Annotated in this window: 38 protein-coding genes and 1 pseudogene; 21 read left to right on the top strand and 18 right to left on the bottom strand. The window is 68.2% G+C overall.

The window, feature by feature from the left end:
- Nucleotides 1-354: pseudogene (locus RJ03_RS19535) on the bottom strand (hypothetical protein); the annotation flags it as partial.
- A gap of 1,177 nt (nt 355-1,531) precedes the next feature.
- Between RJ03_RS19535 and RJ03_RS19530 the strand changes: the two are divergent.
- The gene (locus RJ03_RS19530; protein WP_083871141.1) at nt 1,532-2,527 is read left to right on the top strand and encodes an alpha/beta hydrolase; all 996 of its coding nucleotides are present in this window, start codon (nt 1,532-1,534) and stop codon (nt 2,525-2,527) included.
- Between the two features lie 28 nt (nt 2,528-2,555).
- On the opposite strand, the gene RJ03_RS19525 is transcribed toward RJ03_RS19530, so the two are convergent.
- Nucleotides 2,556-4,013 (bottom strand): wax ester/triacylglycerol synthase family O-acyltransferase, encoded by a 1,458-nt coding sequence (locus RJ03_RS19525; RefSeq protein WP_051024887.1) that lies wholly within the window; start codon nt 4,011-4,013, stop codon nt 2,556-2,558.
- Between the two features lie 452 nt (nt 4,014-4,465).
- Here RJ03_RS19525 and RJ03_RS19520 point away from each other — a divergent pair, with 452 nt between their 5' ends.
- The 4 genes from RJ03_RS19520 (at nt 4,466) to RJ03_RS19505 (ending at nt 9,390) form a co-directional block, all read left to right on the top strand.
- Nucleotides 4,466-5,263: a DUF8176 domain-containing protein gene (locus RJ03_RS19520; RefSeq protein ID WP_157163457.1), complete on the top strand. Its 798-nt coding sequence runs from the start codon at nt 4,466-4,468 to the stop codon at nt 5,261-5,263.
- A 76-nt stretch (nt 5,264-5,339) separates the two neighbouring features.
- Entirely contained in the window at nt 5,340-7,493 is a 2,154-nt protein-coding gene (locus RJ03_RS19515; RefSeq protein ID WP_036504468.1) for a molybdopterin oxidoreductase family protein, read from the top strand.
- A 112-nt stretch (nt 7,494-7,605) separates the two neighbouring features.
- Nucleotides 7,606-7,821 (top strand): biotin/lipoyl-binding carrier protein, encoded by a 216-nt coding sequence (locus RJ03_RS19510; RefSeq protein WP_036504493.1) that lies wholly within the window; start codon nt 7,606-7,608, stop codon nt 7,819-7,821.
- 54 nt (nt 7,822-7,875) lie between these two features.
- On the top strand, nt 7,876-9,390 hold the full coding sequence (locus RJ03_RS19505; protein ID WP_036504467.1) for a sensor histidine kinase: 1,515 nt from the start codon (nt 7,876-7,878) through the stop codon (nt 9,388-9,390).
- A gap of 191 nt (nt 9,391-9,581) precedes the next feature.
- Here RJ03_RS19505 and RJ03_RS19500 read toward each other — a convergent pair whose 3' ends face one another.
- On the bottom strand, nt 9,582-9,836 hold the full coding sequence (locus RJ03_RS19500) for a WhiB family transcriptional regulator (RefSeq protein ID WP_030516005.1): 255 nt from the start codon (nt 9,834-9,836) through the stop codon (nt 9,582-9,584).
- A gap of 234 nt (nt 9,837-10,070) precedes the next feature.
- Nucleotides 10,071-11,144 carry a diacylglycerol/lipid kinase family protein gene (locus RJ03_RS19495; RefSeq protein WP_036504465.1) on the bottom strand — a complete coding sequence of 358 codons (1,074 nt, stop codon included), beginning with the start codon at nt 11,142-11,144 and terminating at the stop codon, nt 10,071-10,073.
- Between the two features lie 92 nt (nt 11,145-11,236).
- On the opposite strand from RJ03_RS19495, the gene RJ03_RS19490 reads away from it, so the two are divergent.
- Complete coding sequence (locus RJ03_RS19490) at nt 11,237-11,683, top strand: hypothetical protein (RefSeq protein ID WP_245552330.1); 447 nt, start codon at nt 11,237-11,239, stop codon at nt 11,681-11,683.
- Here the strand turns inward: RJ03_RS19490 and RJ03_RS19485 are convergent.
- The 7 genes from RJ03_RS19485 to RJ03_RS19455 all read right to left on the bottom strand — a co-directional run bounded on the left by RJ03_RS19485 (nt 11,665) and on the right by RJ03_RS19455 (nt 18,148).
- Nucleotides 11,665-12,258, bottom strand: coding sequence for a GNAT family N-acetyltransferase (locus tag RJ03_RS19485; RefSeq protein WP_245552329.1), 594 nt, complete (start codon nt 12,256-12,258; stop codon nt 11,665-11,667). The genes RJ03_RS19490 and RJ03_RS19485 overlap by 19 nt on opposite strands.
- 59 nt (nt 12,259-12,317) lie before the next feature.
- A complete protein-coding gene (locus RJ03_RS19480) occupies nt 12,318-13,637 on the bottom strand; it encodes an RNA polymerase sigma factor (protein ID WP_051024885.1) in 1,320 nt (439 codons plus the stop codon).
- An 8-nt stretch (nt 13,638-13,645) separates the two neighbouring features.
- Nucleotides 13,646-13,987: a YciI family protein gene (locus RJ03_RS19475; RefSeq protein WP_036504463.1), complete on the bottom strand. Its 342-nt coding sequence runs from the start codon at nt 13,985-13,987 to the stop codon at nt 13,646-13,648.
- A gap of 93 nt (nt 13,988-14,080) precedes the next feature.
- Nucleotides 14,081-14,560: a GNAT family N-acetyltransferase gene (locus RJ03_RS19470; RefSeq protein ID WP_036504461.1), complete on the bottom strand. Its 480-nt coding sequence runs from the start codon at nt 14,558-14,560 to the stop codon at nt 14,081-14,083.
- The gene (locus RJ03_RS19465; RefSeq protein ID WP_245552328.1) at nt 14,557-15,237 is read right to left on the bottom strand and encodes an acid phosphatase; all 681 of its coding nucleotides are present in this window, start codon (nt 15,235-15,237) and stop codon (nt 14,557-14,559) included. The genes RJ03_RS19470 and RJ03_RS19465 overlap by 4 nt, the downstream gene beginning before the upstream one ends.
- A gap of 56 nt (nt 15,238-15,293) precedes the next feature.
- On the bottom strand, nt 15,294-16,511 hold the full coding sequence (locus tag RJ03_RS19460) for an Rv3212 family protein (protein WP_036504459.1): 1,218 nt from the start codon (nt 16,509-16,511) through the stop codon (nt 15,294-15,296).
- Between the two features lie 26 nt (nt 16,512-16,537).
- Nucleotides 16,538-18,148 (bottom strand): DEAD/DEAH box helicase, encoded by a 1,611-nt coding sequence (locus RJ03_RS19455; protein WP_245552327.1) that lies wholly within the window; start codon nt 18,146-18,148, stop codon nt 16,538-16,540.
- 561 nt (nt 18,149-18,709) lie between these two features.
- Here RJ03_RS19455 and RJ03_RS19450 point away from each other — a divergent pair.
- From RJ03_RS19450 to RJ03_RS19440, 3 genes are all read left to right on the top strand, one after another.
- The gene (locus RJ03_RS19450) at nt 18,710-19,759 is read left to right on the top strand and encodes an alpha/beta fold hydrolase (RefSeq protein ID WP_036504484.1); all 1,050 of its coding nucleotides are present in this window, start codon (nt 18,710-18,712) and stop codon (nt 19,757-19,759) included.
- 129 nt (nt 19,760-19,888) lie between these two features.
- Nucleotides 19,889-20,587 carry a ferritin-like fold-containing protein gene (locus RJ03_RS19445; protein ID WP_036504456.1) on the top strand — a complete coding sequence of 233 codons (699 nt, stop codon included), beginning with the start codon at nt 19,889-19,891 and terminating at the stop codon, nt 20,585-20,587.
- 123 nt (nt 20,588-20,710) lie between these two features.
- Complete coding sequence (locus RJ03_RS19440) at nt 20,711-20,938, top strand: DUF3107 domain-containing protein (protein ID WP_036504454.1); 228 nt, start codon at nt 20,711-20,713, stop codon at nt 20,936-20,938.
- Between the two features lie 218 nt (nt 20,939-21,156).
- On the opposite strand, the gene fasR is transcribed toward RJ03_RS19440, so the two are convergent.
- Nucleotides 21,157-21,819, bottom strand: a complete 663-nt coding sequence (fasR, locus tag RJ03_RS19435; protein WP_030515992.1) for an HTH-type transcriptional activator FasR — start codon at nt 21,817-21,819, stop codon at nt 21,157-21,159.
- Between the two features lie 402 nt (nt 21,820-22,221).
- Here fasR and RJ03_RS19430 point away from each other — a divergent pair, with 402 nt between their 5' ends.
- The 3 genes from RJ03_RS19430 (at nt 22,222) to RJ03_RS19420 (ending at nt 25,632) form a co-directional block, all read left to right on the top strand.
- Nucleotides 22,222-23,226, top strand: coding sequence for a DUF3152 domain-containing protein (locus RJ03_RS19430; protein ID WP_232329420.1), 1,005 nt, complete (start codon nt 22,222-22,224; stop codon nt 23,224-23,226).
- Nucleotides 23,227-23,358: 132 nt separating this feature from the next.
- The gene (moeZ, locus tag RJ03_RS19425; RefSeq protein WP_036504450.1) at nt 23,359-24,558 is read left to right on the top strand and encodes an adenylyltransferase/sulfurtransferase MoeZ; all 1,200 of its coding nucleotides are present in this window, start codon (nt 23,359-23,361) and stop codon (nt 24,556-24,558) included.
- A gap of 222 nt (nt 24,559-24,780) precedes the next feature.
- Nucleotides 24,781-25,632: a TIGR02569 family protein gene (locus tag RJ03_RS19420; RefSeq protein WP_036504447.1), complete on the top strand. Its 852-nt coding sequence runs from the start codon at nt 24,781-24,783 to the stop codon at nt 25,630-25,632.
- Nucleotides 25,633-25,686: 54 nt separating this feature from the next.
- Here RJ03_RS19420 and RJ03_RS19415 read toward each other — a convergent pair whose 3' ends face one another.
- A complete protein-coding gene (locus RJ03_RS19415; protein WP_036504445.1) occupies nt 25,687-27,153 on the bottom strand; it encodes an MFS transporter in 1,467 nt (488 codons plus the stop codon).
- A 190-nt stretch (nt 27,154-27,343) separates the two neighbouring features.
- A complete protein-coding gene (locus RJ03_RS19410; protein WP_036504444.1) occupies nt 27,344-28,012 on the bottom strand; it encodes a FadR/GntR family transcriptional regulator in 669 nt (222 codons plus the stop codon).
- A gap of 65 nt (nt 28,013-28,077) precedes the next feature.
- On the opposite strand from RJ03_RS19410, the gene RJ03_RS19405 reads away from it, so the two are divergent.
- From RJ03_RS19405 to RJ03_RS19380, 6 genes are all read left to right on the top strand, one after another.
- On the top strand, nt 28,078-29,325 hold the full coding sequence (locus tag RJ03_RS19405; RefSeq protein WP_232329408.1) for an MFS transporter: 1,248 nt from the start codon (nt 28,078-28,080) through the stop codon (nt 29,323-29,325).
- A gap of 315 nt (nt 29,326-29,640) precedes the next feature.
- Entirely contained in the window at nt 29,641-31,119 is a 1,479-nt protein-coding gene (locus RJ03_RS19400) for a nitrate/nitrite transporter (RefSeq protein WP_036504478.1), read from the top strand.
- Nucleotides 31,120-31,145: 26 nt separating this feature from the next.
- Complete coding sequence (gene nirB / locus RJ03_RS19395) at nt 31,146-33,701, top strand: nitrite reductase large subunit NirB (protein WP_036504443.1); 2,556 nt, start codon at nt 31,146-31,148, stop codon at nt 33,699-33,701.
- 65 nt (nt 33,702-33,766) lie between these two features.
- Nucleotides 33,767-34,159, top strand: coding sequence for a nitrite reductase small subunit NirD (gene nirD, locus RJ03_RS19390; protein ID WP_036504441.1), 393 nt, complete (start codon nt 33,767-33,769; stop codon nt 34,157-34,159).
- Nucleotides 34,156-35,382: a uroporphyrinogen-III synthase gene (locus RJ03_RS19385; protein ID WP_232329407.1), complete on the top strand. Its 1,227-nt coding sequence runs from the start codon at nt 34,156-34,158 to the stop codon at nt 35,380-35,382. The genes nirD and RJ03_RS19385 overlap by 4 nt, the downstream gene beginning before the upstream one ends.
- Nucleotides 35,379-36,095 (top strand): sirohydrochlorin chelatase, encoded by a 717-nt coding sequence (locus RJ03_RS19380; protein WP_036504440.1) that lies wholly within the window; start codon nt 35,379-35,381, stop codon nt 36,093-36,095. The genes RJ03_RS19385 and RJ03_RS19380 overlap by 4 nt, the downstream gene beginning before the upstream one ends.
- A gap of 74 nt (nt 36,096-36,169) precedes the next feature.
- Here the strand turns inward: RJ03_RS19380 and RJ03_RS19375 are convergent, their stop codons facing one another.
- A complete protein-coding gene (locus tag RJ03_RS19375) occupies nt 36,170-37,234 on the bottom strand; it encodes an aldo/keto reductase (protein WP_036504438.1) in 1,065 nt (354 codons plus the stop codon).
- Nucleotides 37,235-37,351: 117 nt separating this feature from the next.
- Here RJ03_RS19375 and RJ03_RS19370 point away from each other — a divergent pair, with 117 nt between their 5' ends.
- The 3 genes from RJ03_RS19370 (at nt 37,352) to RJ03_RS19360 (ending at nt 39,887) form a co-directional block, all read left to right on the top strand.
- Nucleotides 37,352-38,182, top strand: coding sequence for a helix-turn-helix domain-containing protein (locus RJ03_RS19370; RefSeq protein ID WP_036504437.1), 831 nt, complete (start codon nt 37,352-37,354; stop codon nt 38,180-38,182).
- Nucleotides 38,183-38,286: 104 nt separating this feature from the next.
- A complete protein-coding gene (locus RJ03_RS19365) occupies nt 38,287-38,733 on the top strand; it encodes a VOC family protein (protein WP_036504435.1) in 447 nt (148 codons plus the stop codon).
- A 170-nt stretch (nt 38,734-38,903) separates the two neighbouring features.
- A complete protein-coding gene (locus RJ03_RS19360) occupies nt 38,904-39,887 on the top strand; it encodes an alpha/beta hydrolase (RefSeq protein ID WP_036504434.1) in 984 nt (327 codons plus the stop codon).
- Nucleotides 39,888-39,899: 12 nt separating this feature from the next.
- On the opposite strand, the gene RJ03_RS19355 is transcribed toward RJ03_RS19360, so the two are convergent.
- The 3 genes from RJ03_RS19355 to RJ03_RS19345 form a co-directional block, all read right to left on the bottom strand.
- The gene (locus tag RJ03_RS19355; protein WP_036504432.1) at nt 39,900-40,316 is read right to left on the bottom strand and encodes a nuclear transport factor 2 family protein; all 417 of its coding nucleotides are present in this window, start codon (nt 40,314-40,316) and stop codon (nt 39,900-39,902) included.
- Between the two features lie 7 nt (nt 40,317-40,323).
- Nucleotides 40,324-41,211 (bottom strand): TIGR03619 family F420-dependent LLM class oxidoreductase, encoded by an 888-nt coding sequence (locus RJ03_RS19350; protein ID WP_036504473.1) that lies wholly within the window; start codon nt 41,209-41,211, stop codon nt 40,324-40,326.
- Nucleotides 41,212-41,318: 107 nt separating this feature from the next.
- Nucleotides 41,319-41,876: metallophosphoesterase family protein (locus tag RJ03_RS19345; RefSeq protein ID WP_036504430.1), on the bottom strand; the 558-nt coding region annotated here is incomplete at its 5' end.

The following is a 41,876-nucleotide window of genomic DNA, read 5'->3' as shown; positions in this document are numbered from 1 at the left end:
GGCGCGGCCGGTGAAGGCCTTGGTCACGAGCTTGCGCAGGCGGGTGTGCTGGGGCGGGTCCGCGAAGAGCATGTTGTCGTTGATCGCGCCGTTGAACTGGTCGACCGCGCCGTTCTGCGCGAGTACGGCCTGCCCCTCCGGCGACCCGATCCTCTTGCTGATGCCGGGCTCGAGGAAGGCCTGTTTGGCGACGTCGTGATCGACCACCAACCAGCCCAGCACCCCGTCCAGCCGGATGCGGTGGATCGGGCCGCGGGCCCGGAGCTCCCGGTAGACCGCGTGCGGGTCCTGGTAGAAATCGTCGGTCAGTTCGAGGATCGCGTCCGCGGCCTGCACCGAATCCGAATATGTCACGTGCCAAAGTCCTTTCGACGTTCGATCGAAATCCGACGTGCGGCCGATGCGGCGCCGTGGGACGGCCGGCGACATGACGAATCGACACGGCGTAACGGCGTGGCAAACCCAGAGCGACGGCGCAGCTGCAGACAGCGGTCGGCCGGGCAGGCATCGGTGAGGGTCGAGCACCAGCACTCGGTCTATTGACCAGGAAAAGCCTAGGGAGAGAACAACTTCGGTTGCCGCGACGAGGAAGCGGCCGACCGTCCGAGCCGTTCGACAAGATCATCGCACACCATCCGCGCGGCCGGGATCGCCGGTCTCGAGCGGCGTTGTGAGCCCGATTCCCGGGGGGTGGCGGGACTCCGGCGGGTTCCGAAAAAAAATTTCCTAGCAAAACGAAGGGTCTCGCGGACCGGGCGAGACCGTCGAGCGGTGTCGTGCGTGCACCAACCTTTACCCGGCTCCTCGAAAGCTGAAACTTCCGATCGGAAGTGAAACGTGTTGTCGAGCAAGGCAACTCGCCGAGCGAGGTGCGGTGCGCGTGGCGGACTCCGGTCCGGTTCGAGGTAACCGATTCCGTACGGAAGTTGCTAGGAACTAGCTAAAAAGCAGATGCGAAGCGGCTCCCTGTTTTAGAGGAGGCGCTTGCTTGAAAAGTGGACGCTTGATATGTTGCCTCGGTCACTAACCGGTACCGGCCGTGACCGATAACTCTCAGGCGTGATTCCGGCGGCTGAGAGGCGATTGAACACGCTCACAAAGGAGATTCATCGATGGGTTCGATGGGCGACTTGCTTACCGCGTTGATTCCGGCCCTGGGTTCCGCAGTTGCGGGTGACGGGTTGTGGGAAACCTTCCTCGGTTCGCTCGGAAGCATCGTCAAGTAATTCGACGAAACCGCTCGTATTCATCGAGTTGCGCGCGGCAGCTCGAGGCACGGATATTTAGGAGAAAAGTATGGGATCGCTCATCGATATTCTGGGAATGGGCACGCAGAGCGCCGGTTCGGTCGGAACCACCATCGTGAATGCGCTCATCACCCTCAGCGGTGGCACCCCGGCCGCCGGAAAATAATCCAGTCGTCGATGGTGGGGGCTCACTCGAACCGGGTGCGCCCCCACAGTGCTGTGTAGAGGTGGTAGTGGTGTCGAGCGGTAAGAGGACCGGCACGGTGCGCGGGATCGCCTGGTTGATGGCATATCTCGGTGCGGCCGCCCTGCTGTGGACGTCGGTCGCGCCGATCGGCTCGGCCGCTCCGGCGGCGCATATCGTCGGTGAAACCCCGGGCCCCGGGCGTGTAGTCCGGATCAGCGTCCATTCGCCGGCGATGGATCGCGATATCCCGCTGCAAGTGTTGCCCGCGAAGGACTCCCGCACCCCGGCGCCGACGCTGTATCTGCTCAACGGCGCCGGCGGTGGCGAGGACGCCGCGACCTGGCTGGCGCAGACCGATGCCGCGGACTTCTTCGCCGACGAGCACGTCAACGTGGTGATCCCGATGGAGGGCGCGTTCAGTTACTACACCGACTGGGAGCGCGACGACCCGGGCCTGGCGAAGAAACTGAAGAACAACGGCCGGAACAAGTGGGCCACCTTCCTCACCGACGAGCTACCGCCCGTGATCGATTCGGCCTTCGGCACCACCGGCGCCAATGCGCTGGCCGGCATCTCGATGGCCGGTACCTCGGTGCTGGATCTGGCGATCGAGGCCCCGGCGCTCTATCGGAGCGTCTCGGCGTACAGCGGTTGCGCGATGACCAGCGATCCGCTCGGTCAGTCGTTCGTCAGCCTGGTGATCGGCCTGGGCAAGGGCGATGCGACGAATATGTGGGGACCGGTCGGCGGTGAGGGCTGGAAGGCGCACGATCCGTATCTGCACGCCGACCGGCTGCCGCGGATTCCGATGTACATCTCCAGCGCGAGCGGGCTCCCCGGCCGGCACGACAGTCTCGCCGACCCGAGCGTGCGCGCGAACACCGAGGTGCTGGCCAATCAGGTCCTGCTCGGCGGCGGTATCGAATCGGCGGCGAACTACTGTACGACCAAACTCGCCGAGCGCACCCGGGAACTCGGACGCACGGACATCACCTACAACTTCCATCCGGCGGGCACCCACTCATGGGGCTATTGGCAGGACGACCTGCACAAATCGTGGCCGATGATGGCGGCGGCGATCGGCGCGAACTGAGCCGCTCCGCCCGCCGCCGCGCGGTCCGTCACCGTTGTGCGGCGAGCCGCTCACTCAGCTCCCGGAACGAGCGCAGCAGCAGTTCGCCGTACCGCGCCGGGTCCGGGAGCATATCGGAATCGGAGCTGACCGCGATCACCACCTGCTCGCCCTGAGACGTGATCAGATGCCGCAGCCCGTCGCCGTCCATGATCGGGAGCACACCGAAGACGCTGAGCACCGGTGCGCCGAGAAATTCCAGCCGGTCCGCGACCGGAGGCACATTGCTGACGGTGGTGTTGGACAGCGGCACCGTGTCGACCTCATCGAAAACCCGCTGCGCGCGGGCCCATCCGGCCAGGCGTAAGAGCCAGGCGGGTGAGGTCTGCATGCGGCCCTCGCGGGCGATGACCGCCGGGTCGGCCCAGCGCCGCTTCTCCGCCCGCGCGGAGTTCCGGATGGCGGACAGGCGTTCCAGTGGATCGGCGAGATCGGTGTGCAGGTCCACCGACATCTGGCACAGCTGGTTCGCCGAATTCCACTGCGCGAGCCCGCGCATCGAGATCGGCACCATCGCACCGAGCGATGCGGACGGCGTTTCGCCCTGCTCGGCGAGATAGCCCGACAGCGCGCCCGAGACGACGGACAGCAGCAGGTCGTTGACCGTAATGCGCTCGGCGGAGGCCGCTTTCGCCGCTCTGACCTGTGCGAGCGGCAGGGTGACCAGATCGAAGACGGGCGTCGTGCCGATGCGGCGATTGAAGCGCGTGGCGGGCCGCAGCGGAATCGGTTCGCGGAGTAGGTTTTCCGCCGCCTTGGCTGCAACCGTGCGTGCCGCCGCCCGCGTGCGGGCCACGCCGGAGACGAAACGTGTGAACCGATACGGCGTAACGGCGGCGGCCCGCACCAGCGCGCCCGGCCGCGACCAGCGGCGAACGGTCGTGGGAAGCGGAGGATGAGTGTCCGCGGTGCCGAACAGTTTCCGTTCGAGTTCGCGGGTGGCCACCCCGTCGCCGACGCTGTGATGGAACTTCAGCACCACGATCGTCACCGGATCGGCGGTCCCGGGAAAACCGCGCACACCATCGAAGAGGTGCAGTTCCCACGGCGGCCGGGTGAGATCCATCCGGGCCGCGGCGATCTCGGCCAGGTGGCCGCGCACCTCGTTCCAGGACCATGACGCGCGCTCCTCGATCGTCACGTGATGATCGATGTCGAAGCCGGGGTCGGGAACCCAGTACGGCAGGTCGACATCGCCCGCTACCCGTTCCAAGCGGCGGTGGAACAGTGATGCGTAACCGAGCCGCTCCCGCATCCAGGCCCGCACCTGGGCCCGGCTCACCGACCGGCCTTCCGGTTCCGCCCCACCGGCGAAGACATAGGCGGCGACGATATTCGACGGATGCCGCTCGAACTCGTCGTAGACGAATACCGCATCACGCGGCGTCAGTTGTTCGGCGGTGACGTGGAGACCCCAGCTCGCGTGGCGGACCGTTTTCGTCGTCATGATTACTCCTGACCGGATATTGTGCAGGCGGGAGAGAATATGTCCGCACAATTCTTTCTGCGGCGGAGTCTACAGTCGCGGCGACCGATGCCGCGATGGCGGTACGGAAATCTGGCGCGAAAATACGCGACGGTCGAAAAAGACATAAAACGCCGCGATGAATGGGGGAATTTCGGAGTGCGCGGGAGAGAGGGCGATCCTGAGTGGTCATGCCGGACCGGTGACGGCGAAGCATCGATTCCGGATAGTAATAGCTGATTCGTATTACTTGGGCTCCGGCCGATGCGTTCTCCGCGTGATTGCCGCGAGAGCCTCCGATGACTCTCCGTAGCCAAGGTCGCCCGTGCATGGCAAGGAGTACCTCCCAGTGCTGGGAGCGGCTTCCGGTTGTGTGCCGGGGCAAGTGCTGGCATCGTCTTCCCCGCGGGACAGCAGCGGGCGTGAGGGATGTGATGAGTTCTGAATCCAACCGGCCGCCCGGACCCGTGCCGCAACCGTTCGGCCCACCGGTCGGCTCGGCCGATTGGTTTACGCCGCCCCGTCCGCCGCAGCCGCCCCCGCTTCGCGATTCGCGTCCAGCGGCATCGCCGCCGCGAATAGTGCGGCGGCCGCCGGAGTCGCCGGAATGGGCGATCGATCCCGATGCCATCCAGCTCGCACTGGCTCCCTCCACCCGGCCGCCGCGCCGGCCCCGTCGGCGCAAGTGGTGGATCGCCGCCGCGGCCGCCGTCGTCGTGCTGGCGCTGGCCGGTGGCGGAATCGCGCTGGCGGTGACGGTCGCGCGCAAGGAGCCGGGTACCGCCGCCGCGGTCGCGACCGCGACGACCTCGGCCCCGGCCGGGTTCGCCGAAACATCCGTCCCGGCCCCGCCGCAGACTCCGGCGTGCCCGGCCGAGTCGCACGACGGCATCGTCGTCGGCAACGGCGCCGGCGGCATCACCGACGGGCCGAATTCCATTCTGGGATTCGAGTATTCGTATTACACCGAGCGCAGCGGTGAGCGGGCCCAGGCCTTCGTTGCCCCGGACACCGTCAACGTCGCCGCCGCCGCCGGTCTGCAGCAGGCGATCGACACGGTGATCCCGCCCGGGACCACGTACTGCGTTCACATCACCACGCGCGAGCCGGATCTGTTCGATGTGGATATCGAGGAGCATCGGCCCGACGGCGGCCACACGACCTACCGGCAGTCCGTGCGTACGGTCGTCCGTGACGGCCGCACCCTGCTCTACGAAATCCGCGGGCGGTAACGGCCGATCCGGCTGGGCTGTACCGAGGCCGCGGGCGCCGGTACGCTGCGAGATGCCCCGCGTGAGAGGATGTGCCATGGATACTCGCATTGTTTCTCGGCAGTGCACCCTGTGTGAGGCGCACTGCGGAATCCGGGTCACCGTCGAAGGCGACCGCGTCGTCCGGATCGAGGGAAATGCCGACGATGTGCTGTCCGAGGGATATATCTGTCCCAAGGCCACGGCGATGGGAGCGTTGCACCACGACCCGGATCGGCTCCGCACGCCGGTACGCCGCGTCGGCGATCGGTTCGAGCCGATCGGCTGGGACGAAGCCTTCCGCGAGATCGGGCAGCGGCTGCGCCGGATCCGATCCGAGCACGGTCCGAGCGCCATCGGGATGTATCTGGGAAACCCTGCGGCACACAGTTCTTCGGTGTTGTACGGCGTGCTGCTGCGGGTCGCGCTGGCGACCCGCAACTTCTTCTCCGCCTCCTCGATCGATCAGTTACCGCAGGAGTTCGCGGCCTGGCGGATGTTCGGATCCAATGTCCTGATGCCGGTCGCCGATATCGACCGCACCGACCGGCTGGTGATCCTGGGTGCGAATCCGGCGGTGTCGAACGGGTCGGTGACGACCATGCCGAATGCCAAGCAGCGCATCAAGCGGGTGCGTGAGCGCGGCGGCACGGTCGTGGTGGTCGATCCGCGCCGCACCGAGACCGCACGACTGGCCGACCAGCACATCGCGGTCGTCCCGGGCGGGGACGTCTATCTGCTGCTGGCCGTGCTCAATGTGCTGATCGACGAGAAGCTGTGCGACGAGCGGGCCGTGCGTGCGCGCTGTTCGGGCTGGGACGAACTGCGCGAGACCGTCGCGCAGTGCACGCCCGAACTGGCGGCCCCGCATGCCGGTGTCGACGCCGAGACCATTCGCGGATTCGCCCGCGACCATGCCGCGGCCCGTTCGGCCGTGCTCTACGCGCGGATCGGCGTATGCCAGCAGGTGACCGGCACACTCACGCACTGGCTGGTGAACACGATCAACGCGGTGACCGGCAATCTGGACCGGGCGGGCGGGCAGATGTTCGCGACCGCGCCGGTCGACGCCGCCCGCTACGGCAAATACCTGCCGATGGGCCACGGCGCGTGGACCGACCGCTCGGGCCGCTACAAATCCTTCCGTTCCGAACTGCCGGTGGCGGCGCTGGCCGACGAGATTCTCACCGAGGGCCGCGGGCAGATCCGGGCGATGGTCACCTATGCCGGCAATCCGGTGCTGTCGACGCCGCAGCGCGGGCGTCTGGACGCGGCGCTGGAATCGCTGGATTTCTTTGTGGCCGTGGACATGTACGTCACCGAGACCACCCGGCACGCCGACATCATCCTGCCGCCGGTGTCCCAGCTCGAGCGTGAGGACGTCAACCTGCTGTTCCCGGTGTTCAGTGTGCGCAACAATCTGCGCTACGACGCCAAGGTGTTCGAGCCGCCGGCCGACGGCCTCGAGGATTGGCAGATCATGGCGCGGCTGGTCACCGAGGTGGTGCCGCTGCCGGCGCGACGGCTCACCGGCAGGATGCTGAACGCGATGTTCGAACGCCTCTCGCCGGTGCGGCTGGCCGCTCTGGGCATCGCGGCCGGTCCGTACGGCGTGCTGCGCCGCGGCCGTGCGGGCCTGACCGTCACCAAGCTGCGCGCCTCAGCGGGCGGCATCGATCTCGGACCGCTGCGCCCGCGCCTGCGCACGCTGATCGGCACCCGCGACCGCAAGGTCCGGTTGGCGCCGGAGGATTTCCGCACCGAGGTGGCGAAACTGCTCGCCGACCTGCCGGCGACGCCGCCCGCCGGAGCCGACGGATTCGATCTGCGCCTGATCGGCCGTCGCCATCTGCGCAGCAACAATTCGTGGCTGCACAACGTCCCGGCCATGGTGAAGGGCCGCGATCGCTGCACCGTCCTCATGCATCCGGCCGACGCCGGTGCGCGCGGGCTGGCCGACGGCGAACCGGTCACCGTCACCTCGCCGAGCGGTTCCATCGTGGTGACCCTGGAAGTCGGCGACGATATCCGCCCGGGCACGGTCGCGATTCCGCACGGCTGGGGCCACCGCGAACCCGGCGTCGGCTGGCGGGTCGCCGCCTCCCTCCCGGGCGCCAACGTCAACCTCCTCCACGACCCGGCACTGGTCGACCCGTTGTCCGGCACGGCCGCGGTCAACAACACCTGGGTCAAGGTGAGCACCACCGCATAACCGGCGCGACAGCGCCTACGGCCCGGTATCTTTCGAGCGATCGAACGCTCTCGGTACGGATGTGGTTGGCTGTACCGTCAGCGGATACGGGCCGATCGACCGGAAGGGTGTCATGGCTGAGGAAGTGCTCGCGGAGATGGTGTCCACCGTCTTCCAGATCGTCGCGCACGAGGGCGCGGCGGTGCGCGAAGGCGACACCCTGGTGCTGCTGGAATCGATGAAGATGGAGATCCCGGTGGTGGCCGAGGCGGACGGCACCGTCGCCTCGATCAATGTGAAACCGGGCGACGTCCTGCAGAAGGGCGATCTGATCGCCGTCATCTCGTAGCTTCCGCCGCGACACGACTTCGGCTCGCGGGCCGGTGCCGTAGCCTTTGTTCCCGTGTCCACTCTTAGTGATCTGCTCGCCGAACACACCGATCTCCCCGGTGCGGCGGTGGATCATCTGCAGCGCGTGGTGGGGGATTGGCAGCTGCTGGCCGACCTGTCGTTCGCCGATCTGCAACTGTGGGTCGGGATCGGTCCGGTGACCGACGGGGCCGACGTGGTCTGCGTCGCCCAATGCCGGCCCACGACCGCCCCGACGGTCCAGCCCGACGATCTGGTCGGATCGCTGGCGTCGCGTCAGGAACATCCGCAGATTTTCCAGGCCCTGAGTTCGGGGGAGATCGTGCGGGTCGAGGGCGACGGCGAATCCACCGGCGTCTACCACCCCACTCCGGGGCGGGTCATCCGCGAGGGTATTCCGGTGCGCTGCGGCACCGACGTCATCGCCGTGCTCGGCCGCGATACCGAAATGGAGCGCTCGAAGGTCCGTGGCAGCCTCGAGCACGCGTATATGAGCTGCGCCGACGATCTGTGTCAGATGATCGCCGACGGGACCTTCCCCACCCTGGAGGACCGCACCGGCTCACATTCCAGCCCGCGCGCCGGGGACGGCTTCATCCGCCTCGACACCGCCGGCCTGGTCGTCTACGCCAGCCCGAACGCGCTGTCGGCGTATCACCGCATGGGCCTGCAGAGCGAGTTGGCCGGACAGGATCTGGCCCAATCGACCCGCTCGCTGATCACCGATCCGTTCGACGCGCAGGAGGTCGTCAGCGACATCCAGGCCGCCCTGGCCGGCAAATCGGGCCGCCGGATGGAGGTCGAGGCCCGCGGCGCGACGGTACTGCTGCGCACGCTGGTGCTGCGCCCGCACGGTGAACTGGCGGGGGCCGCGGTGCTGGTCCGCGACGTCACGGAGGTCAAGCGCCGCGACCGGGCGCTGCTGTCCAAGGACGCCACCATCCGCGAGATCCATCATCGGGTGAAGAACAACCTGCAGACCGTCGCCGCACTGCTGCGCCTGCAGGCCCGGCGCACCGAGAACGAAGAGGCCCGGGTGGCGCTCACCGAGTCGGTGCGCCGCGTCACCTCCATCGCCTCCGTGCACGAAATGCTGTCGATGTCGGTGGACGAGGAGGTCGACCTCGACGAGGTGGTCGATCGCCTGCTGCCGATCATGGCCGATGTGGCGACCGTGCACACCGCGCGCATCAAGGTCCGCCGCGACGGTTCGCTGGGAGTTTTCTCGGCCGAACGCGCGACCCCGTTGGTGATGGTGCTGACCGAATTGGTGCAGAACGCCATCGAGCATGCCTTCGATGCGGGCGAAAACGGCACTGTCACAATACGTTCCGAGCGTTCGGCGCGGTGGCTGGATGTCATCATCAGCGACGACGGACGCGGGTTGCCGGAGGGATTCAGCCTTGAGGGTTCCGATCGGCTGGGATTGCAGATCGTGCGCACTCTGGTGACGGCGGAACTCGGCGGTTCGATCGGTTTGCATCCCGGCGCCGATATCGGCACCGACGCCGTGCTGCGGGTGCCGCTGGGTCGCCGCAACGCGCGCTGAAACAGCGCCTCGCGCACATGCGAGTCGCGGAAATCGGATAAGTCCGAATCGCCGTCGAACGGTTATGTGAAATAGCGCGGGAAAACAATCCGGCAACAAAAACAGTGAAGCCCGGCACCTTTCCGGTGCCGGGCCGAAATGCGTTACCGGTCGGGCTGTGCGGTTACTACGGGCCGGTAACGCCGCGCGTCTCAGACGACGCTGCGAGTGCGGGTGCGGGCGTTGCGCCGCTTCAGCGCCCGGCGTTCGTCTTCGCTCATACCACCCCACACGCCGGCATCCTGTCCGGAGGACAGGGCCCAGGACAGGCAGTCGGCGGTCACGGGGCAGCGGGCGCAGACCAGCTTGGCATCGGCAATCTGCGCGAGCGCCGGACCACTGTTACCCACCGGGAAGAACAGCTCGGGGTCCTCGTCGCGACAGATGGCCTTGTGGCGCCAGTCCATTCCTCTGCTCCTTTGCATGGGCGCCGTAAGGCGCCGCTGGTTTGTGGTCCGTTCACTTGTGCGTCTCGAATGTTTCCGCACGGTTGCTTGTGAATGCTTTCACGAACACCGTAGATGTCAATAGCCTTCGGGTGCACCGTGGGGAAGCTCACGCTCTAAAGCCCTGAAAAGCCGGGCCTGCGGAGTCCTTTGTACTCGCTTGTGCTGGTTTCCGCAGCGCAACTGCGAGGTTTCTCAGTTGTGTCGGGCGGAATCCGGCTCGGGAGCGACCACTTCGAGCACTTCCGGCACCGAGGTGAAATCCACCACGTTGCGGCGGCCGATGAAGTCGCCATCGATTTGCAAGCCGACCTCGTCGTCGGCCTCGATTCGCACCGAAGCTACATCGTCGACGCGAAACAAATTGCGGGCCTTCGGATCTCCATCGGACGCCAGGAGTTGCCTGGCGACCGACAGTGTCGGCAATACCCCCATGGTCCGCATCGCAAACACACCGAGCCCGCGTTCGAACGTCGTCCCCGGATTGGTGCGCACCGGAGTGCTGTCCAGATAAGTCCACGGACTGGTGTTCGTCACGAAGGCGTAATGCACGCCCGGCACCGGATCGTGGCCGGGCACACGCACGGTGATCGCGGGCTCGCGCCGCTTGGCCCGGAAGAATTGCCGGACCGTGGTGCGCAGATACCGGGCCGGTGTCGCGGCATGACCCGCTGCGCGGCTGCGATCGATCGCCTCGCACACGTCGGCGTCCAACCCGACGCCCGCGCTGAACGCGCACCAGCGACCGTCGGCGACCATCAGGCCGATCCGGCGATCGCCGGCATGGGCGTCGCCGCCGTCGAGTGAGAGCAGGTCGATGAGCTGATTCGTCGCGGCCACCGGATCCGCTTCGATACCCAGCGAACGCGCGAACACGTTCGCCGAACCGCCCGGGATCACGCCCAACCGCGGGATCCAGGTGCCCGCTCGTCGCGCGGCGGCCGATTCCACGGCGCCGGCGGGGGCCGATGCGGACGCGCCTGATTGCGGCCGTGCCGATGTGCCCGGTTCCGGCGGGGCCGATGTGCCCGGTTCCGGCAGCGGGAGGAATCCGTTGACGGTCTCGTTGACCGTGCCGTCGCCGCCGTGCACCACGATCAGGTCCATCTCGGCATCGGTGGCCCACTGCGCCAATTCGGCGGCGTGACCACGATGCTGGGTATGCGCCACGATGAGCTGGGTGCGGCTCTCCAGCGCGTGGGCGAGCAGATCCCGCGTGGCCGGAGTGGTCGAGGTGGCATTCGGATTCACGATCAACAGCGTCCGCACCCTGAGCAGCCTACTGAGCGATCGCCGCCGAATCCCGCCGCGGAGGTGACCACGCGTGCGAGGCCCGGTTCGCGCGGTTCTACGCTGGGCGAGTGGCGAAGCAGAACGCGGACAGTGAGAGCACCGGCGGCACCACCGGCGGCGCGGCCGACCCGACTCCGGGCACCGTGCGCGGCGCGGGTGCGCTGGCCACGCTCGAGGGCCTGATCGGGGTGATCATCGCGATCGTGCTCCTGGTGCAGGGCATCACCTCGGCCGACACCTCCGCGAAATCGGCCTACGGCACCGCCGCCTGGTTCGTCATCCTGGCCGGCGCGGTGCTGGCCGCCGGTATCGGCCTGCTGCGCGGAAAGCGCTGGGGCCGGGCCATCGTGGTGATCGCGCAGGTCCTGCTGCTGCCCGCCGCCTGGTACATGCTCAGCTCGCATCGGTTCGAACTGGGCATTCCGGTCGGGCTGCTCGCTCTCGTCACCCTCGGCCTGATCTTCTCGCCGCCGTCGGTGCGCTGGATGGCCCAGGCCTACGACGTCGCGGACTGACGCCACATCGGCCACAGCAGCGGTCCGCCGCCGGTGACGTCGAGTTCGCCGCGCAGATCGAAGCCGTAGCGCTCGTAATAGGCGATATTGGCGAATTTGCTGGATTCCAGATACGCGGGCGCGCCGGTTTCGTCACAGTGCGCCAGCCGCGGCGCCAGCAGGGCGTGCCCGTACCCCTTGCCGCGGACCGCCGGATCGGTGCCGACGATGGCGAGATACCAGTGCGGTTCGTGCGGATGCGCCTTGCTCATCCGATCCGACATCCGCCCGGCGGCGAGCAGCCGCAGCCGGAACGCCCGCGCCAGCGCGGGCAGCATCCGCAGCTGATCGGCGTCCGAGGAATTCCACTGCCCGGGCGGCGACCACACCGCGCCCCCGACGATCCGGCCCGACGGATCGAAGGCCGCGTCCACCGCCCCGTGCCGCAGGTACAGATGCCGGATCAGCACGCCGAACATGGTCGCCGCGCGGGCGGGCCGGGAGCGTTCGGCGGGTATGCACCACCGCATGATCGGATCGTCGTCGAACGCCAGACCCAGCACGCGGGCCAGTTCGGGCACTTCCGATTCCGTCACGGGACGAACGGTCACATCCATCGGTCCACCCTATGCCCGCGACCGCGCGAAACGGCGCCTCAGCGGCCGTTGTGGCGGCCGGACGCGCGTCGGTCGAGCTCGGCCAGGCGGCGGTCGAGAAAGTCGCGCTCGGCGGCGTTCTCGGTCAGCAGCAGGGCCTCGGAGTAGGCGAGCCGGGCCTCGTCGAACCGCCCGAGTTCGGTGAGGAAGTGGGCGCGCGCGGCGGGGAGGTAGCTGTACCCGGCCAGCTGCGGTTCGGCGGCCAGGGTGTCGAGTGCGGCGTACCCGGCGGCCGGATCGCCCGCCATCCCGATCGCGACGGCTCGATTGAGCGCCACCACCGGCGACGGCCAGATCCGGATCAGCACGTCGTAGAGTCCGCGGATCTCCTGCCAGTCGGTGGCGGCGTAGCTGGGTGCCTCGGCGTGCACGGCGGCGATCGCGGCCTGCAGCGCGTAGCGGCCCGGCCGCCGTTCCAGCGCGAAGCGCACCAGCGCGATGCCCTGGGTGATCTCCTCCCGATCCCAGCGCGCGCGGTCCTGATCGGCCAGCGCGACCATGGCGCCGCCGGGCGTCACCCGCGCCGCACGGCGGGCGTCGGTGAGCAGCAGCAGCGCGAGCAGGCCCGCGATCTCCGGGTCCTCGGGCAGCAGACCGTGCAGCATCCGCGCCAGATCGAGGGCGCGTTCGGTCAGATCGCGGCGGATGAGGTCGTCGCCCGACGGTGCGGTGTGCCCGGTGGTGAACAGCAGATGCACGACCGCCAGCACGGCCTCGATGCGCTCGGGCAGTTCGGCCGGTCCCGGTATTCGGTAGGGAATCCGGGCCGCGGCGATCTTCTTCTTGGCGCGGGTGATCCGCGCGGCCATCGTCGGCTCGGCCACCAGGAAAGCGCGCGCCACCTCGGCGGTGGTGAGCCCGCAGACCAGACGCAGGGTGAGCGCGACCTGGGTCTGCGGGGCCAGCGCCGGATGGCAGCAGGTGCAGATCAGTCGCAGGCGGTCGTCGGGGAACTGCGGATCGTACGGATCGACGGCATCGAAATCGGTTGTCCCGGTGGTTTTTTCGTCCGCGATCAGCAACGGCAACGCCCGGCGCGCGGTGGACTGCCGGCGCAGCAGATCCAGTGCGCGATTGCGCGCCACCGTGGTCAGCCAGGCCGCGGGCCGGGACGGAATCCCGTCCGCGGCCCATCGCACCAGCGCCTGCGCGTACGCGTCCTGCACGCATTCCTCGGCGAGCTCGAGGTCGTGGGTCACCCGCACGGTCGCCGCCAGTACGAACGCCCACTCCCGGCGATGCGCGTCGGCCACCGCCGCGGCGACCCGGTCGGTGGAGCGGTCGGTGCGGGCGGGACCGGGGGAGTGGTCGTCGAGCACGGTGCGGCTCAGCTCAATTCGAGGACCGGGCGCACTTCCACGCCCCCGGAGCTCATCGGCACGCGGCGGGCGATGGCGATCGCGGCGTCGAGGTCCTCGGCCTCGATCAGGTAGTAGCCGCCGAGCTGCTCCTTGGTCTCGGCGAACGGGCCGTCGGTGATCACGAAGTCACCGGCGCCGTCCGGCCGCACACTGGTGGCGGTGTGACTGTGGTGCAAGGCGTTTCCGCCGCGCAGCGCCGCCGCGTGGGCCTCGCCGAACTGCCGGTGACTGTCGAGCATCGCGCTGCCGGACTCCGGTTCGGCCACGGCACGCTCGTCCTGGTAGATGAGGATCAGATATTGCGACATGGTTTCGTCCTCCGAGTGGGTGGCCCGCCTTTCGAGCCATTCAACTCTTCGACGCGCACCCCGCCGCGGAATCGACACCGGCGCGCGGAATTCTCAGAATTCTCCGGAATCGGCGAGCCGAGCCAGCGCGTCACCCGCGAGCCGGAACCCGGTCCACTCGTCCTGGGCCACCGCACCCAGCCCGCGGTAGAACTCGATCGAGGGCGTATTCCAGTCCAGCACCGACCAATCCACCCGGGTGTACCCGTTGGCCACGGCCGCGCGGGCCAGTTCGGCGAGCAGCGCCGTGCCCAGGCCGCGTCCGCGCGCCTCCGGCCGGACGTACAGATCCTCCAGGTAGATGCCGTGCTTACCGGTCCAGGTCGAATAGTTCAGAAACCAGATCGCGCATCCGGCGACCCGCCCATCGACGGTCGCGACATGGGCGAACAGCGCCGGCGCCGGACCGAACAGGGCGGAGTGCAGGTCGGCGGCCGTCAAGGCACACTGTTCGCGCGCCTTCTCGTAGTCGGCGAGGTCGTAGACGAGGTCGATGAGGGCGGGCACATCCTCGGGCGTGGCGCGGCGAATCATCGGCTCGCCTCGGTGTCGGATTCTCGGCTCGCCTCGGTATCGGATTCTCGGCTCGCCTTGGTGTCGGATTCTCGGCTCGCCTCGGGCGGCACGATGTTGTGCGCCAGAATCGTCGCGGCCTGGTGATCGTGGCCCAGCACGCTGATCGCGGCGGTCGACAGGAAGAATCGCCGTCCCTCCCGGGCCGCGAACCCCGCCCAGCGCGCGATCAGCACCCGGGAGAAATGCCCGTGCCCGACCAGCACCACATCGCGCATCCGCAGCGCGGGCGCGACCGATTCCAGCACCCGGTCGGCCCGCGCGCCGACCGCATCGGCGGATTCACCGCCCGGGACGTCGCCGGTGAAGACCGTCCAGCCGGGCGCGGTTTCGCGGATCTGCGGGGTGGTCAGGCCCTCGTAGTCGCCGTAATCCCATTCGACCAGGTCGTCGTCGATTCGCGGATCGGGCAGCCCGGCCAGTTCGGCGCTGCGCACGGCGCGCTGCTTCGGGCTGGTCAGTACCAGCGGATCGCTCAGGCCGAGTCCCGCCACGACCTTCCCGGCGGCCTGTGCCTGCGCTTCGCCGCGTTCGGTGAGCGCGATATCGGTGCGCCCGGTGTGTTTGCGCGCCGCCGACCACGCGGTCTCGCCGTGCCGCAGCAGCACCAGCCGATAGTCCCTGTCCGATGCACTCATGATTTCGATCATGCCGCACCGCGCGAGCGGCCGGGCGGACGGATCGAGGCGTGGGCTCAGCTGGTTCCGTAGAGCCGGCCGCCCCGCAACTCCAGCACCACCGGACCGCTCACGGCCAGCGAAATCGGCTCCCCGTGATAGTCGCTGCGCCGCAACGGGATCCGCTTCTGCTGGGCGCCGCTGCCCGGATCGAGCGCCGCGATACCGTCGGCCACCGGCACCAGGACGTTGCCCGCCATCATCGCCGGTGCGCCCAGGGCGTCCGGTGCGGTCCACAGCGGCTCGAAGGTGCTCGCGCTCAAAGCGATCACGCTGTTGCCGGTGAACACGAAATACGCCGAGCCGAGCCGGGTGACCGTGCTGTTGTCGGCGATCGGCGCGGAAAGACGATGCACCGCAAGCGAATTCGCGTTGGCATCGTAGATCGCGAATTCCGGTGGGGCGGTATCGGTTCCGGGAAGATACAGCGCGATCCGATTGTCCGCGACCGCTACCACGCGGGCGTTGCCGGCCGCCGCTCCGGGTTCGGTCAAGACGTGCGAACCGTACTCCTCCGGAGCGGAGGCGTCCTTGGGCGCCGGATTCAGCACCGTCAGCCGGTCCGCGGCGTCGTCGGGGCAGCGTTCGAGCACGGCCAGGCGGCTGCCGCCCGAGGCCGCCGACAGCAGCGTGCAGTCGCGCCGGGGCTGGGTGTGCGGGTTCACCTGCGCGTCGACGTAGCCGTATTCGAGCGTGCGGACCAGATCCGACCGCCACACCTCCAGCCGGCGCGGTCCCTGGGCCAGCACGTAGGTGCCGTCGGTCGACAACCGGACCTGCGAGTCCATATAGCTGCTGCGCGCGGTGCGCCGCCGCCCGTCCTCCGCGCCGAGCATCGTGGTCTGGCTGCAACCGCGCGGATCGCGATAGGTGGCGATCACCGTGGCGAATTGGCTCTCCAGCGCGCACAGCGGCAGATCGCGCTGATATTTCCAGAGCTCGCGCCCGGTGGCGGCATCGAGGCCGCGGACGGTGCCGCCGTCACCGGTGACGGCGACGCCGCTCGAGGTCAGCGCCCGCGCGGCGACGCCGTCCGGGGCGTGCCACCGCTCGGTGAGGGCGTCCGGCAGCCGATCGGCCGTCGGCGCCACCGAAGCCGGATGTGCCGCGGGATCGGATTCGGTGCCGCGGGCGTCGCTCGTCGACCACACGACAACCGCCGCGATCGCCACGACAACGGCGATCGCGACTGCGGCATAGAGGTCGGCGCGCGTCCGCCGCTCGGGTGCGAGCACGTCAGCGAGACTAACCGATCCAGCGACTAGGCCGATGCGGCAGTCTGATCCCCACCCGTTGCCGTACCACCGGACTCGGCTGCCGAGGCATCACCGCCGGTAGTCTCGCCGCCCTCCGCGGCGGGCTTACGACGCCGACGGCGACGACGCCGTGCCGGCTTGTCGCCCTCGGCCGCGTCGCTCGCGGGCTGTTCGGCCGAAACCGATTGCCCCGCAGCACTTTCCGCGGTGTCCGTCGCCGACTCTGCCGACTCGGCCGTGGTGCCCTCGGCCGCGTCGACCGCCTTGCCGCCGCGGGTGCGGCGCCGGTTGCGCTTGCGCGGCTGGCGTGCCTCCCGCTCTTCCACGACCGCATCCGGTTCGCGCGCGGGGGCGCGCCGCACGGTGCCGGTCGCGTTCTCCGGAATGCCGAGATCGCTGCGCAGGTGCTCGGAGCGCGAGTAGGTTTCCACCGGCTCGGGAATGCCCAGGCCCAGCGCGGAATTGATGCTCTCCCAGCGATGCAGCTCGTCCCAGTCGACCAGCGTGACCGCGACACCCGTGCGCCCGGCCCGGCCGGTGCGGCCGATGCGGTGCACGTAGGTCTTCTCGTCCTCCGGGCACTGATAGTTCACGACGTGGGTGACGTCGTCGATATCGATACCGCGGGCGGCGACATCGGTCGCGACCAGCACGTCGATCTTGCCCTTGCGGAATTTGTCCAGCGCCTTCTCGCGCGCGATCTGGCCCAGATCGCCGTGTACCGCGCCGACGGCGAAACCGCGGTCGGCCAGATCGTCGGCCACCTTCTGGGCGGTGCGCTTGGTGCGGGTGAAGATCATGGTCGCGCCGCGCCCCTCGGCCTGCAGGATCCGCGCGACCAATTCGCTCTTGTCCAGCGCGTGCGCGCGGTAGACGAATTGCGCGGTGCGATCGTGCACCGCGGAATCGGAGGGTTCCTCGGCCCGGATATGGGTGGGCTTGTGCAGGAATGTGCGGGCCAGCGTGATGATCGGTCCCGGCATGGTCGCCGAGAACAGCATCGTCTGACGCTGTTCGGGAACCATCGACAGAATGCGCTCGATATCGGGCAGGAAGCCGAGGTCGAGCATTTCGTCGGCCTCGTCGAGCACGAGGACGCCGACCTTGCCGAGAATCAGATGCTGCTGCTCGGCCAGATCCAGCAGGCGGCCGGGGGTGCCGACGACCACGTCGACGCCCTCGCGCAGCGCGGCGATCTGCGCGTCGTAGGGACGGCCGCCGTAGATCGAGGTGACGCGCAGGCGTCCCTGCTGATTGCTCAGATATTTACCGGCATTCTCCAGATCCTGGGTGACCTGGACACACAGTTCCCGCGTCGGCACGATGACCAGTGCGCGGGGGGTGCCGTCCAATGCCGTGGTGCCGGAATTCGCGGTGGAAATTCGGTGCAGCAGCGGTACGCCGAATCCGAAGGTCTTGCCCATACCGGTGCGGGCCTGGCCGATCAGATCGTCGCCGGCCAGCGCGAGAGGGAGAGTCAGCTCCTGGATGGCGAAAGTGTGTTCGATTCCGATCTCGCCGAGAGCGCGCACGATTTCGGGGCGAACGCCCAATTCGGCGAATGTCGGAGTGGTGTGGGTGGAGTCGAGTTCCGCTGTCAGCAGCGTGTCCGCCAACCCGGGTTCTTGTTCGACGGTGATCTTGCTCAGGATTCGTGCCTTCCTCGTGTTTGTCGCATCCAGCGCGCACGAGGGTGGATTGGGACCGGATTTCCGGCCACCACATTTCCGGCGGGTTCCACCTGCACTCTCGCCACCCGGATCGCTGTCCGAGCGCGGCGCAAAGGGGTCGCGGATCTGGTGCGCGCACATTTTCGGCGGGCCCCGGTTACCCCTTGTCGCACTGCCTCGACCACCGGTCCCGATTAGCCGGCCGGGATATGGCGGTGCGAGCGAAAATTTCCGTTGCCCATAAAGATTGTAGCGTGATAGCTTTCTTCGCCTCGCTCCCGCTGTCGCCGTCCGCTGCTCGGTCTCCGGTCCGTATGCGGCACACGGCAATTCATCGTGACCCGCGAAATTGCGCGGTCGGCCGGAACGGTGATTTCGCGCAAGCGTGCGGGCGCGTGGCGCGAGGTCGATATGTCGGCTTTCGCTCGCCGGGTCCGCGAGAGGTCCGGCGCGGCGTGGTCCAGCCCACATATGTGAGACGGTGTGTCACACGATAAATTGGTCGCTGTGAGCTTGGCAGAGACCGTGGGCGTCGCGGCCCGCAACGCATGGGCGCTGACCTTCGGCGACGGCATCGAAGCGCCCGTCCCCACTCCCTCGACAGTGCTCTGGGACGAACCGCACCGGCTGCTGCGCCGCTTCGACGTCGATCCCGCCGGACCGCCGCCCGCCGACGACACGGCAGTGCTGATGGTGCCGCCGCTGGCGGCCCCGGCGGTGTGCTTCGATCTGCGCCCGGACCAGAGTATGGCCCGCTTCCTGCTGGAGATCGGCCGCCGCCCCTACCTCGTCGACTACGGCGAGATCGGCTTCGCCGACCGCCGCATGGGATTCGAGGACTGGGTCGACGACATCCTGCCCGAGGCGGTGCGGCGCGTCTCGGCCGATCGCGACGGAGCTCCGGTCGATCTGGTCGGCTGGTCCCTCGGCGGCGTGCTGTCACTGCTCACCGCCGCGGCCGACGCGACCCTGCCGATTCGCTCCGTCACCGCGGTCGGCGCACCGCTGGACTACAACCGCGTCAACGGTGTTCCGCAGGTCCGCGCGCTGGCCCGGATCGACGGCGGGCGCACCGTGTCGACGCTGATCCGCGCGACCGGTGGCGTCCCGGCGGCGCTGACCCGCATCGCCTACCGGGCCGCGGCTTGGGACCGGGAATTGCGCCGTCCGCTGTTTCTGGCGAGCAATCTGACCGATTCCGCAACGCTGGCCCGGATGGAGACCATCGACCGGTTCCAGTCGCAGCTGCCCGGCTATCCCGGCCGCTTCTACAACCAGCTGTGGAGCCGGTTCATGCTGGCCAACGACATCGGTGCGGGTGTGGTGCACGTCGGTGCCCGGCCGATCGCGCTGGCGGAGATCACCGCGCCGGTCCTGCTCGTGGGCGGGACCGACGACGTCATCACACCCGCTGCGGCGGTGGCGCACGGGCAGCGGACGCTGACCGGCGCCCGCGAGGTGCGGTACGAGACCTCACCCGGCAGTCATCTGGGCATCCTGATCGCTCGCGACACCACCTGGAGCTACCTGGAGAAATTCCTGGGCGACCAGGCATGACCCGGCCGTGGCGGGGAAGCAGTTATTCGTCGGCTCGGACATCCCGGTGTGAAGCGCGGCTCGTGGGGGAACTCCTTTCGGCGTCGCGCCGCCGCCCCCTCCGGGCGTCGACCTATTAGGGTGGTGGCCATGGGTGCAAACACGTCTGGCGCGCTGGGTGTTTCGACCGAATCCGATCATCGAATCCCCGCCGACCATCTCGGTGTCACCGACCTGTTCGCGGTGCTCGCCTACGGTGAGATCTCCGCGTTCTACCGCTTGGCGGAAGAGGCGAAACTATCGCCCACGCTGCGGGGCAAGGTCGCGGTGGCGAAGATGGCGGCCGCCGAGATGGAGCATTTCGCCACGCTCGAGCGCGCGTTGCAGGGCCGCGGCGTCGACGTCTTCGACGCGATGGCGCCGTTCGTTCGGGCCCTGGACGACTACCACGCCTCGACCGATCCCTCGAACTGGCTCGAGTCGATGGTGAAGTTCTACGTCGGCGACGGTATCGCCGCCGACTTCTACGCGGTGCTCGCCGATGCGCTGGCGCCGGAGGTGGCCGCGGTCGTGCGCGACGTGCTGGCCGAAACCCACCATTCGGAATTCGTCATCGAGGAGGTGCGCCGGGCGGTCACCGTCAGCCGCTCCGAGCGCGACCGGCTCACGCTGTGGGGCCGCCGGCTGCTCGGCGAGGCCATCACCCAGGCGCAGTACGTCATGGCGCAGCGCGACGAGCTGACCGAACTGGTCCTCACCGCGACCGGCGACCTCAACGGGGTGGCGGCGCTGTTCGAGCGGATGCAGAACTCGCATGCCGAGCGGATGCGAGTGCTGAGCCTGGGATGAGCCGCCCGCGACGGCCGCCGGACCGGCGGCTGTTCGCTGACAGCACAGGCAGGCGCATCGTCGCCGGCCCCCTCGCTGCACTAGCCTGGGCAGCGACACCATCTGGACTCTAGGAGGTTGGCCGTGGAGGTCAAGATCGGCATTTCGGATAGCCCGCGGGAATTGGTGATCGCCAGCTCGCAGACCCCCGAGGAGGTCGAGGCGCTGGTATCCGGCGCGCTGAGCGGTTCGGGTGGTGTGCTGACCCTCGAGGACGAGAAGGGTCGCAAGTACCTGATCCAGGCCTCGAAGGTGGCCTACGTCGAAATCGGCACCTCCACCAGCGGCCGCGTGGGTTTCGCCGCGGTGTAGAAGGCGCCCGCGGTCGAAGTAGCTGCGGGCATGATGAACGAAAGGCCCCGGCCTGCTGTCGAAGCAAGCCGGGGCCGAAACGTCTGCCTGATCTCCGGAGAACAATGGGTAACTCGCCGGGCACGCCCAGAAGGCGCATGCGCTCTCAACGCAGGACCGGGCAGAAACCTATGCGGCCCTCACTTGTACGCAAGGTACGCGGAGAGGCGGGGGAGCGCTCAGCGCTGGGAGAGCGGCACGCGGGACAGGCCACCCCAGCAGAGCTGGACGGTGGTGTCGACGGCCTCTTCCTTCGGGATCGGCCGGTCCGCCTCGAGCCAGTAGCGCGCGGTGATCTGGCTGGCGCCCACGAGTCCCACGGCCAGGATGCGGGCGCGGTAGGGGTCCAGTCCGGAATCGTGGGCGACGAGGTCGAAGACGGCGTCCACACAGGCTTCGGTGGCCTGTTCGACGCGCCGCTGCACCTGCGGCTCGCTGGTCAGGTCGGATTCGAAAACCAGTCGGAAACCCTGGGTTTCGTGGTCGACGAAGTCGAAGTACGCCGCGACGGCGGCACGGACGCGCTGCCGGTTGTCGGTGGTCGACCGCAGCGCCTGGCGCACGCTCGACACCAGGGCGTCGATATAGTTCTGCAGGACCGCCAGATACAGTTCGAGCTTGCTCGAAAAGTGCTGGTACAGAACGGGTTTGGAGACGCCGGCGCATTGCGAGATCTCGTCCATGCCGGCGGCGTGGTAGCCGCGGAGCACGAAAACCTCGCTGGCCGCGGCGAGCAACTGGGCACGGCGCGCCTCCCGGGGTAGGCGGGTTCCGCGCTTGCTCGGTGCCATGGCCTCGGACGACAGTCGCGAGGACGTCATCCGGTCCACGAGGTCAGTCATTTCGGTTCTCCCAGTCGATTCCCGGCGGGAACGTGGATGTGCACGGTATTCAACGAACGATACTCGTTCGTGATGCAGCCCGCTGCGGGTCGGGTGCACTGGCTGGGAAGCCGATCCCGTTCCTGCCGTTGTGGTATTCGAATAACCTTCCACACCTATTGGCAACCTGTCAGTAACTGGGTGCCGTGAGAAATCTCGCACAGTCGTGAGATTTCTCGCAACCCCGGCCGGTCAACGGCAGGTATGTAGGTGCCACAGAACGGCCTGTGAGAATCTGTTGGGGTGAGCGATCAACGGGGCAGACCGACCGGCGGGCCCGATTCGCCTCGCCCCGCAGGCGTGCTGGCCGCGCGCGCGGAATCGGTCGGCGCCGGCCGGCGTGACCGGCAGCAACCTACGGAAATCCCCGAATTCTATGATCCGCTCGGCCTGTATTCCGGCAACGGCCACGGCGATCGTTCCCATCAGCCGCTGCGCGCGAAATGGGATCCGACCGGTGCCCACGATGCGGCGAATAGACCACGGCCGGAACGGGATACGAAGAAGCAGAGCGCGCTGGGCCGGTTCGTCTCCACCTACGGCTGGCGCGCCTACGCACTGCCGGTGCTGGTGATCATCACCGTGCTGGTCGTCGTGGACGCCGTCAAGGGGGGTACCGACAGCTCCGGCGGTTCCACTCCCGCGCTGGGCCGGCTCAGCCAGCACACCAGCAAGGCCGGCATCATCGGCGCACCGCCCAAGGGCGACGGTAAGTTCGCCGGCGATCCGCCCTCCGGCGCACTCCCCGCGGGCGGGGCGTTCACGGAGACCGCGGCGGGCACCTGGCATATCGTTCCCGGGACGTCGGCGCAGGCCGGGGCCGGTCAGGAGCATCAGTTCACCTACACCGTCGAGGTCGAGAACGGTGTCGACACCACCTCGCTCGGTGGGGACGATTCGGTCGCCAAGATGGTGGAGGCGACCCTGGCCAATCCCAAGAGCTGGACCCACGACCCGCGCTTCGGATTCCGCCGCATCGACACCGGCGAACCGGATTTCCGGGTCTCGCTGACCTCCCGGCAGACCACCAAATCGGCCTGCGGTTTCGAGATTCCGATCGATTCCTCCTGCTACAACTCCGATCTCGGCCGCGTGGTGCTCTCGGAGGTGCGCTGGGTGCGCGGCGCCACCGCCTTCGAGGGCGATATCGGCTCCTATCGCCAGTACCAGATCAATCACGAGGTCGGCCACGCCATCGGCTACCACGAACACCAGCCGTGCGAGATCGACGGCGGTTTGGCGCCGGTGATGATGCAGCAGACCTTCGGCACCCGTAACAACGACATCGCGACCCTGGACCCGCAGGGCGTAGTGCCGATGGACGGGAAGAAATGCCGTTTCAACCCCTGGCCGTATCCGCGGGGCTGATTTCGGCCGCTACCGCTCACCCACCCGCGCCCGACGGTGACGGATGCGGCACGATGGTGGGGAAGAACGGCCTGATTCGCCGCGTTGCACACATCAGCCCTATCGGCGAATTCGATTCGAGGAGTCTGCGACGTGTCATCACCACAGTCCCTGCCGCCACTGGTCGAACCGGCCGCGGAGCTGACCAGGGATGAGGTCGCCCGCTACAGCCGGCATCTGATCATTCCCGACGTCGGGATGGACGGGCAGAAACGTCTGAAGAATGCCAAGGTGCTGGTGATCGGCGCCGGTGGTCTCGGCTCGCCGGCGCTGCTGTATCTGGCCGCCGCCGGTGTCGGCACGCTCGGCATCGTGGAGTTCGACGAGGTGGACGCCTCGAATCTGCAACGGCAGATCATTCACGGCGAGTCCGATATCGGCCGCAGCAAGGCCGACAGTGCGCGCGATTCGATTCTGGAGATCAATTCCGGCGTCGAGGTGGTGCTGCACAAGCTCCGCCTGGAGCCGGAGAACGCGGTCGATCTGTTCGCGCAGTACGACCTGATCGTCGACGGCACCGACAACTTCGCCACCCGTTATCTGGTCAACGACGCCGCCGTGCTGGCCGGCAAGCCCTATGTGTGGGGGTCGATCTACCGGTTCGAGGGCCAGGTCTCGGTGTTCTGGGAGGACGCCCCCGACGGTCCGAACGGTGAGAAGCGCGGCATCAACTACCGCGACCTGTACCCCGAGGCGCCGCCGCCGGGCATGGTCCCGTCCTGCGCCGAGGGTGGTGTGCTGGGTGTGCTGTGCGCGTCGATCGGTTCGATCATGGTCACCGAGGCGATCAAGCTGATCACCGGCATCGGGGAGACCCTGCTCGGCCGGCTGATGGTCTACGACGCACTGGACATGAACTACCGCACCATCAAGCTGCGCCGCGATCCGGAGCGTCAGCCCATCACCGAGCTCATCGACTACGAGGCGTTCTGCGGCGTGGTCTCCGAGGAGGGCCAGGCCGCCGCGGTCGGCTCCACGGTGACCGCCCGCGAACTCAAGGACATGCTCGACGCGGGCAAGGACGTCGCCATCATCGACGTCCGCGAACCGGTGGAATGGGACATCGTCCGCATCGACGGCGCGACCCTGATCCCCAAGGACCGCATCCTGTCCGGCGAGGCTCTCGCCGAACTCCCGCAGAACACCCCGATCGTCCTGCACTGCAAGACCGGCATCCGCTCCGCGGAGGCACTGGCGGCCCTCAAGCGCGCCGGATTCTCCGACGCCACCCACCTCCAGGGCGGAATCGTCGCCTGGGCCAACCAGGTAGACCCGAGCCTGCCTGTCTACTGACACAAAACTCCGTCGATGCTGTCCCGTAGCTCCGCTACGGGACAGAGCCCACCGATTTCGCGAGAACATGGGTAACTCGCCGGGTACGCCCAGCACTGTCCGCGCTCCCAGCGCAGGACCGGGCAGAGACTGACGCGGCACTCACTGGTACGCAGAAGTTTCCGGGGAGGCGGCTCAGCGCGTTGTCTCGAGTGGACAAGTTCCCGGGGTTACGGTACGGCCGTGACATCTGTCGAACCTCCGGAGCATGTGCGGGCCACTTTCGGGCTGCGCGAAGTGTCCCCGGTCGCGTTGGGCGACTGGGACGGTGGGTGGCGGTGCGGAGAGGTGGTGCTCAGCCCGGTGGCCGATCACGCCCGGGCGGCGTGGTCGGCGAAGGTGCGGGAAACGCTGCAGGTGGACGGGGTGCGGCTGGCGCGACCGGTGCGCGCCACCGACGGTCGCTACGTGGTGTCCGGCTGGCGTGCCGATACCTATATGGACGGCACCCCGGAACCGCGCCACGACGAGGTGGTGTCGGTGTCGTTGCGCCTGCACTACGCCACGGCGCGGCTGGAACGGCCGCGTTTCCTGGCCCAGCAGCCGATCGCGCCGTGGGTCGACGTCGATGTCTTCGTCGCGGCCGACCGGGCCGCCTGGGAGACGGTTCCGCTGCGCAGCCTGAAAGCCGGCGGCATGCTGCCGGTGACCACGCCGGACGGCCGCCACAGCATCGATATGCTGGCGCAACTCGCGACGCTGCGGAAACCGGTGCGGATACCGTCGCAGCTCGTGCACGGTGATCTGTTCGGCACGGTGCTGTTCACCAACGGTCAGGCTCCGGGGCTCACCGACATCACCCCGTACTGGCGGCCCGCGTCCTGGGCGGCCGGGGTCATCGTGGTCGACGCGCTGTCCTGGGGCGGTGCGGATCCGGGTCTGCTCGAGCGGTGGTCGGATCTACCGGAATGGCCGCAGATGTTGTTGCGCGCGGTCATGTTCCGGCTCGCGGTGCACGCGCTGCATCCGCGTTCGACGGCGGAGGCGTTTCCGGGTCTGGCGCACACCGCCGACATGATCCGCTTGATGCTGTAGCAGGCTCGCCGATCGAATGCGACCGGCGAGCCCGCAGTTCCCGAGTCCGCGGCTCTAGACGCCCGCGTGGGCCAGGGACGGCACCCGCTCGACGGCGAACGACGAGCGCAGATAGAACCACCAGGTGAGTCCGCCCATCACCAGGAAGGCGACGGCGTAGGCCCAGAAGGCCGGTGCCATCCCGCCGAAGTGGATATTGGATTCCCGCAGCGCCTGCTGCAGCACCCACCCGCCGGCCGCGCCGACCGCGCCGACGACGCCGATCGCCGCACCCGCCTGCCGTTTGGCCGCGGCCAGCGCGGTCGCCGGGTCCTGGCCGTATTCGGCGGCGCGGCGCTTGGCCTCGGCCCCGAAGATCGAGGGGATCATCCGGTAGGTGGAACCGTTGCCGATGCCCGACAGCACGAACAGCAGCAGGAACGAGATCAGGTACAGCGGAAAGTTCTTCACCGAGAGCGCGGCCACGATCAACGCGGTGGCGCCGGCCATGCCGGTGAAGACGTAGACCGTGATCCGCGCGCCGGTGAATCGGTCCGCGATCCACCCGCCGAAGGGCCGGCTCAGCGATCCGACGAAGGCGCCGAGGAAGGCGAGGTTGCCGATCGTGGACATCCAGCCGATCTTCGCCAGCTCCGGGAACGTGGATTTGAGCAGGGTGGGGAAGGCGAACGAGAAGCCGATGAACGATCCGAAGGTGCCGATGTAGAGCACCGCCATGATCCAGGTGTGCCGGTTGGTCAGTGCCAGCCGATAGGAACTGCCGTCGGATTTCGCGCCGGTGATCGAATCCATGTACCGCAGCGCGCCGAACATGGCGATCAGGATGAACGGGATCCACACCAGCACCGCGAGGGTGATGCCGAACCGGTAACCGGCCGGATCCTTCGCCATGAGATGGGTGCCCAGGGTGATGATCAGCGGCACCAGCAGCTGAGTCTGCGCGACACCCATATTGCCGCCCGCGGCGTTGATTCCCAGCGCGGCGCCCTTCTTCCCTTCGGGAAAGAAGAAATTGATATTCGCCATCGACGAGGAGAAATTGCCGCCACCCACGCCGGCGAGCGCGGCCAGCAGCATGAACACCCAGAACGGCGTGCCGGGCTGATTGACGAAATAGGCGAGTCCCAGCGTCGGCAGCAGCAACATGCCCGCGCTGAACACGGTGAACGCGCGACCGCCGAATTTCGGAATGGCGAAGGTGTAGGGCACGCGCAGCGCGGCGCCGACGAGGGTGGGTGTGGAGGTGAGCAGCAGCGAATTGGCCACGGCGTCCGGTCCGCTCAGATAATGAAAGCCCGCCGAACCCATGGCGGTGACCACGCTGGCCCACAGCACCCAGATACTGAATCCCAGGTTCTCGGAGAAGACCGAGAAGGCGAGATTCTTACGGGCGGTGCGCTTTCCGCCGTTCTCCCAGAAGGTTTCGTTGTCCGGCTCCCAGTGCTCGAGCCAGCGGCCGCGGGCCTGATGGTGGAAGTCGGGAGCGGCGGTGGCCGATATCGCGGCGTCGGTGGTAGTCATCGGCGCGTTCCTCTCGAAGGGATTGCGACCGCCCTCATCTCGGGGACCCGGAGGTCGGGGTCCGGCGGTCGTATCCACGGTAGGAACGCGAAATTACGTCCGATTCACGCTCCGTGACGTTCGCAGCAACACTCGCTCACCCCGCTTCCGGCACGACGGTGACGAATCGTTTACCTGCCGGCGGAGACGGTCACCGTTCGGGGTATTCGGCGATGAGCGAGCCGAGGAAGCAGTTGGCGGCGCGCGCGGCCCGGTCGGCGTCGCCGTCGATCACGGCATGCACCAGCTCGGCGTGTTCGTCGTGATACTGGTTGCCGTATTTTGTTGTGCGAGAACGAATCACGTCCTCGATCACGGGCAGCAGCGAATCGTAGAACTCGAGGTAGACGGTGTTGTGGCTGGCGGCGACGATGGCGCGGTGCAGCGCCACGTCCGCGTCGATCGCCGCGGTGCTGTCGGTATCCCAGGCCTGGCTGCGCCGGTCGAGCAGGCGCAGCAGGGTCTGCACGTCGTTGTCGTCGCGGCGCAGCGCGGCCAGCCGGGCGGCCTGCACGTCGAGGGCCTGGCGCAGTTCGAGCACATCGCGTTCGACGGCGTCGGCGAAGTATTTGGTGAGGGTGCCGCCGAGATCGGAGGCGGCGATGACGTAGGTGCCCGAACCCTGCCGGCGTTCGAGCATGCCGGCGTGCACGAGCGCCTGCACCGCTTCGCGCACGGTGTTGCGGCCGGTGCCGGTCAATTCGGTGAGTTCCGGTTCGGTCGGTATGCGCGAGCCGATCGGCCAACGCCCCGAACGGATTTCAGCGCGCAGCTGTTCGGTGACCTGAGCGATGAGGCTGGTGCGCCGGACTGGTTGCACGGCCAATAGAGTACCCCTCCTCACATTTGTTGCCCGCTTTCATCCAATCATCCTATGATTTCGCGGTGACGGTTACCAATCTGCAGTCGACCACCGACATCCGGCGCCGCGGTCTGGCCGAGGGCCGGATCCTCGTCCTCGTCGCCATCGTCGTATCGGCGCTCACGCTGCGCGTGGCGGTCACCGCCTTCACCCCGCTCGCCGAGCGGATCGGCGCCGACATCGGCTATTCCACCGCCATCGTCGGTGTCTTCGGCATGATCCCGACCGCCATGTTCGCGCTGGCCGGGTTGATCACCCCGATCTTCGTGCGCCGGCTGGGCCTGGAACGCACCGCACTGGTCGCCATGTGCATGGCCGGGGCCGGGCAGCTCACCCGGGCGCTGGTGCCCGACACCTGGGAGCTGCTGAGCCTGTCCGCGCTGGCGCTGGCCGGTATGGGAATCGGCAATGTCGTGATTCCGCCCCTGGTCAAGCGATATTTCGCCGATCGCCTGGCGGTGCTGAGTTCGGTGTACATCACGATGGTGCAGATCGGCACCGTGGTGCCGGCGCTGATCGCGGTCCCGGTGGCCGATGCGGCCGGCTGGCGGGTCTCGCTCGGGCTGTGGGCGCTGCTCGGGTTCGCTGCGGCGGTGCCGTGGCTGGGTGTGCTGCGGGGGCGGCGTGGTCACGATCGCGCGGACACCACCGCGGTGGCCGAGGTGCCGGGCGAACAGCCCGCGCGCGCGGGCAATATCCGGCGGTCGCCGCTGGCGTGGGGGATGGCCGCGATGTTCGGCATGACCTCGCTGGTCACCTACTCGATGTTCACCTGGCTGCCCAAACTCTTCGCCGACGCGGGCGCCGACGCGAGCTTCGGCGGCACGATGGTCGCCTTCTTCTCCTTCATGGGCTTGGCGGCCGCGTTGACCGCACCGTCGTTCACCGCCCGCATCGGCAATCCGTTCCCCGTCGTGATCGGCTGCGCGATAGCGTTTTTCGCGGCCTTCGCCGGTCTGCTGATCGCCCCGATGAGCGCACCGTGGCTGTGGGTGCTGCTGCTGGGGCTGGGGCCGAGCACCTTCCCGATGGCGCTCACGCTGATCAATCTGCGCACCCGCACCCAAGCCGGTTCAGCGGCGCTGTCGGGCTTCACGCAGGGCGTCGGCTACACCGTCGCCTGCGTCGGTCCGCTGCTGTTCGGTGTGTTGCACAGTGCGGTCGGCGGCTGGGGCGCGCCCTTCGCCCTGCTGGCGGTTGCCGTACTGGTGCTGGTGGCCGGCGCCTGGCAGGCGTGCAAGCCGCGCATGCTCGAGGACACCTGGCACTGATCGCTGTCCGCGGCGCGACCTCTCGGCTATTTCACCGCTCGGGTTGCGCCGCGGTGAGCTTGTGGCCATGATGTGAGCCGACGGGCGCGTAATGTGGCCCGGCCCACTCGCCGCCAGCGATCTCACCGACTCATCGCGTGAGCGTCGGCACTTTGTGACGCACGGAAACCGTTGTGTCATATGGGCGAAACAAAGTCCCGGTTCTCACCGGGAAGTCGCCGAATACGTGAGCAACCGTTGATTTCTGCGTCATGTGGCGCAGCATCGCGGCAATACCCGTTTTCTACCTTGGGGCCAACCGGATTTCAGGAGGCCCTGTTGAGCACGCTGACGCGTAACCACGACATCGAGCAATGGGATGCCGAGGATGTCGCGGCCTGGGAGGCCGGCGGCAAGAAGATCGCCCGTCGCAATCTGATCTGGTCGGTCGTCGCCGAACATGTCGGATTCTCGGTGTGGTCGATCTGGTCAGTGATGGTGCTGTTCATGCCGACGGACAAGTTCGGCATCGACGCCGCCGGGAAGTTCTTCCTGGTCGCCATGCCGACCCTGGTCGGCGGCATCCTGCGCATTCCCTACACCGTCGCCACCGCACGCTTCGGCGGCCGCAACTGGACGATCTTCAGCGCCCTGATGCTGTTGATCCCGACGCTGCTGACGCTGTATTTCATCAACCAGCCGGGCACCTCCTACACCACGTTCATGGTGGTGGCGGCGTTCGCCGGCCTGGGCGGCGGCAACTTCGCCTCCTCGATGACCAATATCAACGCCTTCTACCCGCAGCGGCTCAAGGGCTGGGCGCTGGGTATGAACGCCGGCGGCGGCAATATCGGCGTCCCGGTGATCCAGCTGATCGGCCTGCTGGTGATCGCCACGCTCGGCAACTCCTACGCATCGGTGGTCTGCCTGGTCTACCTGGCGTTCATCGCGGTCGCCGGTCTCGGCGCCGCGCTCTACATGGACAATCTGCGCAACCAGAAGGCCGATCTGTCCTACATGCTGGAGTCGCTGAAGGTCCCGCAGTCCTGGGCGATCGCCTTCCTCTACATCGGCACGTTCGGCTCGTTCATCGGCTTCAGCTTCGCCTTCGGCCAGATTCTGCAGATCGGCTTCAAGGCCGGCGGTGATTCGGCCGCTCAGGCGAGTCTGCACGCCGCGCAGATCGCCTTCATCGGCCCGCTGTTGGGTTCGCTGGCCCGCCCCTACGGCGGCAAGATGGCCGACCGCTTCGGCGGCAGCCGCGTCACGCTGGCCGGGTTCGCCGGAATGATGGTCGCGGCGGTCGTGGTCGCGGTGTCGAGTGTGGCCGCCGACCACAACGGCGGCGTGGCCTCGGGGGCGACCATGGTCGCCCTGGTCTGCGGATTCATCGCCCTGTTCGTGCTCTCGGGAATCGGCAACGGGTCGGTCACCAAGATCATCCCGTCGGTATTCGACGCGAAGTCCAAGAGCCTGCCGGTGAGCGCCGGGGAGCAGGCCGCCTGGTCGCGCAACACCTCGGGCGCGCTGATCGGTTTCGTCGGCGCGATCGGCGCCCTGGGTGGTGTGGCCATCAACCTGGTGCTGCGCTCCTCCTACGCCTCCACCAACTCCGCGACCACCGCTTTCTGGGTGTTCCTGGGCTTCTACGTCGTCTGCGCGATCGTCGTCTGGTCGATCTTCCTGCGGCGGCCCGGAATGCGTTCGGCGCGTATCGAATCCGGTGTCGTCGCCCAGGCCGAAGCCCTGGTGCTCGAGGCCGAACGGTCGCCCGAATCCGATTCCACCCAGTCCACCACCTCGGCTCGCGCCTGACCATCGGAAAGCATCGGAGGACAGTCATGAACACGACAGTCGAACCCACGCAGCGCAAGACCGTGGTGGTCGTCGGCCACGGCATGGTCGGGCACCGGTTCGTGGAGGCGCTGCGCTCCCGCGACGAGGCCGGGCAATGGCAGGTCGTCGTGCTGAGCGAAGAGGACCAGGCCGCCTACGACCGCGTCGGCCTGTCGTCCTACGTCGGCGCCTGGGACAAGAGCGCGCTCGCCCTGCCCGGTAACGAGTACGCCGGCGACGCGCTGGTGGATCTGCGCCTCGGCGTGCGCGCCGACGAGATCGACCGCGCCGCCCGCAAGGTGACCACCTCCTCCGGCGACGTGATCGGTTACGACGCACTGGTTCTCGCGACCGGGTCGTATGCCTTCGTGCCGCCGGTGCCGGGACACGACCGTCCCGAATGTTTCGTCTACCGCACCCTCGAGGACCTCGACGGCATCCGGACCGCCGCGCAGAACGCGGGCCCCGGTGCGGTCGGCGTCGTCGTCGGCGGCGGTCTCCTCGGCCTGGAGGCGGCGAATGCCCTGCGGCTCATGGGAATGACGCCGCACGTCGTCGAGTTCGCGCCGCGGCTGATGCCGGTGCAGGTCGACGAGGGCGGCGGCGCGATCCTGGAGAAGCTGGTCACCGATCTGGGCCTGCACGTGCACACCGGCGTCGGCACCTCGGCCATCGAACCCGCCGAAGACGGTGCGGGCCTGCGGGTTTCGCTGTCCGACGAGTCGGTGATCGACGCCTCGCTGGTGGTCTTCTCCGCCGGCGTGCGCCCGCGCGATCAGATCGCCCGCGACGCCGGACTGGAGATCGGGCCGCGCGGTGGTGCGCTCACCGACCTCGGCATGGTCACCTCCGATCCGCACATCTACGCCGTCGGCGAGGTGGCGGCCGTGGAGGGCACCTGCTATGGCCTGGTCGCCCCCGGCTACACCACCGCCGAGATCGTCGCGGACCGGCTGGTCGGCGGAGCCGGCGAATTCCCGGGCGCCGACCTATCGACCAAGCTGAAGCTGCTCGGTGTGGACGTGGCCAGTTTCGGGGACGCACACGCCACCACCGAGGGCGCGCTATCGGTGGTGCTGCACGACGCCGCCAAGGGCACCTACGCCAAACTGGTGATCTCCGACGATGCGAAGACGCTGCTGGGCGGCATCCTGGTCGGCGACGCCTCGCAGTACGCGGCGCTGCGCCCGCTGGTCGGCAGCGAACTGCCCGCCGAACCGGCCGCGCTGATCTCGCCCGCGGGCGCCGAACTGGGCGCGGACGCCCTGCCCGACGAGGCGCAGATCTGCTCCTGCAACAACGTGTCCAAAGGGGCCATCGTCGGAGCTGTTCACGAAGGCGCCTGCGATATCGCCGGCGTCAAGAGCTGCACCTCCGCCGGAACCTCCTGCGGCGGTTGCGTTCCCATGATCAAGAAGCTGCTCGAGCAGTCCGGCGTGGAGATGTCGAAGGCGCTGTGCGAGCACTTCACCCAGTCTCGGTCCGAACTGTTCGAGATCGTGCGGGTGACCGGCATCCGCACCTTCTCGGAACTGATCGCCAAGCACGGCACCGGAATCGGCTGCGATATCTGCAAGCCGACCGTTGCCTCCATCCTGGCCTCGACCTCGAGCGACCACATCCTCGACGGTGAGCAGTCCGCACTGCAGGACACCAACGACCACTTCCTGGCCAACCTGCAGAAGAACGGCACCTATTCGGTGGTGCCGCGGATGCCCGGCGGTGAGGTGACGCCCGAGCAGCTGATCGAAATCGGCCAGATCGCCAAGGATTTCGGCCTCTACGTCAAGGTCACCGGCGGTCAGCGCATCGACCTGTTCGGTGCGCGGGTCGAGCAGCTGCCGCAGATCTGGCAGCGACTGGTCGACAAGGGGATGGAATCCGGCCACGCCTACGGCAAATCGCTGCGCACCGTGAAGAGCTGCGTGGGCTCGACCTGGTGCCGCTACGGCCAGCAGGATTCGGTCGGCATGGCGGTGCTGCTGGAGAAGCGCTACCGGGGACTTCGCTCGCCGCACAAGCTGAAGCTGGCGGTCTCGGGCTGTGCCCGCGAATGCGCCGAAGCGCGCGGTAAGGACGTCGGCGTCATCGCCACCGAGAACGGCTGGAACCTCTACGTCGGCGGCAACGGCGGCCTGACTCCGAAGCACGCGGTGCTGCTGGCCGGTGACCTCGACGACGAGACGTTGATCCGCTACATCGACCGCTATCTGATGTTCTACATCCGCACCGCGGACCGGCTGCAGCGCACCGCGCCGTGGCAGGAAGCACTCGAGGGTGGTATCGAACACCTGAAGCAGGTCGTCTGCGAGGACTCCCTCGGCATCGCCGCCGATCTGGAGGAGAGCATGGCCCGCCACGTCGCCGGTTACAAGGACGAATGGGCCGCTGTGCTGGAGGATCCCGCGAAGCTCTCGCGCTTCGTCACCTTCGTCAACGCGCCGGAGGAGGCCGATCCCACGATCGCCTTCGACGAGAGCGGGGAACGCAAGACGCCGGTTCTGCTCGGCCTGCCCGAACTTCCGGCCATGCCGGCCGCAACTGCCACGCCCGGGAAATAGCCACGTAATCGTGCGGAAACAGGACACCGGTACCTATTAGGTAAGGCGTTCGGAGGAGATTACCGATGACCGTTATCGACACACCCGGCTTCGCACCGGCAACCACCACCGGCTGGACCTCGGCCTGCCGGCTCGATTATCTGATTCCCGGCCGCGGCGTGGCGGTACTGCTGAGGGGCGGACGGCAGGCCGCGCTCTTCCTGCTGCCCGACGGCACGCTCTACGCCGTCGGCAATATCGATCCGTTCGGGCGGGCGGCGGTCATGTCCCGCGGCATCGTCGGTGACCGCGCCGGTGTGCCGGTCGTCGCCTCGCCGCTGCTGAAGCAGTCGTTCTCGCTGCTGGACGGCCGCTGCCTGGACGACGACTCGGTCGCACTGCCCGTCTACGGCGTGCGCGTCGTCGACGGGGTCGTCGCGGTGACCAACGAACCGGTCCAGTACGGCGGTACACCGTGAGCGAAGCGCGACCCACCGAATTGAAACCCCTGGACGGCTTCACCATCGGTGTGACAGCCGCCCGCCGGGCCGACGAACTGGCCACGCTGTTGAGTCGCCGAGGCGCGAATATCGTTTCCGCCCCGGCGATTCGCATCATCCCCCTGTCCGACGACACCGAACTGGAGCGGGTGACCCGGCAGTTGGTCGCCGATCCGCCACAGATCGCCGTCGCCACCACCGGCATCGGCTTCCGCGGCTGGATGGAAGCGGCGGAGGGGTGGGGCCTGGCCGAAAACCTCCGGGACACTTTGGCTTCCACGCGCATGCTGGCCCGTGGCCCCAAGGCCAAGGGCGCCATCCGGGCCGCCGAACTGCGCGAGGAATGGTCGCCGGCCTCCGAATCGTCCGCCGAGGTGCTCGATCACCTGCTGGCGGCAGGGGTCGAGGGTGTGCGCATCGCGGTGCAGTTGCACGGTGCGACCACCGAATGGGAGCCGGTACCCGACTTCTGTGAGGTGTTGCGCTGCGCCGGCGCCGACGTCGTGCCGGTGCCGGTGTACCGCTGGGTGCCGCCGGACGATCGTGTGCCGATGGACCGCCTGATCGAGGGCGTGGTCACCTCCGCGCTGGACTGCGTCACGTTCACCAGCGCACCCGCGGTGGCCTCGATGCTGATGCGGGCGAAGGAAACCGGGCTGCTCGAGGGCGTCCTGCAGGCGATGCGTTCCCGGGTACTGCCGGCCTGCGTCGGCCCGATCACCGCCGCACCGCTGGAGGAACTCGGGGTGCCGACGTCCATGCCGGGCCGCGCGCGACTCGGTGCGCTGGCTCGCCACGTCGCCGAGGAACTTCCTCGCCGCGCCAACCGGATTCACGCCGCCGGGCACGAATTGAGCGTGCGCGGCGGCTGTGTCGTGGTCGACGGTTCGGTGCGTCAGCTCGCTCCCGCGCCGATGGCGTTGATGCGGGCGCTGGCCCGCCAGCCCGGCCGGGTCGTGTCCCGGGAGGATCTGCTCGCGGCGCTGCCCGGCGGCGGGGACGACACCCATGCCGTGGAGACCGGAATCGCCCGGCTGCGTGCGGGTCTCGGCACACCGAAGGCGATTCAGACGGTGGTCAAGCGCGGCTATCGGCTCGCTCTCGACCCCGCCGAATGCGTGGACAACAACGCCCGCCCGCCCGGCGGGTACGCCCCGTCGCTGCGTCCGCAGCGACCCGCGCCCATGGCGGGGGTCTGGTGACCGCCCCCGCGCTGGTGCTGGTGGCGCACGGCACCCGCAGTGCCACCGGGGTGGGGATGATCGCCGCGCTGGCCGATGCGGTGCGTGCGGAAATGGGAGGTACCGGCGCCGACGTGCCGGTACGGACCGCTTTCGTCGACGTGCTCGGCCCGACTCCCGCCGAGGTGCTGCGCGAGCTGAAAGGCATTCCGGCCGTGGTGGTTCCGGCCTTTCTCGCCTCCGGTTACCACGTCTACCAGGATGTCCCTCGCGAAGTCCGGGACAGCGGGCATCCGGATGTGGTGGTGACCCCGGCCATGGGCCCGGACCCGATGCTGGCGCGGGTGATGCGGATGCGTTTGCACGAGGCCGGTATGCGTCCCGGCGATGCGGTGGTCGTCGCCGCGGCCGGATCCTCCGACGCGCGTGCGCGCCACGATGTGCGGCAGGCGACGGCCATGCTGGCGCAGGAGCTGGACGTCGCGGTTCGCACGGCCTATATCGCGACCGGCGAGCCGCGGGTGCCGGATGTCGTTGCCGCCCTGCGGAAGTCCGGTGCCGAGCGGGTGTTCGTCGCCTCGTATCTGCTGGCGCACGGACTGTTCCATCAGCGCCTGCGCGAGGTGGGTGCCGACGGAGTCGCCGAGCCGCTCGGCATGCATCCGGCGGTGGTGCGCCTGCTGGCCGACCGATACCGCACTGCGGCGGCCGAATTCATCACCGCCGCAGCCTGATTCGAACGCTCCCGGCGGGGTCCGTACCGTCACCGTGAAAGATCGGTGCGGTACCCGGCCGGTGCGCGTCTCGCTCAGCTGCGCGGGGTGATCGTCAGATCGCCGTTGATCACCGTGTTGGTCATCTCGCGGGCGAGCATATTGTGCGGGAATCCGGGTTCGACGGCACTGGCCGCGTCCAACCGTTCCAGTTGCGCCGCATCGAATTCCACATCCAGGGCCCCCAGATTGTCGGCGAGCTGAGCGGGGGTGCGGGCGCCGATGATGGGGGCGGTCACCGCCGGATTCCGCAGCGTCCACGCGAGTGCCGTCTGGGCCGGTGTCCGGTCCAGTTCCGCCGCGACCTGTTTCACCACCTCGGCGATCGCGAGGCCCCGCTCGGTGAGCGAACCGTTGGCCAGCGCCACGTTCTTACGACTGCCCTCCGGCGATCCCGCCGCCGAGGCGTCCAGATCGGCGGTGGTGTATTTGCCGGTCAGCACGCCGCTGCCGAGCGGCGACCACGGAATCACGCCGAGCCCGAGTTCCCGCGCCATCGGGAACAGGTCGTGTTCCACGGTGCGTTCGATCAGGCTGTATTCCACCTGCAGCGCCACCAGCGGAGACCAGCCGCGCAGGTCGGCGATGGTCTGCATGCGGGCGACCTGCCAGGCCGGGGTGTCGGAGATGGCGACGTAGAGCACCTTGCCCTGCCGGACCAGGTCGTCCATCCCGCGCAGCACCTCCTCGACGGGCGTGGTGAAGTCCCAGGCGTGCAGGTACAGCAGGTCGATGTAGTCGGTGTTCAGATTGCGCAGGCTGGCCTCCACGGAGGCGAACATCGACTTGCGGTTGTTGCCACCGGAGTTCGGGTCACCGGGCCGCCGCAGCATGGTGTATTTCGTTGCCAGAACCAGGCTTTCGCGATCGTCGCGCGTGAATTCGCCGAGCATGCGCTCGGAACTGCCGTTGGTGTAGACGCTGGCGGTATCGATGAAATTGCCGCCGCGCGAGACGTAGTCGTCGAACAGTTTGCGCGCCTCGTCCCGCTCGGCGCCCCAGCCCCAGTCGGCCCCGAAGGTCATGGTGCCCAGCGCCAGCGGGGAGACCCGCAGCCCGGACCGGCCGAGCAGCCGATAGGTGTCGAGAGTGAGCGCCATATCTTCCTCCTGTGTGGATTCGATCTCGACGGCAAGTCTGCGCGGCCGGGACGAACGCGGTAAGGGAAGGTTTTTCCTGGGATCGCCGGTACCAGCCTCGTCGTAGGATCGACAGCGATGACCGGCACGGTGGAAGTGACACAGGAACTGGGGGCCTTTCTGCGCACCCGGCGCGAACGACTGGATCCCGGCGATTTCGGCCTGCCGCTGCGCCGCCGTTCCCGCCGCACCCCGGGACTGCGCCGCGAGGAGGTCGCCGAGCTGGCCGGCGTGAGCACCGACTACATCGTGCGGCTGGAGCAGGGGCGTGGTTTGCGGCCCTCACCGGAAGTTCTCGACGCGCTCGCGCAGGCCCTGCGCCTGGCACCGGACGAACGCATCTACCTGTTCGATCTGGCCCGGCAGCGGCCACCGGACGACGGCAAACCGGCGACCACGGCCTCACCGGAGCTGGTCCGGCTGGTCGCGGATCTGGCGCCGATACCGGCGATGGTGCTCAACCACCGCTACGACATCCTGGCCTGGAACCGCGAGATGTCGCGACTGCTACTGGATTTCGACACGCTGCCGCCCCGGCAGCGCAACTCCATGTGGCTGTGCCTGCTCTATCCGGGGATGGGCAACTTCTACGCCGATCGCGAGCGGACCGTGCGGGAGGGGATCGCCGGCCTGCGTGCCGCCTGGGCCGCCCATCCCGACGACCGCGTCCTGGCCGAGCTGATCGACGAATTCCGCACGTGCAGTGCCGAATTCGCCGAACTGTGGGAGCGCAGAGATGTGCGGGTGCAGGGCCGTGGGCGCAAGACGATGCATCATCCGCGAGTGGGTGCGGTCACCGTCGCCTACGAAGCGCTGATGCCGCTGCAGGACCCGGATCAGCGGCTGATCATCTACCGTGCCGCCGACGAAGCGAGCCGGGCGGCACTGGATCGTCTCGCCGCCGAATAGGCCGGCGAAAAAATCCCGAGAAAATTCGCGAACTGTGTCGAATGTGCGAGATCGGCCTCGACCAAGGGGTGACAGCGAGTCGGAAACACACCCCAGGAGCGATCATGACCGACATCAGCACCTTCCTCTGGTTCGACAGTTCCGCCGAGGAAGCCGCCCGGTTCTATACCGAGCACATTCCCGGCGCCCGCATCACCGGAATCACCCGTAACCCCGACGGATCGGCCTTCATCGTGCAGGTCGATCTGGCCGGACACGCGCTCACGCTGATGAACGGCGGACCCGGCCATCCCTTCACCGATGCCGCCTCCGTTCAACTGGTGGTCGACGGGCAGGACGAGGTGGACCGGCTGTGGGCGGCGCTGACCGCGGGCGGCAAGCCGGGGCCGTGCGGCTGGCTGACCGACCGCTACGGCCTGTCCTGGCAGGTCGTGCCGGCCGAACTGCCGGCGTTGATGGGCGGCGCGCACGCGGCTGCGGCCGGCGCCGCGCTGCAGACCATGTCGAAGATCGATATCGCCGCGATCCGCGCCGCCGTCGCCGCGCACTGAGCCGCTTCCGCGGACGTCACCACCGGACCTTCCCGGTGGTGACGTCGGAGTGGCCGGGCCGTGGCAGCCACGCGGTTGGATAGCCCGCAGGATGCGGACGGCCCGGTCTCCCGGTGGACACACCCGCCGAGTGTGCTGCGGGGATCGCGACAGGGTGGAATACTCCGCGTATGCACCGGCTCCCGCGCTGTTTTGCTGTCCTGTTCGCCGCCTTCGCCTCGATTGCCGCGATTGTGCCCGCGGTAGCCTCGGCAGATCCCGGCGGGCCCGCCATCGTCGACGTCCATCCGCTGGGCGGTCGCCAATATTCGGTGGTGGTCTATTCCCCGGCGATGAACAAGCAGATCACCGTGTGGATGTCGCATCCGGATTTCGCGGCGCCGGCGCTGTATCTGCTCAACGCCGTCGACGGCGGTGAGGACGGCGGGCCGTGGACCAACCGCACCGACGTCGCGCAATTCTTCGCCGACAAACCGGTGAATGTGATCGTCCCGATGGGCGGACGGGCCAGCTACTACACCGACTGGAAGTCCGACGATCCGGTGCTGGGCCGCAACGAGTGGACCACGTTCCTGACCCAGGAGCTGCCGCCGCTGCTGAACTCGCGGTTCCAGATGACGGGCCGCAATGCCGTCGCGGGCACCTCGATGTCGGCGACCTCCGCACTCGATCTGGCGATCGGCGCGCCGGGCCTGTACCAGGCGGTCGGCGCCTACAGCGGTTGCCCGCTGACCAACGGCCCGATTCCGCAGGCGTACGTGTATTCGCAGCTCGGTGTCTTCGGGGCGAATGCCGGGAATATGTGGGGGGTGCCGGGTGATCCGGCCTGGGCCGCTCACGATCCCGTGGTGAACGCCGATCGGTTGCGCGGAACGGCCCTATACATCTCCTCGGGCAACGGGGTGCCCGGCGTGCACGACACCCTCGCCGATCCCTCGATCGGCGGCAACGCGGGCGCGCTGGCCAACCGGGTCGCGGTCGGCGGCGTGATGGAGAGCGTCGTCGACTCGTGCACCGGACAGCTCACCGGTCGCCTTGCCGCCCTGGGCATTCCGGCGACCGTCGTACACCGCAACGGCACTCACGCGTGGGTGTACTGGCAGGACGATCTGCACGATTCGTGGTCGGTCTTCGCCCCGGCGCTGGGAGTGTAGGCCGGATTCCGGTCAGCCGGCCGTACCCGGCTCGGACGTGGTGCGGCGCGCCCGGTCGATTTCCCAATACGCGCGCAGGGCGGCGATGCGGCCGTCGGCGTCCACCCGGTAGGTGAACACCCCGTCGACCTCGACGGTGAGCTCCCGGCGGACGCTGGTGATGGTGCCGACGAAGGCGACCTCGGCGCCGCAGGCGTAGGAGTCGCGCATCCGGAACGCGATATCGCTCTCGGCGATGGCGGTGTCCCAGAACGCGGCGATGGCGTCGCGGCCGCGGTGGCCGTTCCCGGCGGGGTCGTACGGCGATCGGCCGATCGGATCCTCCACCACCGCGTCCGGGGCGAACAGATTCAGCCAGGTGGTGCGGTCCTTGGTGCGGACGGCGTGCTGGGATGCCAGTCCCGCCGCGCGAGCCGGATGGTCGGCCATGGTTCTCCTATCGGTGCGCGGCGATGACGGTCTCGCCGTAGCGGGTGATCGCATCGACCTTCTCGGCGAGGCCGCGGGTATCCGGCGCGGCGTCGTAGACGCTGCGGAATCCGACGATCACATCGGTGACACCCGAGGCGGCCAACTGTGCGATAGCCTCGGTGTCGAAGGGGTCGCGCGCCACCACGTGGATCTGGAATTCGGAGGTTCGCGTCGACGCGGATGTCTCGTATTCCGAACGCAATTCGGCCAGGCGACCCAGGAGTGCGACCAGCTCACCGTGATCGCCGCCCGCGTGCATCCACCCGTCGCCGCGTCGGACCGCACGCCGCAGCGCGGCCTCGCTGTGCCCGCCGACGAGGATCGGAATCGGCGTGGTGGGGACCGGAGTGATCTCCACGGCGGGCAGGTCGTAGATCCGCCCGCGATAGGCGAATTCACCGCCCCCGCACAGGCCGCGCACGATGTCGATACCCTCGTCCAGGCGTGCGCCGCGCCGCTCGAACGGCACGCCCATCATGGTGAAATCCTGTGGCCACGGGCTGATTCCGACGCCCAGCGACAGCCGGTCGCCGCTGAGCACCGCCAGCGTCGCGGCCTGTTTGGCCACCAGGACGGGCGGGCGCACCGGCAATTTCAGCACGAACGGTGTGACCCGCAGTGTGGTCGTGGCTGTGGTGATCGCGGTGGCGGCGATCATCGGCTCCGCAAAGGGCTTGCCGCGCAGGAACTCTCGCCGCCCGTCGGCGGTGTAGGGGTAGCGCGGGTCACCGTCGCGCGGATAGGCCAGGCTGTCCGCCAGGCAGATGCCGGTGAAACCGGCCCGTTCCGCGGCTCGGGCGAGGTCCACCCAGTGCACGGGGTCCCCGCCCGCCTCGGCGAAATGGAAACGCATGACCGCCATGGTGGCCGCCGGTCGCGGTGTGGTGGGCCGGCGGCCCGGTCAGCGGCCCTGCGGGACGACTCAGTGGGCCGACGGCTTGACCCGGCCCGTGTCGCGGGTCAGCGGCCCACCTGCCGGCGATAGGTCACCTTGTCGAATTCGCGGCCGTACTCGTCGACGGCCACCACATCCATCTCGCTGGCGAAGAATCCGGGTCGCACATCGACCCGGATGAACGAGTAGTTGCGGAAGCGCACCCGCGACCAGGGCGCGGCCTCGTCCTGTTTGGTGCCCGCCGGCGTCCACACGTAGCTGTTGGGCACCGCGGTGTCGGGCACCTCGTGGCCGCGGTAGGTCTCCGGGGAGCCGGGCTGGAAGCCGTAGCGGGGACGGCCGCCGCCGCCCACGGTGTAGTAGACGGTGCCGTCCGCATCCGGGTAGACGATCGAATTGTCGCCCGCCGCCTTGGTCGGGCGGCCGCCGCGGATCGGGTCGGTGCGCTCGAAGATGTGGTTGTGCCCCTGCAGCACCAGATCGACCTGATAGCGGTCGAACAGCGCGCACCAGGCATCACGCAGACCGCCGTCGCTGGCATGGGAATCGGTGGTCGAGTACGCGCAGTGGTGGAAGAAGCAGACGATGAAGTCGATATCCGGATTCGCGCGGTACTCCGCGAG

This window comes from Nocardia aobensis NBRC 100429, assembly GCF_000308375.1.
GTDB classification, from domain to species: Bacteria; Actinomycetota; Actinomycetes; order Mycobacteriales; family Mycobacteriaceae; genus Nocardia; species Nocardia aobensis.
This window is presented reverse-complemented; position numbering and strand designations above follow the sequence as displayed.

What these genes read in the sequence shown, in the direction of transcription:
- RJ03_RS19530 (WP_083871141.1), top strand. Translation starts at nt 1,532, where the DNA reads ATGGCATATCTCGGTGCGGCCGCCCTGCTGTGGACGTCGGTCGCGCCG.
- RJ03_RS19525 (WP_051024887.1), bottom strand. Translation starts at nt 4,013, where the DNA reads ATGACGACGAAAACGGTCCGCCACGCGAGCTGGGGTCTCCACGTCACC.
- RJ03_RS19520 (WP_157163457.1), top strand. Translation starts at nt 4,466, where the DNA reads ATGAGTTCTGAATCCAACCGGCCGCCCGGACCCGTGCCGCAACCGTTC.
- RJ03_RS19515 (WP_036504468.1), top strand. Translation starts at nt 5,340, where the DNA reads ATGGATACTCGCATTGTTTCTCGGCAGTGCACCCTGTGTGAGGCGCAC.
- RJ03_RS19510 (WP_036504493.1), top strand. Translation starts at nt 7,606, where the DNA reads ATGGCTGAGGAAGTGCTCGCGGAGATGGTGTCCACCGTCTTCCAGATC.
- RJ03_RS19500 (WP_030516005.1), bottom strand. Translation starts at nt 9,836, where the DNA reads ATGGACTGGCGCCACAAGGCCATCTGTCGCGACGAGGACCCCGAGCTG.
- RJ03_RS19475 (WP_036504463.1), bottom strand. Translation starts at nt 13,987, where the DNA reads ATGTCGCAATATCTGATCCTCATCTACCAGGACGAGCGTGCCGTGGCC.
- RJ03_RS19470 (WP_036504461.1), bottom strand. Translation starts at nt 14,560, where the DNA reads ATGATTCGCCGCGCCACGCCCGAGGATGTGCCCGCCCTCATCGACCTC.
- RJ03_RS19465 (WP_245552328.1), bottom strand. Translation starts at nt 15,237, where the DNA reads ATGAGTGCATCGGACAGGGACTATCGGCTGGTGCTGCTGCGGCACGGC.
- RJ03_RS19445 (WP_036504456.1), top strand. Translation starts at nt 19,889, where the DNA reads ATGGGTGCAAACACGTCTGGCGCGCTGGGTGTTTCGACCGAATCCGAT.
- fasR (WP_030515992.1), bottom strand. Translation starts at nt 21,819, where the DNA reads ATGACTGACCTCGTGGACCGGATGACGTCCTCGCGACTGTCGTCCGAG.
- RJ03_RS19415 (WP_036504445.1), bottom strand. Translation starts at nt 27,153, where the DNA reads ATGACTACCACCGACGCCGCGATATCGGCCACCGCCGCTCCCGACTTC.
- nirB (WP_036504443.1), top strand. Translation starts at nt 31,146, where the DNA reads ATGAACACGACAGTCGAACCCACGCAGCGCAAGACCGTGGTGGTCGTC.
- nirD (WP_036504441.1), top strand. Translation starts at nt 33,767, where the DNA reads ATGACCGTTATCGACACACCCGGCTTCGCACCGGCAACCACCACCGGC.
- RJ03_RS19375 (WP_036504438.1), bottom strand. Translation starts at nt 37,234, where the DNA reads ATGGCGCTCACTCTCGACACCTATCGGCTGCTCGGCCGGTCCGGGCTG.
- RJ03_RS19370 (WP_036504437.1), top strand. Translation starts at nt 37,352, where the DNA reads ATGACCGGCACGGTGGAAGTGACACAGGAACTGGGGGCCTTTCTGCGC.
- RJ03_RS19365 (WP_036504435.1), top strand. Translation starts at nt 38,287, where the DNA reads ATGACCGACATCAGCACCTTCCTCTGGTTCGACAGTTCCGCCGAGGAA.
- RJ03_RS19360 (WP_036504434.1), top strand. Translation starts at nt 38,904, where the DNA reads ATGCACCGGCTCCCGCGCTGTTTTGCTGTCCTGTTCGCCGCCTTCGCC.
- RJ03_RS19355 (WP_036504432.1), bottom strand. Translation starts at nt 40,316, where the DNA reads ATGGCCGACCATCCGGCTCGCGCGGCGGGACTGGCATCCCAGCACGCC.
- RJ03_RS19350 (WP_036504473.1), bottom strand. Translation starts at nt 41,211, where the DNA reads ATGCGTTTCCATTTCGCCGAGGCGGGCGGGGACCCCGTGCACTGGGTG.